39 protein-coding genes, 1 tRNA gene and 1 pseudogene are annotated in these 45737 nt (G+C 62.9%); 9 read left to right on the forward strand and 32 right to left on the reverse strand.

Translation table 11 applies throughout. The features are described from left to right. Positions 1-122: 122 nt before the first annotated feature. The 23 genes from C8N32_RS15015 to mraZ all read right to left on the reverse strand — a co-directional run bounded on the left by C8N32_RS15015 (position 123) and on the right by mraZ (position 23907). The gene (locus C8N32_RS15015; protein WP_107893290.1) at positions 123-509 is read right to left on the reverse strand and encodes a hypothetical protein; all 387 of its coding nucleotides are present in this window, start codon (positions 507-509) and stop codon (positions 123-125) included. A gap of 4 nt (positions 510-513) precedes the next feature. Then, positions 514-2166 carry a DNA repair protein RecN gene (gene recN / locus C8N32_RS12315; protein ID WP_107893291.1) on the reverse strand — a complete coding sequence of 551 codons (1653 nt, stop codon included), beginning with the start codon at positions 2164-2166 and terminating at the stop codon, positions 514-516. 18 nt (positions 2167-2184) lie between these two features. Continuing rightward, the gene (locus tag C8N32_RS12320) at positions 2185-3027 is read right to left on the reverse strand and encodes an outer membrane protein assembly factor BamD (RefSeq protein WP_107893292.1); all 843 of its coding nucleotides are present in this window, start codon (positions 3025-3027) and stop codon (positions 2185-2187) included. Between the two features lie 106 nt (positions 3028-3133). Then, complete coding sequence (lpxC, locus tag C8N32_RS12325) at positions 3134-4054, reverse strand: UDP-3-O-acyl-N-acetylglucosamine deacetylase (protein ID WP_107893293.1); 921 nt, start codon at positions 4052-4054, stop codon at positions 3134-3136. 218 nt (positions 4055-4272) lie between these two features. Further along, positions 4273-5808, reverse strand: a complete 1536-nt coding sequence (gene ftsZ / locus C8N32_RS12330; protein ID WP_107893294.1) for a cell division protein FtsZ — start codon at positions 5806-5808, stop codon at positions 4273-4275. Between the two features lie 168 nt (positions 5809-5976). Beyond that, positions 5977-7311, reverse strand: a complete 1335-nt coding sequence (gene ftsA / locus C8N32_RS12335) for a cell division protein FtsA (protein ID WP_107893295.1) — start codon at positions 7309-7311, stop codon at positions 5977-5979. Then, positions 7308-8186, reverse strand: coding sequence for a cell division protein FtsQ/DivIB (locus tag C8N32_RS12340; protein ID WP_107893296.1), 879 nt, complete (start codon positions 8184-8186; stop codon positions 7308-7310). The genes ftsA and C8N32_RS12340 overlap by 4 nt, the downstream gene beginning before the upstream one ends. Continuing rightward, on the reverse strand, positions 8174-9088 hold the full coding sequence (locus tag C8N32_RS12345; RefSeq protein WP_107893297.1) for a D-alanine--D-alanine ligase: 915 nt from the start codon (positions 9086-9088) through the stop codon (positions 8174-8176). Before C8N32_RS12345 ends, C8N32_RS12340 begins: the two co-directional genes overlap by 13 nt. A gap of 39 nt (positions 9089-9127) precedes the next feature. Next, positions 9128-10057, reverse strand: a complete 930-nt coding sequence (gene murB, locus C8N32_RS12350; RefSeq protein ID WP_107893298.1) for a UDP-N-acetylmuramate dehydrogenase — start codon at positions 10055-10057, stop codon at positions 9128-9130. After that, positions 10054-10329, reverse strand: coding sequence for a hypothetical protein (locus C8N32_RS12355; protein WP_107893299.1), 276 nt, complete (start codon positions 10327-10329; stop codon positions 10054-10056). The genes murB and C8N32_RS12355 overlap by 4 nt, the downstream gene beginning before the upstream one ends. After that, a complete protein-coding gene (locus C8N32_RS12360) occupies positions 10326-10586 on the reverse strand; it encodes a DUF2484 family protein (protein ID WP_107893300.1) in 261 nt (86 codons plus the stop codon). Before C8N32_RS12360 ends, C8N32_RS12355 begins: the two co-directional genes overlap by 4 nt. After that, positions 10583-12007 (reverse strand): UDP-N-acetylmuramate--L-alanine ligase, encoded by a 1425-nt coding sequence (gene murC / locus C8N32_RS12365; RefSeq protein ID WP_107893301.1) that lies wholly within the window; start codon positions 12005-12007, stop codon positions 10583-10585. The genes C8N32_RS12360 and murC overlap by 4 nt, the downstream gene beginning before the upstream one ends. Further along, positions 12004-13104 carry a UDP-N-acetylglucosamine--N-acetylmuramyl-(pentapeptide) pyrophosphoryl-undecaprenol N-acetylglucosamine transferase gene (locus C8N32_RS12370; protein ID WP_107893302.1) on the reverse strand — a complete coding sequence of 367 codons (1101 nt, stop codon included), beginning with the start codon at positions 13102-13104 and terminating at the stop codon, positions 12004-12006. Before C8N32_RS12370 ends, murC begins: the two co-directional genes overlap by 4 nt. After that, on the reverse strand, positions 13101-14270 hold the full coding sequence (gene ftsW / locus C8N32_RS12375) for a putative lipid II flippase FtsW (protein WP_107893303.1): 1170 nt from the start codon (positions 14268-14270) through the stop codon (positions 13101-13103). The genes C8N32_RS12370 and ftsW overlap by 4 nt, the downstream gene beginning before the upstream one ends. Before the next feature lie 85 nt (positions 14271-14355). Further along, positions 14356-15759 carry a UDP-N-acetylmuramoyl-L-alanine--D-glutamate ligase gene (murD, locus tag C8N32_RS12380; protein WP_107893304.1) on the reverse strand — a complete coding sequence of 468 codons (1404 nt, stop codon included), beginning with the start codon at positions 15757-15759 and terminating at the stop codon, positions 14356-14358. A gap of 98 nt (positions 15760-15857) precedes the next feature. Next, positions 15858-16181: a hypothetical protein gene (locus tag C8N32_RS12385; protein ID WP_107893305.1), complete on the reverse strand. Its 324-nt coding sequence runs from the start codon at positions 16179-16181 to the stop codon at positions 15858-15860. Positions 16182-16198: 17 nt separating this feature from the next. Then, entirely contained in the window at positions 16199-17284 is a 1086-nt protein-coding gene (gene mraY / locus C8N32_RS12390) for a phospho-N-acetylmuramoyl-pentapeptide-transferase (RefSeq protein ID WP_107893306.1), read from the reverse strand. Positions 17285-17299: 15 nt separating this feature from the next. Continuing rightward, on the reverse strand, positions 17300-18733 hold the full coding sequence (locus tag C8N32_RS12395; protein WP_107893307.1) for a UDP-N-acetylmuramoyl-tripeptide--D-alanyl-D-alanine ligase: 1434 nt from the start codon (positions 18731-18733) through the stop codon (positions 17300-17302). After that, a complete protein-coding gene (locus C8N32_RS12400; RefSeq protein ID WP_107893308.1) occupies positions 18730-20217 on the reverse strand; it encodes a UDP-N-acetylmuramoyl-L-alanyl-D-glutamate--2,6-diaminopimelate ligase in 1488 nt (495 codons plus the stop codon). Before C8N32_RS12400 ends, C8N32_RS12395 begins: the two co-directional genes overlap by 4 nt. A 17-nt stretch (positions 20218-20234) precedes the next feature. Further along, complete coding sequence (locus tag C8N32_RS12405; RefSeq protein ID WP_107893309.1) at positions 20235-22016, reverse strand: peptidoglycan D,D-transpeptidase FtsI family protein; 1782 nt, start codon at positions 22014-22016, stop codon at positions 20235-20237. After that, the gene (gene ftsL, locus C8N32_RS12410; RefSeq protein ID WP_107893310.1) at positions 22013-22342 is read right to left on the reverse strand and encodes a cell division protein FtsL; all 330 of its coding nucleotides are present in this window, start codon (positions 22340-22342) and stop codon (positions 22013-22015) included. The genes C8N32_RS12405 and ftsL overlap by 4 nt, the downstream gene beginning before the upstream one ends. Next, the gene (gene rsmH, locus C8N32_RS12415) at positions 22342-23331 is read right to left on the reverse strand and encodes a 16S rRNA (cytosine(1402)-N(4))-methyltransferase RsmH (RefSeq protein WP_107893311.1); all 990 of its coding nucleotides are present in this window, start codon (positions 23329-23331) and stop codon (positions 22342-22344) included. Before rsmH ends, ftsL begins: the two co-directional genes overlap by 1 nt. Before the next feature lie 3 nt (positions 23332-23334). Continuing rightward, positions 23335-23907 carry a division/cell wall cluster transcriptional repressor MraZ gene (gene mraZ / locus C8N32_RS12420; protein ID WP_425319743.1) on the reverse strand — a complete coding sequence of 191 codons (573 nt, stop codon included), beginning with the start codon at positions 23905-23907 and terminating at the stop codon, positions 23335-23337. On the opposite strand from mraZ, the gene C8N32_RS12425 reads away from it, so the two are divergent. After that, positions 23842-24042 (forward strand): hypothetical protein, encoded by a 201-nt coding sequence (locus C8N32_RS12425; protein ID WP_107893313.1) that lies wholly within the window; start codon positions 23842-23844, stop codon positions 24040-24042. The two genes, mraZ and C8N32_RS12425, sit on opposite strands and share 66 nt — an antisense overlap. 331 nt (positions 24043-24373) lie before the next feature. Here the strand turns inward: C8N32_RS12425 and C8N32_RS12430 are convergent, their stop codons facing one another. Then, on the reverse strand, positions 24374-25435 hold the full coding sequence (locus C8N32_RS12430) for an Mrp/NBP35 family ATP-binding protein (protein ID WP_107893325.1): 1062 nt from the start codon (positions 25433-25435) through the stop codon (positions 24374-24376). A 233-nt stretch (positions 25436-25668) separates the two neighbouring features. On the opposite strand from C8N32_RS12430, the gene C8N32_RS12435 reads away from it, so the two are divergent. Further along, positions 25669-25899, forward strand: a complete 231-nt coding sequence (locus C8N32_RS12435) for a DUF1127 domain-containing protein (protein ID WP_107893314.1) — start codon at positions 25669-25671, stop codon at positions 25897-25899. A gap of 193 nt (positions 25900-26092) precedes the next feature. Here C8N32_RS12435 and C8N32_RS12440 read toward each other — a convergent pair whose 3' ends face one another. Continuing rightward, on the reverse strand, positions 26093-28423 hold the full coding sequence (locus C8N32_RS12440) for an ATP-dependent helicase (protein WP_107893315.1): 2331 nt from the start codon (positions 28421-28423) through the stop codon (positions 26093-26095). Positions 28424-28720: 297 nt separating this feature from the next. On the opposite strand from C8N32_RS12440, the gene C8N32_RS12445 reads away from it, so the two are divergent. From C8N32_RS12445 to C8N32_RS15565, 5 genes and pseudogenes are all read left to right on the forward strand, one after another. Then, on the forward strand, positions 28721-32164 hold the full coding sequence (locus tag C8N32_RS12445) for a pyruvate carboxylase (protein ID WP_107893326.1): 3444 nt from the start codon (positions 28721-28723) through the stop codon (positions 32162-32164). A gap of 88 nt (positions 32165-32252) precedes the next feature. Then, the gene (locus tag C8N32_RS12450) at positions 32253-32657 is read left to right on the forward strand and encodes an MAPEG family protein (RefSeq protein WP_107893316.1); all 405 of its coding nucleotides are present in this window, start codon (positions 32253-32255) and stop codon (positions 32655-32657) included. Then, positions 32650-33363 carry a TerC family protein gene (locus tag C8N32_RS12455; RefSeq protein ID WP_107893317.1) on the forward strand — a complete coding sequence of 238 codons (714 nt, stop codon included), beginning with the start codon at positions 32650-32652 and terminating at the stop codon, positions 33361-33363. The genes C8N32_RS12450 and C8N32_RS12455 overlap by 8 nt, the downstream gene beginning before the upstream one ends. 149 nt (positions 33364-33512) lie before the next feature. After that, positions 33513-33587 (forward strand) — tRNA-Gly (locus C8N32_RS12460). A gap of 80 nt (positions 33588-33667) precedes the next feature. After that, positions 33668-33829, forward strand: a pseudogene (locus C8N32_RS15565) (DUF6538 domain-containing protein); the annotation flags it as partial. Positions 33830-33858: 29 nt separating this feature from the next. Here the strand turns inward: C8N32_RS15565 and C8N32_RS12465 are convergent. The 6 genes from C8N32_RS12465 to C8N32_RS12490 form a co-directional block, all read right to left on the reverse strand. Then, positions 33859-35691 carry a WD40/YVTN/BNR-like repeat-containing protein gene (locus C8N32_RS12465; RefSeq protein ID WP_207186930.1) on the reverse strand — a complete coding sequence of 611 codons (1833 nt, stop codon included), beginning with the start codon at positions 35689-35691 and terminating at the stop codon, positions 33859-33861. Further along, positions 35688-36602: a P-loop NTPase gene (locus C8N32_RS12470; protein WP_244905922.1), complete on the reverse strand. Its 915-nt coding sequence runs from the start codon at positions 36600-36602 to the stop codon at positions 35688-35690. The genes C8N32_RS12465 and C8N32_RS12470 overlap by 4 nt, the downstream gene beginning before the upstream one ends. A gap of 119 nt (positions 36603-36721) precedes the next feature. After that, on the reverse strand, positions 36722-37489 hold the full coding sequence (locus tag C8N32_RS12475; RefSeq protein WP_107893319.1) for an ethylbenzene dehydrogenase-related protein: 768 nt from the start codon (positions 37487-37489) through the stop codon (positions 36722-36724). 11 nt (positions 37490-37500) lie between these two features. After that, entirely contained in the window at positions 37501-38232 is a 732-nt protein-coding gene (locus tag C8N32_RS12480; RefSeq protein WP_107893320.1) for a molecular chaperone TorD family protein, read from the reverse strand. After that, positions 38232-39212 carry a chlorate reductase subunit beta gene (gene clrB, locus C8N32_RS12485; RefSeq protein WP_107893321.1) on the reverse strand — a complete coding sequence of 327 codons (981 nt, stop codon included), beginning with the start codon at positions 39210-39212 and terminating at the stop codon, positions 38232-38234. The genes C8N32_RS12480 and clrB overlap by 1 nt, the downstream gene beginning before the upstream one ends. A gap of 52 nt (positions 39213-39264) precedes the next feature. Further along, entirely contained in the window at positions 39265-41997 is a 2733-nt protein-coding gene (locus C8N32_RS12490) for a molybdopterin-dependent oxidoreductase (protein WP_107893322.1), read from the reverse strand. Between the two features lie 261 nt (positions 41998-42258). On the opposite strand from C8N32_RS12490, the gene C8N32_RS12495 reads away from it, so the two are divergent. Both C8N32_RS12495 and C8N32_RS12500 read left to right on the forward strand, forming a co-directional pair. Continuing rightward, complete coding sequence (locus C8N32_RS12495; protein WP_170106802.1) at positions 42259-44532, forward strand: hybrid sensor histidine kinase/response regulator; 2274 nt, start codon at positions 42259-42261, stop codon at positions 44530-44532. Next, the gene (locus C8N32_RS12500; RefSeq protein ID WP_107893324.1) at positions 44532-45230 is read left to right on the forward strand and encodes a response regulator transcription factor; all 699 of its coding nucleotides are present in this window, start codon (positions 44532-44534) and stop codon (positions 45228-45230) included. Before C8N32_RS12495 ends, C8N32_RS12500 begins: the two co-directional genes overlap by 1 nt. Before the next feature lie 88 nt (positions 45231-45318). Here the strand turns inward: C8N32_RS12500 and C8N32_RS12505 are convergent. Then, a partial coding sequence (locus C8N32_RS12505) for an integrase core domain-containing protein (protein ID WP_146159713.1) occupies positions 45319-45737 on the reverse strand: 419 nt, incomplete at its 5' end.

Genomic DNA, 45737 nt, shown 5'->3' on the forward strand with positions numbered 1-45737 from the left:
GATCGCTGTATTGCCGCTCGGATGGCGTGCGTGGTCGTGGCGCTGCCGTGACGTATCTGTCCCATAGGGCTTCCTTCCATTCCAGCGAAAGGATCGCGCCATCAAACCTTGGGATCAAACACCTAGGCACGGATCATCGGGAAAAACGCCACCGCAAATTGCAAAGCCAACCCCACCCCGCCCCAAAGCGTTGCATAAGCAGCAAGGTACCCCAAGATTCCTTGGCCATAACCATAGACTGATACGGTAAGACCCGCGATCAGCAGCAGCACAAAGGCGACGCTCCCCATCACCAGGCGGTGGGTCACCTTGGCGGGCACATCGAATTTCTGCACCAGCCACCCCGCCGCGACCCAGCACAGAACCAGAAGGATTGGAATTTCCAGCGCCTGCGCGGAACCGACCGTTCCAAGCGGGCCGCCGATCATGAACCGGACAAGGCCCAGCAGGAATCCCACACCAAAAACAAGAACGAAATAGACTACCCCCGCGGAGACCGCGTTTTTCATCGCATTACCCTTCCAAAAGCGCCTGTGCGGCCGCCCTGGCCTGAGGCGTAATCGTATCTCCCGAAATCATGCGGGCAATTTCATCAATTCGGTCCGCGCCGGTCAATGGCGTCACGGAAGACAGAGTCGTTTCCGCACGCACTTTCTTTTCGACGCGCCAGTGATGCGCCGCCAGCGCCGCCACCTGCGGCGAGTGGGTCACCACCAGAACCTGCCCACCCCCGGCCAACGCGGCCAGCCGACGCCCCACGGCATCCGCCGTTGCACCGCCCACCCCGCGATCGATCTCATCAAAAATCAGGGTCTGCCCCGATGTTTGCTGCGTCAGGCAAACCTTCAGCGCCAGGAGGAAGCGGCTCAGTTCCCCGCCCGAGGCGATCTTGTTCAACGGCCCGGCCGGCGCACCCGGATTCGTTGCAACCTGAAATGTTACCGTATCCCCCCCCTCGGGGCCGGGATCGGCAGAGGTAACCAGAGTGGTAAACACGGCCCGTTCCATTTTCAGCGGGGCAAGCTCCCCCGTCATGGCCGCGTCCAGCGCCCTTGCCGCTGCGTGGCGCTTTTGCGTCAATCTCCGGGCAGCGGCTTCATAGGCGGCATGGGCCGTGTCCAGGGTCATACGCAGCGCCGCCAAGTCTGCTTCACCGCCATCCAGCGCGCAAAGGCGTCGGCGCAAGTCTTCCGCCAGTCCCCCCAGATCGTCGGGCTGCACCCCATGCTTGCGCGCCAGCGCCCTGAGGGCAAACAGTCGCTCCTCGGTCGCTTCAAGATCCGCCGGGTCGAATTCCAGTACACCGAGGCACGCCTCCACCCCCTGTACGGCTTCGCCCAGTTCAACCATCGCACGCCCCAGCGCCTCGATCGCCGGGTCCAGAGTACCTTCGACAATATCCGCCGTACCTTCGAGCCAACGCAGAGCATCGCCCATACGCGCCTCCGCCCCGCCCCCTTCGGAAAGCGCCGCATGGGCGCGGACGATATCTTCGCGGACCCGATCCGCAACCTGCATGGCACGGCGGCGGGCGTCCAGGACCGCGTCCTCACCCGGCACGGGAGACAAGCTATCAAGCTCCTCAACCGCGTGGCGGAGGAATTCTTCCTCCGCCTTCAGCGCGCAAAGCGCGGCCTCCGCACGTTCCATATCGGCCTGCGCTGCGGCACGGGCCCGCCACGCGGCGCGCGTTTGGGCGATATCGCCGGACAAGGCAGCGTAATCATCCAGAAGCTGACGGTGGCCCCGCGGATTCAACAGCCCCCGATCGTCCTGCTGCCCGTGCAGTTCGATCAGCGTATCGGAGAGTGCGCGCAAAATCTCACCGCTGACACGCCGGTCATTGACCCAGGAGGTCTTGCGGCCATCGCGGGTATTGATACGGCGCAGAATCAACGTCTCGCCCTCGGGGACCCCGGCCTCTTTCAGAACCGCCCGCGCCGCATGCCCGGCTGGTAGGTCGAATTCCGCCGTGACCTCAGCCTGCCCGGCGCCCGTGCGCACCAGATCAGCACGCCCGCGCCAGCCAAGAACGAAGCCCAGCGAATCCAGAAGTATCGACTTCCCCGCCCCGGTTTCTCCGGTCAGGACATTCAGGCCCGGCTGGAAGGCAAGATCCAGCCGGTCGATGATAAGCATGTCCCGGATTTCGAGACTGCGCAGCATGCGCGCTCTCCGCGTCTGTCAGAGCCATTGGCCCTTGATCATCTGACGATATACGGTGCGCAGCCAGCTCGTGCCGCGCGCCTCGGGGGCCAGTCCCCGTCCTTTTAACAGGTTGAAGGCATCCTGATACCAGTCGGTCGACTGGAAGTTGAAACCCAAAATCGCTCCGGCTGTCTGGGCTTCCTCATCCAGCCCCAGCGCCAGATACGCTTCGACAAGGCGGTATAGCGCCTCAGCGGTATGCGTGGTGGTCTGGAAGTCTTCAACCACGACCCTGAACCGATTGATGGCAGCAGTGTGATGGCCGCGCTTGAGATAGTAGCGCCCGATCTCCATCTCCTTTGCGGCAAGGTGATCGAAGGCAAGATCGAATTTCAGGATTGCCGACTTCGCGTATTCGCTTTCAGGATAACGTTCGATCACGGTCCGAAGGGCCTGAAGCGCCTGAAAGGTCAGCCCCTGATCACGCCCGACAAGGTCGATCTGGTCGTAATAGCTGAGTGCCAGCAGATACTGGGCATAAGCCGCGTCCTCATCGGCTGGGTAAAAATCAATGTAGCGCTGCGCGGCAATGCGGCTGTTCTCGTAATCCCGCTCCTTGTGATAGGCGAAGGCCTGCATGATCAGCGCGCGCCGGGCCCAGTCGGAATAGGGGTACAACCGCTCCACCTCTCCAAAAAGCCGGGCGGCTTCCTCTGCGTCATCCTCAACCTCGAGTTCCCGCTCCGCCTGGGTATAAATCTGCTGAGCGGTATAGCTTTCCAACGCGGGTTCACGCCGACTGCCAATCGGGCTGCAGGCGGTTGCAAGAACCAGCGTCGAAAAAGCCAATTGCACCAATCGCCCGCTGCGTCCCGTCATCGAAAGACCTATCTTATCGCCAAAACATCCCGGCTGGGGCCGGGTTGTTTTGTCCTCTAGCACAGAAATATCTGGGGCAAAACGTCTTTGGACGGGAATTTCCCGGTTACGCAGCAGCCGGAAAGTCCGCCGGGCAAACCCCCGCCCCCGGGAGCCGCGCCCCAAGGGCGCCGCTACAGGTTTCCAACCGGTAAGCGTTGGGGCTTGCAAACAGGGTTCGCAACAATTTGTTCGTCAGCGCATGGCCTGCCCGCTCCCCTTCGTAGCGACCGAGAATCGGCGCCCCGGCCAGCGCCAGATCGCCCAGCGCATCCAACATCTTGTGGCGAACGGGCTCATCGGCATGGCGCAACCCCCCGGGGCTGAGCACCGCGGCACCTTCCACCACGACAGCGTTGGTCAGACTTCCGCCAAGGGCCAGCCCATTCTCGCGCATCATGTCCACGTCCCGCTGCCGGCAGAACGTCCGGCTGTCACACAGTTCCCGCACGAAAGCGCCATTGGCCATGTTGAGGAAACGATGCTGGCGCCCGATGGCGGCGTCTTCGAAATCGATCTGAAAGTCGATCTCGAACCCTTCCGCAGGCACCAGGCGCGCGCGGGCGGCCCCTTCGCAAACTTCGACCGGCTCCAGAATGCGCAGCACCCTTACAGGGGCAGCCAACGGCTGGAGCCCACGGGTAAGGACCGCGCGCACAAAGGGGGCGGCGCTGCCATCCATGATCGGCACTTCGGGGCCATCGAGATCGATCAGCGCGTTGTTCACCCCGCACCCCGCCAGCGCCGCCATCACATGTTCCACGGTCGAAACGCTGGCCCCGGAATCGTTACGCAGCAGGGTGCACAGGCGTGACGGCTCGACAGAACTCCAGCGCGCAGGGATCATGCCCCCCTGCCCGGCCAGATCCGTGCGACGGAACCAGATCCCGTATTCCGCCGACGCAGGCCGGATCACCATGCGTACAGGGCGCCCGGAGTGAAGCCCGACACCCTTGAATTCGATCGAAGATTTAACCGTCGTCTGCAATGCAACACCTGTTATCCGGTCGGGCTTCTGTGACCCGCTGACCCTGACTTAATTGTCGCACCACGTTCCCTCAACTCAATCTTTGCAACATCGTGAAACATCCCGGCGGCCGGGGCGGCGGGTTTCCGCCAAACCCGGCAAAACCCCTCGTAAGACTCTGTTTAAAAATGAAAAAGAGGCCGCGAAAACGGCCCCTTCCACTCTGGAGTCGTGTTCGCCTAGTTGGCCTGACGACGCAGGAATGCCGGAATTTCGATACGCTCGTCTTCGGCCTCCGGCTCCTCTTCGTCATCGAAGCCGTAAACCGGCGGCTGACGGCGCATCGCCTGGCTGTTGCGATCATGGGTTTCGTGCCCATGCCCGGCCATCCGGTTGATCAGGGATCCGATGCCGAAACGTGGGCGGTCCGCCGCTTTCTCAGGCAAATCGGGGACGGCCTGCGGCGTGTTGTAAGTGCCGGGGTTGGGGACCTTGCTGACCGCCTTCTGCAACCGTGCAAGCGCCTCCGGAGAGGGCGTGCCGGGCGCGCGTACGGCCTCCTGCGGCTCCGGCCGATAGGCCGGTGGCGGCAGATCGTCGTCCTGCGCCTGCACCGCCGGCTCCACGAAGGCGGCCGCCGGCTCGCTCTCGAGTTCCGGGAAAAAGCTCGGCTCCTCCGGTTCGGGCCGGAACGCGGGTTCCTCACCCACCAGTTCTGGGTCCTCCGTCACGCTTTCGGCCACGGTTTCCGCGGGCCTCAGCGGCTCTGCCAGGCGGCGGCGCGGCACAGGGGTTTCCTGCATATCGGTGCTGGCGTCGATGCCCGTTGCCACGACGGAAACGCGCATCTTTCCATCCATCTCCGGATCGAGCGTCGACCCGACGATGATGTTGGCGTCCGGGTCGACCTCTTCGCGGATGCGGTTCGCGGCCTCGTCCAGTTCGAACAAGGTCAGATCGTAGCCTCCGGTGATGTTGATCAGAACGCCCTTGGCGCCCTTGAGGCTGATCTCGTCCAGAAGAGGGTTGGCGATCGCCTTCTCGGCGGCCATCACGGCACGGCTCTCGCCCTCGCCCTCGCCCGTGCCCATCATGGCCTTGCCCATTTCGTCCATCACCGCACGAACGTCGGCAAAGTCGAGGTTGATCAGCCCCGGCCGCACCATCAGGTCGGTGACGCCCTTGACCCCCTGATAAAGAACGTCGTCCGCCATCAGGAAGGCCTCGGTAAACGTCGTCTTCTCATTCGCCAGCCGGAACAGGTTCTGATTGGGAATGATAATCAGGGTATCCACGACCTTCTGCAGCGCCTCGACACCTTCCTCGGCCTGCCGCATTCGTTTTGCCCCTTCGAACTGGAAGGGTTTTGTCACCACCCCAACAGTCAGAACGCCAAGCTCCCGTGCAGCCTGGGCGATGATCGGAGCGGCCCCGGTCCCGGTTCCGCCCCCCATCCCGGCGGTGATGAAGCACATGTGCGATCCCGCAAGGTGATCGACGATTTCCTCGATGCTTTCTTCGGCCGCAGCAGCCCCGACGGAAGGCCGTGCCCCGGCCCCCAGCCCCTCGGTCACCTTGAGGCCGATCTGCACCCGTGACGGGGCGCGCGATTGCTGAAGCGCCTGTGCATCGGTATTCGCGGTGACGAACTCGACGCCTTCAAGCTGCTTCTCGATCATGTTGTTCACAGCATTGCCACCAGCGCCACCGACGCCAAATACCGTGATCCGTGGCTTGAGCTCGGTCTGCTCGGGCATATTGAGGTTCAAAGTCATGGATAGGTCCGCCTGTTTTCCCGGTATGCGCCGGATTTTTTACTTACTCGCCATCAATCTTACCGACTCAGGGGGGGGAGGTCACGAAAAAATTGCCAAAACCTACGAAATATGGCACCGGCAAGCTGTCATTCGGCGACATCCCGCCGCACTCCACCCTATATTGCGTTACCAGTTATCCCGGAACCAACGCACCGCGCGCCGAAGCGATGTCGCCGGGTATCGTTCCGAAGGAACGGCAAAATCCCACCATTCGTCCTGCGGGTGCGCCGCGAAAAGGCACAACCCCACGGCGCTGGAAAACGCGGCCCCCGTTGCCGATTGCGGCAATCCCTGAACCCGCAAGGGCCGCCCCAGCCGAACATGCTGGCCCAGAATACGGCTGGCCACCGCATCCAGTCCCGGAATGAGGCTGCCCCCCCCGGTCAGCACGATCTTGCGGCCCGGCAGGTATTCGAACCCCGCAGCATCAAGGCGCGCGCGCACATCCTCGAGAATCTCTTCCACCCGCGGGCGCATGATACCGATCAGTTCCGCCCGGCTGACGGTGCGGCGGTCATGTTCGTAATCTCCGGTCTCCCCGCCGATCGCGATCATCTCCCGGTCGTCCATGCCGGTGGCGACGAGGCCCCCGTTGAACGTCTTGATCCGCTCCGCCGTATCGAAGGGCACCTGCAGGCACTGGCAGATGTCGGAGGTCACATGCCGCCCGCCCATGCGCACACTGTCGGCATAAATCATGTGCTTTTTGATGAAAACCGAAACGCCGGTGGTTCCGCCTCCCATGTCGATACAGGCCGCCCCCAGTTCCTGTTCGTCTTCGACAAGGCTGGAAACGCCCGACACATAGGCCGAATTCGCAATCCCCGCCAATTCGAGATCGCAACGCTTGATACAATATATCAGGTTCTCGATCACACTGCCCTCGACGGTCAGCAGATGCATGTCCACCGACAGCCGCTTGCCGATCTGGCCACGCGGGTCGCTCAGCCCGGTACGGTGATCCAGCGCGAAATTGACCGGCTGGGCATGCAAGACTTCCCGGCCCGGCCCGATATCGGGCATTTCACAAGAGGCCAGCGCAGAGGCGACATCCTCCTCCTTGACCACATGGCCGGAAAGATCCACACCGCCTTCCAGCCCGTATGAGCGCGGACGCGCCCCCGCAAAACAGGCGATCACGTGGTCCACGCGCTGGCGCGCCATCTTCTGCGCGCGCTGCACGACAGTGCGGATCGCACGCTCGGTCTCCTGCATCGCGGTGATCTCGCCAAACCGCACCCCCCGCGACCGTAGCGCCGCCGCCCCGATCACCCGAAAGCTCGACTGCCCGGCCAGCGGGCCGACGCCCTCGGAATCGCGCAGCCTGTCGCTGCCGTCAAAGCGCAGGACAAGACAGGCCAGTTTGGACGTCCCGACATCCAGGATCGCGACAACGCCCCTGTCCATCGCCTGTTTGCGCATCCGGCGCATTGCACGCTGAGACTGGTACAGATTGCTCATCCGCTTGTCGCCCCCAATTCCATAGCTTTGATTTCCTGAAATATCTTTTGCGCGTTCGGCCCCATTCGCAGGGTCGGCCGCGCGGGTATCCTGAGATCGACGGCGACCACGTCCCGGGACAACAAGTCCTCCGCCTGGTCCAGCGCCATCACACGCTCCAGCGCCGCAAGCGCCCCCTCCTCGGGCAGCAGAATACGCTGCCCGCGGTCAAGAACGACATCCCAGCGCCGCTCCCCCATACGCACCAGCCCGCGCAACCGCGCCTCGACGGGACGGGCCGCCGCCAGCAACGCCAGCGCCTCGGGCACTGCGACCTCGGCCCCCTGCCCCACGATCAGCGGCAGATCGGCCCGTGCGCCCCGGCGGGTCACAGCCCCGACCCGGTGGCCTTCACGGTCCAGAAGCTCCAGGCCGTTTTCGCTCCGCCACAGGATGCGCGGGGTACGCTCCACGACACGGACTTCCAGAACTCCGCCGGGACGGATGAACAAATCCGCACGTGCAATGGCATCCAGCCCGGTAACGGCCTGCCGCACCGGATCCAGATCAAGATCGAAAGAGGAGACGGGAAAATCCAGCCCCATCACATCGCCGATATCCTCGGCCACCTCGGGGGACGCCCCGACAATGGAAACCGAACTCACCATGAACTCGGGCCGTTCCACGATCGAACGGCGCAACTCGAGCCCCGCATTCAACAACACCGCGCGGTTCGCCGGGTCGCCAAGGTAAAACGCCGCCAGCCCCCCCAGTACCAGCACGGGCACCCCAAAGCGCAGACCGTTGCGCACGACCGGCGTCAGCCACAGCCGTTCCGCCCGATAGGCCCAGCGTGACGGCGCCCCCGGCGCATGCTTGCGTTTCAGCGGTTGCACGACGCATCCTCCACCATCCAGCGGCACAACTGTCCGAAAGACATGCCGCAAGACACCGCCTGTTCCGGTGAAAGGGAGGTGGGCGTCATGCCCGGCTGGGTGTTTGTCTCCAGCAGGATCAGCCCCGCAAGCCCCCGCGTCGCATCCCAGCGGAAATCGGTGCGGCTTACCCCCCGGCACCCCAGCGCGCGATGGGCACGCAGAGCATAGTCAAGACAGGCCTCGAACACCTCCGCCGGCAGGTCCGCAGGCAGAATATGGCGCGATCCTCCCGCCTTGTACTTGGCATCGTAATCGTACCAGCCATCGGTCAGGATATCCGTCACGGTCAGCGCCCGGTCTCCCACAATAGTGGTGGTCAGTTCCCGGCCCGGCGCAAAACGCTCCACCATGACCGTTTCAGGCATATCCGCAGATAGCTCGGGCGGACCGTCGACAGGATCACGGACGATATACACCCCGACCGACGAGCCCTCATTATAGGGCTTCACCACGTAGGGCGGAGACATCACATGGCGCGCACGAACCTCATCGGCACGGGCCAGTACGCTTTCCATCACCGGCAGCCCGGCAGCCCGGTAAGCGGTCTTGGTGCATTCCTTGTCCATCGCCAACGCCGAGGCCAGAACCCCGGAATGGGTGTAGGGCAATCCCATCCACTCCAGCAGCCCCTGCACGCAGCCATCTTCCCCCCAGCGACCGTGAAGCGCGTTGAAAACCACGTCCGGACCAAGCCTGGACAACCGCGCGGGCAGATCCCGCCCCGCGTCGATCTCAATCACATCAAAACCCTGCCCCCGCAGCGCCGCAGCGCATTCGCGCCCTGATGACAGGGAAACCTCCCGCTCTGCGGAAAGGCCGCCCATCAGAACCGCAACCTTGGGGGATGCCCTGCTCGACATGCCCGCCACCTGTGCCTCACATCGCTTTTCGCGATAGTGTTATTCGTTGTCCGGGGCGGATTGGCCCACCCTCATGATCTCCCACTCTAGCTGGATTCCGCTGTCTTGGAAAACCCTTTTTCGGACGAGTTCGCCCAACCCCTCGAGATCCGCGGCGGTCGCGCAACCGGTATTGATCAGGAAATTCGCATGCTTTTCAGACATCTGGGCACCCCCCAGACGCGCCCCTCGCAGTCCCGCACGCTCGATCAGGCGCCACGCCTTGAGGTCATGCACATCATCCGCCCGCCCGGTCGAAGACGCCCCCGAAGGGTTGCGGAACGTCGACCCCGCACTACGTTCCCCGGTGGGCTGGCTGGCATCGCGGCGGGCGATCTGATCGGCCATGCGGGCCTCCAGATCCTCCGGCCGCCCCGGTTTGCCCTGCAACACGGCCTCCGTCAGCACCCAGCCTTCGGGCAGATCGCTCAGACGGTATCCAAAATTGAGATCTTCCGCGCGCAGCGTCACCTGCCGCCCCTCTCGGGTGATGACTTGCGCCTCGACAAACACATCCGCGATGTAACTGCCGTAACAGCCTGCATTCATCCGGATCGCTCCACCGATCGCACCGGGAATGGTCCGCAGAAATGTCAAATCGACCCCTGCCGCCGCCGCACGTCGCGCCACATGCGTATCCAGCGCCGCAGCCCCGGCGTGCACATGAAACCCGTCCACGCGAATCCCGTTGAACCCGCGGCCAAGCCGGATCACGGCCCCGCGTATCCCGCCATCGCGCACGATCAGGTTCGATCCGACCCCGATCGGGAAAACCGGCACGGCCGGGTCCAGCGCCGCCAGAAAGGAGGCCAGGTCCTGGGAATCCTCCGGCTGAAACAGCCATTCCGCCGGTCCGCCCACCCGCAGCCAGGTCAGGTCTGACAGCGCCCGGCCGGGAACCAGGCTGCCACGCACCTGCGGAAGCGTCATTCGCGCCTCCCCGCCATCGCCCCCAGCGCATAGAGCCCCGCCGAGAGAGCCGCCGCACCCATCCAGGGAAAAATCACATCATGGCGAAGAACCACGGCGGGCCCCTTGGCCGGCAAGGACAAAGCGATCGCGCCAACTGCCAGAGAATACACGCCGAACAATCCCAAAAACCCTCTCCAGGCACCGCGCAGACCATGGCAAAGCACCGCATAGGCCACGACCGGGGCCACAGCCCAGCTTGCATAGGCCAGCAAGATCGCCGACCCCGTCATCGCGAACGTCCGGCCCCCGGCCCGTGCTGGCGTATCCACGCGATGAAATCGCGCTTTGGAAGCCGCAGGACCGCCACGCCGCCAATCAGGACGGCCAGCCCCCAGACAGGCCCCATCTGGTAAGTCAGCAAACCGATCAGCGGAACCCCCACTACCACCAACCCGAAGGCCAGCGGCGCCTGAAAATGTTCCGGCATCACGCCGACACCCAAGGCGACCAGGCCCCACAGGATGGCAAGACCGAGTGTCAGGTTCATGCCACACCTCCGGCGGCCTTCGCCGTTCCGGCCAGCCGGGCGGGCAGGTTGTTCGCCCACGCGCTTATCGTCCCCGCACCGAGACAGACAACCATGTCCCCCGGCCCGGCTTGCTCACGGACCAGCCGCTCCAGGTCGTCTTCGCACAACAGGGCGCGGGCGTGACGGTGACCGTGGCGGATAAGCCCGGCGACCAGGTCGTCCCGGCTGGCCCCCTCCACCGGGTCTTCGCCAGCGGCATAAACTTCTGCAATTCCAACGACATCGGCATCGTTGAAACATGAACAAAAATCTTCGAACAGCGCCGACAGGCGGCTGTAGCGGTGCGGCTGGTGAACGGCGATGACCCGCCCCTGCGTGGCCTGCCGGGCCGCCTTCAACACCGCGGCAATCTCCACCGGATGATGGCCATAATCGTCGATCACGGTCACACCGCCAACCTCCCCCACGCGGGTGAAACGCCGGTTCACTCCGCCGAACCCGGCCAGAGCGGCGCGGATTTCTTCCGCTTTCATGCCCAGGTGCCGTGCCACGGCCACCGCCGACAGCGCATTCGACACGTTGTGGTCCCCCGGCATCGGCAGAGTGCAGCCTTCGATCACCCGGCCCTCGGCCTGCAACGCGATGTCGAAATGTGCCGCGCCACCTTCATAACGCAGGTTGATGGCCCGCACATCCGCCTGCGCATTGAACCCGAAAGTCGCCACACGCCGGTCCGTCAGCTTGCCGACCAGCGCCTGTACCTCGTGATGGTCGGTACAACACACCGCCAGACCGTAGAAGGGAATGTTGGACACGAAGTCGTAGAACCCCTGGCGGAGCGACTCGAAATCCCCCCAATGTTCCATGTGTTCGGGATCGATATTGGTGACGATGGCAATCGTCGCCGGAAGGCGGGTAAAGGTTCCGTCGCTTTCATCGGCCTCGACGACCATCCACTCCCCGGCACCCATGCGCGCGTTGGAACCGTAGGCGTGAATGATTCCGCCATTGATGACCGTCGCATCGAACCCGCCCGCATCCAGCAACGTGGCGACCATGGTCGTGGTCGTCGTCTTGCCATGCGTTCCCCCGACCGCGATGTTGGACTTCAGGCGCATCAGTTCGGCCAGCATCTCCGCCCGGCGCACCACCGGCATCCCCCGCCGCCGCGCGGCGTCCAGCTCCGGATTGCCGGGCTTGATGGCCGAAGAAATCACCACCACCGCCGCGCCGTCCAGGTTTTCCGCGCGCTGCCCCTCGAACACTGTCGCGCCCAGGCGGCTCAACCGCGCGGTAATCTTGCTCGCCTTCAGGTCCGATCCCTGAACGCAGTAGCCAAGGTTGAGAAGCACCTCGGCAATACCGGACATACCGATTCCACCGATCCCGATGAAATGAATGGGTCCGACATCGGTGGGAAGTTTGGTGGCGGCGTTCATACTCGGACCTTACCTGATAAAGCCTCGACAAGCCCGGCAAGCCGCTGGGCCGCCTCCGGCCGGCCCTGGGCCAGCGCGGCATGGGCCATTTGAGTCGCCGCCCCCGGCTGCGACAGAATAGCGTTTATCTGCTGTGAGAGCGTTGCGGAATCAAGCCTCGACTCGGGGATCAGCACCGCCGCGCCGGCCTTGACCAGCCCGCGCGCATTCGCCGTCTGGTGATCTCCGGTGGCCGCCGCAAAGGGAATCAGGATCGCCGGACGCCCCACCACGGAGATATCTGCAACCGAAGACGCGCCGGAACGCGAAACCACCAGCTGCGCCTCAGCCAGCCGGGCCGGGACATCGTCGAAAAAGGGCCGGACCTCGGCATCGACACCGGCGCGGGCATAAGCCTCGGCAACGCGCGCCTCATCCTCTGGTCTGGCCTGATGGGCAACCCGCAGGTTGCGACGCAGCGGGTCGGGCAGAAGCGCAATCGCCTTCGGAGCGGTGTCGGACAGGATGCGCGCACCCTGGCTGCCACCGATGACCAGCAAACTCATCGGATAGTCGCCGGGCGGAATGTAGGGCGCACCCGCCCTGCCCAGCACAGCCGCGCGTACCGGATTGCCGACATGAACACCCTCCACGCCAGTGGGCAGGTCCGTCGGCCATGTCCCGCAGGCAACGGCGGAAACACGCCGGGCAAACAGCCTGTTCACCTTGCCCAATACGCCGTTCTGTTCGTGAATCATCGCCGGAATGCCCAGGATGCGAGCTGCGGCAAGCGCGGGAAAGGACGGGTAACCCCCAAACCCGGCCACCGCCGCCGGGCGGTCCCGGCCCATTTGCGCGATGGCGGAGGTCACACCGGCCGCCAGACGAAACGGCACGACACCCTTGGCCAGCCTTCCGCCGCGGGCGAAACTGGCGGCAGGAACCCGGCGGATCTCAACCTCATCCGGAAAGCCCCCTGCATAACGGGCGCCCCGAACATCGGTCGACAGCACGACACGCCAGCCGCGTTCAAGCATTTCCTCGGCCAACGCCTGGGCAGGGAACATATGACCGCCTGTGCCGCCCGCAGCGATGACCAGAAGGTCGGATTGGCTCATCCCCACCCCTTTCTGCGCAGGATATCCCCGATTTCGCCTTGCGGACGGACCCGCGTCAGAGCCAGAAGCGCGCCAACGGTGATTCCCCCTGCGATCAGCGACGAACCGCCATAGCTGACGAAAGGCAAAGTCATCCCCTTGGCGGGCAACAGCCGGACCGCTACGCCCATATTGATGAAGGCCTGAATCCCGAAGATACAGGCCAGCCCCGCGCCTGCCAGCCGGGTAAAGGTATCGCGTTCCCGCATCAAGCGGAAAAGCGACCGGATTACAATGATCGCATAAAGCGCCAGAATCGTCAGCACCAGGACCAGCCCGTATTCCTCGGCCGCGACGGCGATGATGAAGTCCGTATGGGCATCGGGCAAGGACAGCTTGACCTGCCCTTCCCCCACGCCGGTGCCGAAAAACCCCCCCTCACGGATCGCGTTGGCGGCAAAGCCAAGCTGCGTGCGCGGGTCCAGTTCGGGGGACAAGAACCCGTCAATCCTTCGGGCAAAATGCTCGGAATTGCTGTAAGCCACGGTTCCGGCAAAAACCGTCGCCCCCGCCAGCCCCAGCAGCAGAAGGATCGGCGCCCCCGCCACGAAGTAGATTACCCCCCAGGTGAACAGCACCAGCGCCGCCTGCCCGAAATCGGGTTGCAGCGCCAGAAACCCGACGATCACGACCGCCACGCCAAGCGAGATCAATCGCCCCGGCGGGCCGTTCGGCTCTTGTGCGGCGGCCATGAACCATGCGGTCAGGATGACGAATGCAGGCTTGAGAAACTCCGACGGCTGTACGCTGGCAAAGCCAAGGCTGTACCAGCGCACGGCACCCTTGCCGAAATCCGTTCCAAGCACCGGCAACAACGCCAGGGCAACAAAGGCTGCGAAAAACCCGATCACGCCCAGTCGCCGGATCAGCGTCGGCGACATCATCGAGGTCACAAACATCGCCACCAGTGCCGCGCCTCCAAACAGCGCCTGCCGTTCAACGTAATGGAAAGGGGCGAACCCGTTGTCGCGCGCCAGCGGCGGAGAGGCCGCCATGCCCAGCAACAAGCCGATGCAGCACAACAGCAGAATACAAACCAGACTGAGCTTGTCGACCGTGCGCCACCACCGTGGGAGTATCGGCTCCCCCGCCCGGATGGGTACGGAGCCATAGACCATTTCCGTCATGGTTAACTGCCTTGCGCTGCCTCTGCTTCGCCCGTTTTCCGGGTCTGGGGACAGTTTAGCGTGGAACAGGTCGCAAAACCAGTGCCTAAGCGTTCACGTGCCTGCCCACCTCGGCGATGAAGTCCATACCGCGAACCTCGAAATTGTCATACTGGTCGAAGCTCGCCGCCGCTGGGGCCAGAAGCACCACGTCACCGGGGCAGGCCTCGGCCACCGCCCGGTCGACGGCAACGGTCATCGTCGTACAGACCTCATGGGGGATCGCGGCCAGATGCAGCGCAAAACCCGCGGCCTCACGACCGATCACATAGGCCTTGGCCACGTTCCCCAGATACGGCACCACCGGGTCCAGGCCGCCTTCTTTCTCCAGCCCGCCGCAAATCCAGCGGATGTTGCGAAAAGCGGACAGCGCCTTGGCCGCGCTGGCAGCATTGGTGGCCTTGGAGTCGTTGATGAACCGGACGCCATTCTTTTCCCCCACCGGCTGGCTGCGATGCGGCAGTCCGGCAAAGTCGTGGAATGCCTGTCCGATCACCTTGGGGGAAATCCCTAAACAGCGCGCGGCGGCATAGGCCGCACAGGCGTTCTGATGGTTGTGGACGCCGGGCAGCCCCGCGATATCGCGCAAGTCGACCGAAGCCACCTGGCGCCCCTTGCGCCACTCGCTCAAAAACCCCTTGCGCGCCAGGATCAGCCACCCGGACCGATCCTGCACATGCCCCGAAGCCACCCGGATCACCCGGTCGTCTCCGCTTCCCTCGGACAATTGATTGGCCAGAAAGCGCCCCTCCGGCTCATCGACACCGATAATGGCGCGGTCCGGCCCCCCCTCGGCAAAAAGCCGGCGCTTGGCCGCAAAATACCCCCCCGGTCCGGCATGGCGGTCCAGGTGATCGGCAGATAGGTTCGTGAAAACCGCAATATCAGGTGTCAGCGCGCGGGCCAGATCCGTCTGGTAGCTGGACAATTCCAGCACCACCACCCCCCCATCTCCGGGCGGGTCGATATCCAGCACACCCCGACCGATATTTCCCGCAAGCTGACTTTCCCGCCCCGCCATGCACAGAACGTGATGGATCAGTGCCGCCGTCGTCGATTTCCCGTTGGATCCCGTCACCGCAACAACCCGGGGTGTCTTGTCGAAATTCTCCCATTCCGCCGTCGCAAGAGAGCGGAAGAACAACCCGATATCATTGTCGACCGGCACACCCGCCTCCAGTGCTGCGGCGACACCCCGGTGTGGGGCGGGGTAGAGATGTGCAATCCCCGGACTGACAATCAGTGCGGCAAGGCCATCCATCGCACCCGAACGGGCCAGATCTTCGGGGGTAAAGCCGGCCTCCTGCGCGCGGATCCGGGCCGCTTCGTTGTCATCCCAGACAACAGAATCCGCCCCACCCGCGCGCAACGCCCTTGCGGCGGACAGCCCGGACCGTCCGAGCCCGAGAACGGCAACCCGTTTCCCACGATACCCCTGAACCGGAATCATGCGTAACCCCGTCTTGACTTTTCCCACAGCTTGGGGACCGACGCGCAAGGAATGTCAAGCGCGCGCCGGCCCCCTGAACTGTCTGCGCGGGCGTAATGTCAGACCAGGTAGTGCCACCCCACGATCAGCGGCAGCAACACCAGAATCGCCAGCGCAAACAGGAACGATGCGGTCCGGTTCCCGCCCATCCAGCGCATCGCGCCCGCAAGCGCGGGTGCCACCATCACGGCGGCGATCATCAACGGAAAAAACGTGTGAAAGATCGGGACGCAATTGCCCGGCTGGGTGAAGTTCTTCTGGCAATACGGCACGATCTCATCCGAAAACAGCACCGCCAGGATCAGCAGATAGGCCAAAAAGGCCATGACGGAATACGGCGGCACCCCGTCAAACTGCTTTTTTTCAGTCGCCTCAGTCTTCATCTGTCCTCCTATCGGCATCACCGAATTTTCAAGGTGGCCAACCCGATCAAAGCAAGGATCAGGGAAATGATCCAGAATCGAATGACGATCTGCGGCTCGGCCCACCCCTTCTTTTCGAAATGATGATGTATCGGAGCCATAAGGAACACGCGCCTTTTTGTCATCTTGTAGTATGCGACCTGAATGATGACGCTCAGCGCCTCGATCACGAACAATCCGCCAACGATCCCCAGAACGATTTCATGCTTGGTGGCAACGGCAATCGCCCCCAGCGCGCCCCCCAGCGCAAGTGAGCCGGTATCCCCCATGAAAACCGCGGCAGGTGGGGCATTGTACCACAGGAACCCCAGCCCACCCCCGATCAGCGCAGCACTGAAAATGAGAATTTCCCCGGTGCCGGGCACGTAATGCACATCAAGATACTCGGTGAAATCGACGCGCCCCACCGCATAAGCGATCACGCCCAGCGTGGCGGCGGCAATCATCACAGGCATGATCGCCAGACCATCAAGCCCATCGGTCAGGTTCACGGAATTCGCAGCCCCCACAATCACGAACATCGCGAAGGGCACGAAAAAAATCCCCATATTGATGAGGGCGTCCTTGAACACCGGGAACGCCAGTTGAAAGCTCAGATCCGGAGGATGCGCCCAAGAGGCCAGAAGCCCTGCAACGGCGGCAATCAGCAACCCCAACCCGAACCGAACCTTCCCCGGCACGCCCTTGGTGTTGTTCTTCGATACCTTCGCATAATCGTCGGCAAACCCGATCGCCCCGAAGGATACCGTCACGAAAAGCAATATCCAGATATAGGCATTGTCCAGCCGCGCCCATAACAGCGTGGCAAAGACCAGCGCCCCCAGAATGAGAACCCCCCCCATCGTGGGAGTGCCGGACTTGGTTTCAAGGTGGCTCTGGGGGCCGTCCTCACGGATCGGCTGTCCGTTTTTCTGCCGTCTCTTGAGAAGGTTGATCAAAGGCCTGCCGAACAGAAAACCGAAAATCAGCGCCGTAAAAAAGGACGCGCCTGCACGAAAGGTGATATAGCGAAACAGATTGAAAACATCACCACCGTCGGAGAACTCGGTCAGCCAATACAGCATCTGTAAAAGTCCTTGTTAATCGGTTGAAACCGCTTGTCCCAGTTTGCGTATCGCATCGACGATTACGGATACACGGCTGCCCTTGGACCCTTTCACGAGTACGACATCGCCCGCGTCGCAAAGCACATGGGCGCGCGCGGCCAGATCCTCGGCCCGCTCCTGCCACTGGCCGCGCTGACGCGCAGGCAATGCAGCGTAGAGCGCCCGCATCCGCGGCCCCACACAGTGCACAACATCCACGCACCTGAATGCGGGCACATCCGCAATCGCACGATGCAGATCCTCTTCGTTCTCGCCCAGCTCCAGCATATCCCCCAGCACCGCGATCCGGCGACCCGAGGTCACACGCCCCAGTCCGTCCCGCGGCTGCGCGGCGGCGAGAACCTCCAGCGCCGCAGCCATGGAGGCCGGGTTCGCATTGAACGCATCGTCGATCAGGTCGATGATCAGATGGTCATCGACAACATCCAGCACCAGCCGTTCACGGGCCCCGCGCCCGGCAGGAGGCCGCCAGGCGCCAAGATCGCAAGCCGCCACCGCCGCGTCGATGCCGCAAACGTCCGCCACCGCCAGAACCCCCAGCGCGTTGGAGGCAAAATGGCGCCCCACCGCCCGGATCTTGAACAGAAACGCTTTGCCATGGGCTTCGGCCTCGACCACCGTGGCGATGTCACCAAGGGTCACACGTGTCAGGCGGTAGTCGCTTCCCGTCGACTCCCCAAACCGCAGCACACGAGCTCCGGCGGCCCGCGCGGCCCCGGCCAGAATCGGTGTCACGTCCAGATCATTGTGAAACACCGCGATGCCGCCGGGTTCCAGGCCACGGAAAATCGCGGCCTTCTCCCGCGCGATGGCGGCGATATCCTCAAACGCCTCCAGATGCGCCGCCGCGACAGTGGTAACGAGCGCCACATCGGGCCGGGCCATCGCCGAGAGGGGGGCGATCTCACCGGGGTGGTTCATACCTATTTCGATCACAGCGAACCCGGCATCGCGCGGCATCCGCGCCAATGTCAGCGGCACACCCCAATGATTGTTGTAGCTTGCCTCCGCGGCATGGACATGCCCCTGCCGGGCCAGGACCGCGCGCAACATCTCCTTCGTCGAGGTCTTGCCGACAGAGCCCGTCACCCCGATCACCCGTGCCGCCGTACGCGCCCGTGCCGCGCGCCCCAAAGCCGTCAGCGCCGCCAGAACATCGGAAACGATCAGAAGCGGCGCGTCCTTCGCCACCCCCGCGGGCCGCCGGGAAACCAGTGCCGCAGCCGCGCCCTTTGCCAGCGCCTCAGCGACAAAATCATGTCCGTCGCGCCGATCCGCGAGGGCGACGAACAGATCCCCCGGTGTCAGGCTGCGGGTATCGATGGAGACCCCCTGCGCCTTCCAAGCTGTCGTGGACTGACCGCCGGTGGCCGCCATGGCCTCCGCCGCTGTCCAGAGTATGCTCATGACACCGCCCCGTCCAAAGCGGCGACTGCGACACTGGCCTGCTCCACATCATCGAAGGGGTAAACGTTCTCCCCCACGATCTGCCCGGTTTCATGTCCCTTGCCCGCAATCAGCAGCGCATCGCCTGCCTCCAACGCATCCACACCGCGCAATATGGCCTCCGCCCGGTCGCCGACCTCGGTCGCCTCTGGGCAGCCCGCCATAACCTCGGCGCGGATAGTGGCGGCATCCTCGGTCCGGGGGTTGTCATCGGTTACGATGACAAGATCGGCGTTCTTCGCCGCCGCCTGCCCCATCAACGGGCGCTTGCCCCGGTCACGGTCGCCCCCCGCACCGAACACGACCACGATCCGTCCCATGACATGCGGACGCAAAGATCGCAGCGCGGAAACCAGCGCGCCGGGTTTGTGCGAGTAATCCACGAACACCGCCGCGCCGTTGCCCCGCGTCGCTGCCAGTTCCATCCGCCCCCGGACGGTCTCCAGCTCCGACAACACCGGGAAAACCCGTTCCGGTATCTCACCCGCGCCGATCGCCAGCCCCGCCGCCGCCAGAACGTTTTCTGCCTGGAACCCACCAATAAGTTCCAGCCGGGTCTGATGTGGCGCCCCCTGCCACGCAAAACGCAGGGTCTGGCCCGTCGCATCATAGGCCTGGGCAAGGATGCGCAGGTCGCAATCCTGCCCCCGCCCGATGGTCAGCAGGCCCCGCGTGCGGGCACGCGCATGCCCCAGCATCTGCACCCCGCGCGGGTCATCCGTATTGACGACAGCCACGCCGTCCTCGGGCAGGATACGATCGAACAGGCCGACCTTCGCATTGAAGTAATCGTCGAAATCCTTGTGGTAATCGAGGTGATCCTGACTGAAATTCGTGAATGCCGCCGCCTTGATCGCCACCCCGTCAAGCCGCCGCTGCGCAAGCCCGTGACTCGAGGCCTCCATCGCGGCATGGGTAACGCCATGCGCAGCCATCTCCGCCAGAGCACGGTGCAGGGCGATCGGCTCCGGCGTGGTGTGGGTCAGCGGCGCCTGCCACGCCCCCTGAACGCCCATCGTGCCGATGCTGCATGCCTTGCGCCCCAACCCTTCCCAGATCTGGCGGGTGAAATTGACCACCGAGGTCTTTCCCGATGTCCCCGTCACCGCCACGACCGTGCCCGGCTGGCGCCCGAAGAACAACGCCGCCGCACAGGCCAGCGCCTGTCGCGGATCTTCGGTCACCACGACCGCCGCGGCACTACCGGCCAGTTCGTCCCTTGCGATCTCCGCCCCTGCCCGGTCGGTCAGGATGGCAGATGCGCCCATGCGCAAGGCGAAAGTGATGAACTCCGCACCATGGATATTCGTACCCGGAAGCGCCCCGAACAAATGCCCCGGCCGGACCTCGCGACTATCCACCGACAGCCCCGTCACCGGAACGTCATGGCCGCCCCTCGACTGCAACCCGAGGGCAGAAAGAGTGATTTTCGCCGGATCAGCCATGGGCCGATGCTCCTTGCCTAGTTCGAGACCTCTGTTACCCCGAAGCCGGGGGCAGGTTCAATCTCGGGACGCAGGCCAAGAAGCGGCGCGGCGCGGCGGATGATCTCTGTCGCGACGGGCACGGCCGTCCAGCCAGCGGTGCGGCGCGGGCGCGGGCCAGAGGTTTCCTCGGGTTCGTCCAGCGTCACAATGAGCACATATTTTGGATCATGGGCGGGGAAAACGCTGGCGAAAGTGGCGATCACCTTGTCCTTGTAGTACCCGCCACCGGGCCTGGGCTTGTCGGCCGTGCCCGTCTTTCCCCCGACGGCATAGCCGGGAACCTCGCCGAAACTGGCGGTGCCCCGTGTCACCACCTCCCGCAGCATGGAGCGGATCCTGGCCGACGTCCCGGCAGACACAATCCGCTCTCCCGGTTGGGCGGGGGGGGCCGCCAGCAAGGTCGGCCGCACCCGCGTGCCGCCATTGACAACGGAAGCATACGCTGCCGCCAGGTGCAGCGGGCTGGCGGAAAGGCCGTGGCCATAGGAAATGGTCATGGTCGAAATCTCTGACCAGTTGGCCGGGTAAAGCGGCTGCGCCCCCGGCGCTTCGACCATCTCGACCGGCGTCGGATCCAGAAAACCCAGTTGTTTCAGAAACGCCTTCTGACGCGCCGCCCCGATCTGCAGCGCAACCCTGGCCGTCCCGATGTTGGAGCTTTTCACAATGACGTCGGTCATCGACAGTTCACGCCCGTAATCGTGGAAATCACGAATCTTGTAGCGTCCCCAAACCAGCGGCCCCTTGGTTTCGATCATCGTCGAGGGCGCAACCAGCCCCAAATCCAGCGCCTGCGCGGCGGCGAAAATCTTGAAGGTGGAGCCAAGCTCATACACCCCCTGGACCGCCCGGTTGAAAAGCGGGCTGTCGCCGGCATCTCCTGTGGTCAACGGCGCCGGGCGGTCATTGGGATCGAAGGCCGGCAAAGACACCATCGAAAGGACTTCACCACTTTTCGCATCCATCAGAACCGCCGCCGCACCCTTGGCGTTCATGAGCGTCATCCCCCCCGCGAGAACCTGCTCCACCGTGGCCTGCACGGTCAGATCCAGCGACAGGCGCAACGGGGCGGCGCCATTGCCCGGATCGCGCAGGAAATCGTCGAAGGCCCGCTCCACCCCGGCCACGCCGATCACTTCGGCAGCATGCACGCTCTCGCGCCCGAAGCTGTATCCCCCCAGCACATGCGCCGCCAGCTTGCCGTTGGGATAAAAACGCATCTCACGCGGACCGAAAAGAAGCCCCGGCTCCCCGATGTCGTGGACACGCTGCATCTGTTCCGGGCTGATGCGCTTTTTCAACCAGATGAAGGTACGGTCACCGGTGAACAGCGCCTGGAGTTTCTCCGCCTCGAGATCGGGAAAGATTCGCGCCAGTTCCTGCGCAGCCCGCAGCTTGTCGACCATCAGGCGGGGCTGAGCGTAAAGCGAATGCGTCGCGAGGTTGGTGGCAAGCACCCGGCCCTTGCGGTCCACGATATCGGCCCGCTGCGCCACGATCTGCGCGCCCGGCGCGGCGGCGCGGGGTTCGCTCGGCTCAGATGTCGCCAGAGCCCCCATCCGCAACCCGACAAGCGCGAACGCACTGAAAAAGAACACCCCCAGGACCAAAAGACGGCCCTCTGCCCGCTGACGCGCACGATCCCGTTGCTGTTCCTGACGCAGGCGCTGGTTTTCCCGTTCGATGGCTGCGGGGCTTTCCCCCCGGTCACGGGCTGCCAGGATACGGGCAAGCGGGCGCAACGGGGTCCGGATCATTGCAGCTCCTCCGCTTTGGGGTCGTGTTGCGGGAACTCCGGATCCGGGTAGGCGACCTGTTCGATCTGACCGAACTGCTCAGGCCTCAAGGGCAGCAACCCGAGCCGTTCGAACCCAAGCGAGGTCAGATCGCGCAACCGGTCCGGGCGGTTGAGATACGCCCATTCGGCGTTCAGCCGCGCCAGCGTTTCGTGCATCGCGCCGATCTCACCCTGCAACCGGCTGGCCTCCACCAGTGCCTGCTGGGTGCGGTAGTTTTCGCGATATGCCCAGATCGCAAGCGCCACGACCGCAAGCGCGGACAGGATATATAGCACACTTTTCATCAACCGCCCCTTTCCACCAGTTCAGGCAGACCAAGCGCCCGGAGGTCGGGATGCCCGGCCGGGGCGCCGGTACGTCGGGCGATACGCAGCTTCGCCGAGCGCGCGCGCGGGTTGGCCCCCATCTCGGCATCATCGGGTCCGACCGCCCGCCGGGTCAGCACCTGAAACCGGGAGGGCTCCGCCTCGATCTCCGGAGCGTGGCGATTGCCTGCCGCCGCCCGCCCCGACCGATGCTGAAGGAACCGCTTCACGATACGGTCTTCAAGGGAATGAAACGTCACCACCGCGAGGCGCCCGCCGGGCTTCAGCGCGGCCTCGGCGGCGATCAGCCCGGAGACGAGCTGCCCAAGCTCGTCATTCACGGCGATACGCAACGCCTGAAAACTGCGGGTCGCGGGGTGGCTTTGCCCCGGTTTCGGGTGCGGCAGGCAGCCGCCGATGATATCGGCCAGTTGCGCGGTGCTGACGATCGGAGCGCCGCGCCGCGCCTTGGCGATGGCCCGTGCGATCCGGCGCGAGGCGCGCTCTTCCCCATACTGGAACAGAATATCGGCCAGGACGCTCTCCTCGGCCGTGTTGACCAGGTCCGCCGCCGAAGGCCCCGCCCCGCCCATGCGCATGTCCAGCGGCCCATCCCGCGTGAAGGAAAAGCCCCGCTCTGCCTGGTCAAGTTGCATCGAAGACACCCCAAGGTCCAGGACAACCCCGTCAAGTAGGGCCGGCGCATGGCTGTCAATATCCGAGAAGGTGCCCTCAACCAGCATCAGCCGGTCGCCATACACCCCGGCCCACCCCTGCGCCAGGGCGAAAACACTGGGGTCGCGGTCCACGCCGATGACCTTGTCTGCCCCGGCATCCAGGAGACCGCGCGCATACCCTCCGGCACCGAAAGTCCCGTCCAGCCAAAGGCCCGAAACCGGCGAGACGGCCTCCAGCAGCGGGCGCAGCAGCACCGGGATGTGCGGCGCATGGCTGTCCGACCCGGCCATCGTTCACCCCTCTTCCCGTGGCGGGGCGTATTTTTCCGCCAGCGAAAAGATGTTGAAATCCGGTCCCTGCGCAGCACGCCAGGCATCGAACGGGGCACTTTGCTCAGCTTCGAAGGTCTCGTAATTCCAGATCTTGAACGTATCCGACGTGGCGAAGAAATAAGCCTCATCCATCAGGCCAATCTTGTCACGCAGGCGCTGCGGCAGGATCAGACGTCCGTCGGCATCTATCTCGGTCGGATGGGAAAGACCGTGAAAGTAATGCTCCATCATCCGCCGGTCCACGGACCCGCGCGGCATGCGGGCAATCATGTCGTCGATTTCGTCGACGGCCCGCATCGTGAAACATTCAAGGTATTTCTGTAGCTTGTCCCCGTACACGATGACAAGGCGCGGGCGCAAACCCTTCTGCCAGTCCGGATCGCCCTGCTCCAGGACGCGGCGGAAAGAGGCTGGCACGGAAACCCGGCCTTTTGAATCCAGCTTTTGCTGAAAATCGCCTCTGAACATATGCGCCACGGTCCTGACGCTCCTCTGCCTGCCCCCGAAGGAAAACGGCGGATCGGGCTGCTGCATTTGCCCGATCCGCCGCCCTCGCCCCATTTCTGGGTGCCCGGCTACGCGCGCCATCTGGGGGGATGTCTGCTCGCCCGCGCGCCGGATCTTGTCGTCGATGAAAGCGGGGCCTGTATGAAGCCTGCCAGTGCCTGATCGGGGTCTTTGCGCCCCTGTTGAACCCGTCTCATCCGATAGGAAAGTTGTGCCATGGGGAGACATGGAAATCAATGGAATTTTATGGCACCCAGTGGAATTTACTGTTTCCGTGAAATGGCGATTCCCGAAACGCCCGTTTCGAGTCGCGCTAACGGCACCACTTTTAGGTGATGCCGCCAGAAAACCTTCAATATGTGGGGGAAAACAATCTAAGCGTGTAATTTGGCCGGGGGTTCGGAAAAATCGCCCCTACCCCCTCCGGCCACATTTCCCCGACCCACGAAGTGATTCGTTCTGCCCGGAACGGCCCCGTTCCATGAAATCCCGCTCAGGCCACACCGCCACGTACCATCCCTTCGGCAAGGCGGGCATAAGCCTCCGCCAACGGGCCGTCGCCGGCGGCGACAGGCGCACCGGCATCCCCGCCCTGCCGCACCTCCAGGGCCAGCGGCAGTTCCCCCAGAAACGGCACACCGATTTTTGCGGCCTCCGCACGCACGCCGCCATGGCCGAAGATATGCGCCTCATGCCCGCAATTGGGGCAGATATAGCCGGACATGTTCTCGATCAGGCCCAGAACCGGGGTCTTGAGCTTGTTGAACATGTCGATCGCCTTGCGAGCGTCCAGCAGCGCCACATCCTGCGGCGTGGACACAACCAGCGCCCCCGTCAGGTTCGTGCGCTGACAAAGCGTCAACTGCACGTCCCCCGTACCGGGAGGCAGGTCGACGATCAGCACATCGAGTTCCCCCCAATGCACCTGCCCCAGCATCTGCTGAAGCGCCCCCATCAGCATCGGCCCGCGCCAGACGACCGCCTGCCCATCCTCCAGCATCAGGCCGATGGACATCAACGTCACGCCATGTGCCTGCGGCGGCAGGATGGTCTTGCCACCGGGTGTGGCACCGGGGCGTCCGCTGACCCCCATCATGCGCGGAACCGACGGCCCGTGGATATCGGCATCGAGAAGCCCCACGCGCCGCCCCTGCCGTGCAAGTGCCACTGCAAGATTGGTCGCGACGGTGGATTTGCCCACCCCGCCCTTGCCGGATGCAACGGCGACAATCCGCTCCACCCCGGTCAGCGGAATCTCCTCCGGCGTCGGATGCCGGCCGATCCTGATTCCGGGCGCGGGCCTTGACGCTGCGGGCGCGGTCAGCACAACAGACACCGTCCCGACCCCCTCCAGCGCGGCAAGCGCCGCCTGGGCGCGGGCACGCACATCTTCCAGCGCCTCCGCCTGGGTCGCGTCTGCCGCCTCGATGACGAAGCGAACGGTCGTCCCCTCAACCGTCAGGGCACGTACCATGTCCCGATCGATGAGGGTCCCGCCGCCGGGTATCTCCAGGCGGGACAATACGGAAAGAACCTCGTTACGGGTTACGGGCATCGGCACCTCCATCTCTGGGCCTAACTTGGCGCCTGAGCGGGCAAGAGCAAGCGAAAAGAGCCATAACGCAAAACCGGGATTCTCGGGAAAGGGGTTAAATTAACTTATGCGTTTTCTGCATGGCAGAAATCCGAAAACACCCATTGTGCAGATGCAGCATAGTATTATCTTGGAAGCATCAACGGAAACGGGGCTTCACTCCCGTCTCGGCGACACCACAGGACGCAACGCAAATGGCACAAGCAAACCTTGTACAATCCGGTGAAATCCGGCCCCTCCAGAGGTTGGAAGCCTTTGTCGCATTGCGGCTGGAAGCCCTTGTAAAGTACGCCCGCTACCGGCAGACGCTGCGCGAATTGAACGGTCTGACCAATGCTGAACTGGCGGATATCGGGCTGAGCAGGCCGACACTTCGTCGCGCCGCCCTTGAAGCTGTCTATGGCAGCAAAGAAATAAACGGTTAAGGAAGCCCCTCCTCCTCCCTGGGTTTCCTTATTCTCGCGGCGACATCTCCTCCTCCCTGATGTCGCCGCCCTTTATTCGGGGCAAAAGGCCCCAACGGAATGCAGCGGGTGCCCTCCTCCTCCCTGGCCCCCCTGCTGACAAGACGGCGGCGCCCCTCCTCCCTGGCGTCGCCGTTTCTTGTTTCCGCCTGCCTCAGAACGGGACATCCCCGGCACGGTCGGCGGCGGTCACGAACCGCGCCACGACCTTTTTTGCCCCGGCCTTGTCGAATTCCACATCCAGCTTGTCGCCCTCCAGCCCCATAACGGTGCCGTAGCCGAATTTCTGGTGGAACACCCGGTCCCCGGCGGTGAACCCGACGGGCTGCGCCTCGATCACCATCGCACGGGGGGCGGGCTGGCCGGCACGGGCCTGCATCCGGCGCCAACCGGGAGAATTATATACATCCGCCCGCGCCGCGCGCTGTTCGACCCCCGGCGCAGAAGCGCCATACCCCCCGCCGTAAAGGCCGGGAGGGGTCAACACCTCGACATGATCCTCTGGCAACTCGTCTATGAAACGCGACGGCAGCGCCGACTGCCACTGGCCGTAGACCCGGCGGTTGGCGGTAAAGGAAATCGTGCAGATTTCCTCTGCCCGCGTGATCCCGACATAGGCAAGGCGGCGTTCTTCCTCCAGCCCCTTCAGGCCGTTCTCATCCATCGCGCGCTGAGAGGGAAACAACCCGTCTTCCCATCCCGGCAGGAACACGACGGCAAATTCCAGCCCCTTGGCCGCATGGAGCGTCATGATCGATATCTTCGGCTCTTCCGCGTCGCTCTCATTGTCCATGATAAGCGCGACATGCTCCAGAAACCCCTGAAGATTCTCGAATTCCTCCAGCGCCTTGACAAGCTCCTTGAGGTTTTCCAGCCGTCCCTGCGCATCGGGAGATTTGTCGGCCTGCCACATGGCCGTATAACCGGAATCGTCAAGAATGATCTCCGCCAGTTCGACATGGCTTTGCGTGGGATTCAGCACCTCCGCATGCCAGCGATCAAGGGCCTCCAGCAAAACCCGTAACTGCGCCGCGCCCTTACCGGTCAAGCCGCCCCCCTGTAGCACCCGCCGGGCCGCTTCGACCAGCGGGGTTCCAAGATCGCGCGCCGCCGTCTGGATTTTCTGCTGTGCCTTGTCGCCAAGACCCCGCTTGGGGGTGTTCACGATACGTTCGAAGGCCAGATCGTCCGCCGGGCTGACCGCGAGGCGGAAATAGGCCATCGCATCCCGAATCTCCAGCCGCTCGTAAAAACGCGGTCCGCCGATTACCCGATAAGGCAGACCGATGGTCAGGAAACGATCTTCAAAGGCGCGCATCTGGTGGCTGGCCCGCACCAGGATCGCCATCGCGTCCAGCGAAAAGGGGCGCAGGCTGCGCGTTCCCCGTTGCAGGGCCTCGGCCTCCTCTCCGATCCAGCGGGCTTCCTCTTCTCCATCCCAATGGCCGATCAGGCGAACCTTTTCGCCTTCCTCCGCGTCCGTCCACAGCGTCTTGCCCAACCGTCCCGTATTGGCGGCAATGACACCGCTGGCCACCGACAGGATGTGGGGGGAGGAGCGGTAGTTCTGCTCCAGCCGGATCACCTGCGCACCGGGAAAATCCTTTTCGAAGCGCAGGATGTTGCCCACCTCGGCCCCGCGCCAGCCGTAGATCGACTGATCATCGTCGCCCACGCAACAGATGTTGTGATGCCCCCCGGCCAGCAGCCGCAGCCACAGATACTGCGCCACATTGGTATCCTGGTATTCATCCACGAGAATATAGCGGAACCAGCGCCGGTATTGTTCCAGCACATCCGGATGGGTCTGCAAGATCGTGACCACATGCAACAGCAGATCCCCGAAATCGGCCGCGTTAAGGGCTTTCAACCGCTCCTGATACGCCGCGTAAAGCGCCACGCCACGCCCGTCAAAGGCAGAGGCCTCTGCCACCGGCACCGCGCCCGGCCCCCAGGCCCGGTTTTTCCAGCGATCGATGAGCCCGGCCAGCTGGCGCGCGGGCCAGCGTTTTTCATCCAGGCCGGACGCCACGACCAACTGTTTCAGCAGACGAACCTGGTCGTCCGTGTCCAGAATTGTGAAATTCGGCTTCAACCCCGCCAGCTCCGCATGGCGCCGCAACAGCTTGACGCAAATCGCGTGAAAGGTTCCCAGCCAGGGCATCCCCTCGACCGCGTGGCCCATCAGGGCCCCCACCCGCGTTTTCATCTCTCGTGCGGCTTTGTTGGTAAAGGTCACGGCCAGGATTTCATTAGGCCGGGCACGGCCGGTATTGAGCAGATGCGCAATGCGGGTCGTCAGCGCCTTGGTCTTGCCGGTCCCCGCCCCGGCCAGCATCAGAACCGGACCCTCCAGGGTTTCCACCGCCTGCCGCTGGGCGGAATTCAGGGTGTCAAGATAGGGCGCAGGCCGCGCGGCCATGGCACGGGCGGATAGCGGGCGGGCGGCGGCCTCGAAGGCGTCATCTTCATCAAATCCGGTCATGCCCGCAGATTAGCGCGCGCCGCATCCGAGTTAAAGAAGTGTTCGGGCAATGTTCCCGCCCGCAGGTAAAAGGATGCACGCACCCGGCCCCCTGTCGGGACACACGGGGTCCCACGACGGAAGGGAAATTTCCTTTCCCTCCGGGGGGCCGCGGCGAACGAATTGCCAAGCGGAACTTTGCAGGTGCAGAAATTCCTGCTGGTTTGCTATGTTTTTATGGCACGGCGCTTTACGGCACGACAAAACAGGCGCTAGCACATGAAAACCATCGCAACTGCCAAGCTGGAGGGGCACACCGTGGCCGAGTTCAAAAAGATCCTCATCGCGAACCGGGGCGAGATCGCCATCCGCGTCATGCGTGCCGCCAACGAGTTGGGCAAACGCACCGTCGCCGTCTACGCGGAAGAGGACAAGCTGGGGCTGCACCGCTTCAAGGCCGACGAAGCCTACAGGGTCGGTGAGGGGCTGGGCCCGGTCCAGGCCTACCTGTCGATCGACGAAATCATCCGCGTGGCGAAAATGTCGGGGGCGGATGCGATCCACCCCGGCTATGGGTTGCTGTCGGAAAACCCGGACTTCGTGGAAGCCTGTACGGCCAACGGGCTTGCCTTCATCGGTCCCAGGGCGGACACGATGCGCGCCCTGGGCGACAAGGCCAGCGCCCGCAAAGTCGCCATCAAGGCCGGTGTGCCCGTGATCCCCGCGACCGAGGTTCTGGGCGACGACATGGATGCCATCCGCAAGGAAGCGACGCAGATCGGCTATCCGCTGATGCTGAAGGCCAGCTGGGGCGGAGGCGGGCGCGGCATGCGGCCGATTCACTCCGAAGAGGAGCTGGAGGAAAAGATCCGCGAAGGCCGCCGCGAGGCCGAAGCCGCCTTTGGCAACGGTGAGGGCTACCTCGAAAAGATGATCACTCGCGCGCGTCACGTCGAGGTACAGGTTCTCGGCGACAACCGGGGCAGCATCTACCATTTGTGGGAGCGGGACTGCTCCGTCCAGCGGCGCAACCAGAAGGTCGTGGAACGCGCGCCGGCCCCCTACCTTTCCCCGGCCCAGCGTGAGCATCTGTGCCATCTCGGCAAGAAGATCGCCGAGGAAGTGAACTATGAATGTGCCGGCACGATCGAATTCCTGATGGATATGGAGACGGGAGAGTTCTACTTCATCGAAGTGAACCCTCGCGTGCAGGTGGAACACACCGTCACCGAGGAAGTCACCGGCATCGATATTGTCCGTGCACAGATCCTGATCTCGGAGGGGAAATCGCTGGTCGAGGCCACGGGCACCGCCTCCCAGTTTGATGTGATGCTGCGTGGCCATGCCCTGCAATGCCGGATCACCACCGAAGACCCCCAGAACAACTTCATCCCCGATTACGGCCGCATCACCGCCTATCGCGGTGCTACCGGCATGGGTATCCGGCTGGACGGCGGCACCGCCTATTCCGGCGCGGTCATCACCCGCTACTACGACAGCCTGCTTGAAAAGGTCACCGCCTGGGCCCCCACACCCGAGGCAGCCATCGCCCGGATGGACCGTGCCTTGCGTGAATTCCGCATCCGCGGCGTATCGACCAACATCGCCTTCGTCGAGAACCTGCTCAAGCATCCGACATTTCTGAACAACGAATACCACACCAAATTCATCGACCAGACCCCGGAGCTGTTCCAATTCAAGAAGCGTCGGGATCGGGCGACCAAGATTCTGACCTATATCGCCGACATCACCGTAAACGGGCACCCCGAGACCGAGGGCCGCGCCCGCCCGCCCGCCGAAGCCAGAGACCCGCGCCCGCCGAAAGCCCGCGGCAAGGAAATTCCATCCGGCACGCGCCAGATCCTTGACGAAAAAGGGGCAGAAGGGCTTGCCGCGTGGATGACCGGGCAAAAGAACCTGCTGCTGACCGACACAACCATGCGCGACGGGCACCAGTCTCTGCTGGCCACGCGGATGCGCTCGATCGACATGATCCGTGTTGCGCCCGCCTATGCCCGCAACCTGCCGCAACTTTTCAGCGTCGAGTGCTGGGGCGGCGCCACCTTTGACGTCGCCTACCGCTTCTTGCAGGAATGCCCATGGCAGCGCCTGCGCGACCTGCGCGAAGCCATGCCCAACCTGATGACCCAGATGCTGCTGCGCGGCTCCAACGGCGTGGGTTACACCAACTACCCCGACAATGTGGTCAAAGGCTTCGTGGCGCAGGCCGCCGAGACCGGCGTGGATGTCTTTCGCGTGTTCGACAGTCTCAACTGGGTGGAGAACATGCGCGTGGCGATGGATGCGGTGATCGAATCCGGCAAGGTCTGCGAAGGCACCATCTGCTATACCGGCGATATTCTCGACCCCGACCGCGCGAAATACGACCTGACCTACTACGTCACCATGGGCAAGGCCCTTCGGGACGCAGGCGCCCATATTCTCGGCTTGAAGGACATGGCCGGGCTGCTCAAACCCTCGGCCGCCAGCGTTCTGGTCACGGCGCTGAAGGACGAAGTCGGTCTGCCAATTCACTTCCACACCCATGATACCTCCGGCATCGCCGGGGCGACCATCCTGGCCGCCAGCGCCGCCGGTGTGGACGCCGTGGATGCCGCGATGGATGCATTTTCGGGCGGCACCTCGCAGCCCTGCCTCGGCTCCATCGTCGAGGCCCTGCGCAACACCGATCGCGATACCGGGCTGGATATTTCCGCCGTTCGCGAGATTTCCAACTACTGGGAACAGGTCCGCGGCGAATACGTGGCCTTCGAATCCGGCCTTCAGGCCCCCGCCTCCGAGGTTTACCTGCATGAGATGCCCGGCGGCCAGTTCACCAACCTCAAGGCACAGGCGCGCGCGCTCGGCCTGGAGGAGCGCTGGCCAGAGGTCGCCCGTGCCTATGCGGACGTGAACCAGATGTTTGGAGACATCGTGAAGGTCACGCCTTCGTCGAAAGTCGTGGGGGACATGGCCCTGATGATGGTCAGCCAGGGGCTTACCCGTGCCGAGGTCGAAGACCCCGAGCGTGAGGTCGCCTTTCCCGACTCTGTCGTGGACATGATGCGCGGCAACCTTGGCCAGCCGCCGGAGGGCTTCCCCAGCGGGCTGGTCAAGAAGGTGCTGAAAGATGAAACGCCTTCGACCGAACGGCCGGGCAAGCACCTGCCCCCCGTGGACATGGAGAAAACCCGCGCGGAACTGGCCCGGAAGTTCCCCGACCTTGCGCTCGATAACGAAGATCTGAACGGCTACCTGATGTACCCAAGGGTCTTTTCCGACTACACCGAGCGCCACCAGCTATACGGCCCCGTGCGCACCTTGCCCACACGCACCTTTTTCTACGGGCTGGCGCCGGGGGACGAAATCACAGCCGAGATCGACCCCGGCAAGACGCTGGAGATACGCCTTCAGGCTGTGGGCGACACCAACGAGGACGGCGAGGCCAAGGTATTCTTCGAACTCAACGGGCAGCCCCGCGTAATCCGCGTGGCAAACCGCAAGGCCAAGGCCAGCGTCGCCAAGCGCCTGAAGATGGAACTGGGCAACCCAAGGCATGTGGGGGCGCCGATGCCGGGGGCGGTATCCTCCGTGGCGGTGATGGCTGGCCAGAAGGTCAAGGAAGGCGATCTGCTGTTGACCATCGAGGCCATGAAGATGGAAACCGGCCTGCACGCGGAACACGACGCCACCGTCAAGACGGTACATGTCAGCGCGGGCGCCCAGATCGACGCAAAAGATCTTTTGATCGAGTTCGAATAACGTCGCTGGATAGCCGGGACCTTCCGGCACACAGCCTTTCCCACGGCGCAGGTCCTGCCTGCGCCGTTCCTGGTGATGGAGAACAAACATGCCACATGCGACCCCCGTTTACGCCGGACTTCTGACACTGCTTTACCTGTATCTCAGCGTTCGCGTCGTACAGCGACGTGCCAGCGGCAAGATCTTCAACGGCGACGGCGGGGACGCTGAAATGGCCCGGCGCATGCGCGTGCACGCCAATTTCAACGAGTATGTGCCCCTCGGGCTGGTTCTGCTGTTACTGGCTGAAATGCAGCGGGCGCCGCTTTGGCTCGTACATCTTTTGGGCCTGATGCTTCTTGCCGGGCGCGTGCTGCATGCGTGGGGAATGTCACGCCCGAAACAGGCCCCTGTCGGACGCGGTGGCGGCACGGTCCTGACCTGGGGCATGATGGGGCTCAGCGCGCTGGTGGTGCTGGCGCATGTCTTGTTTCAGGAGATGCCATATGGTTGACCTTTTATCGGACCCGGCGGTGTGGGCCTCTTTCCTGACGCTCACGGTTCTGGAAATCATTCTGGGCGTGGACAACGTCATCTTCCTGTCCATCGCCTCTGCCCGTCTGCCCGAGGCCCAGCGCCGCCGGGCACGGCTGATCGGGTTAAGCGGCGCACTGATCCTGCGCATCGCCTTGTTGTTTTCCATCACATGGATCATCGGCCTGTCGGCCCCCTTCGCAAGGATTGCCGGTTTTGATCTTTCCTGGCGCGACGTAATTCTCCTGGCTGGCGGATTGTTCCTGATCTGGAAATCCAGCACCGAGATATTCAACGAAGTCGAAGGCGACACGGAGGAAGGGCAAAACACCCCCGGGACCACCTTCATGGCGGTGATCGTCCAGATCATGGTGCTGGATCTTGTGTTCTCGCTGGACAGCGTCATCACCGCCGTCGGCATCGCAGATCACCTGGAGGTGATGATCGCCGCCGTGGTCCTCGCCATCGGAGTGATGATGGTCGCCGCGGAACCGATCGCCGCTTTCGTGGAAGCACACCCGTCCACGAAGATGCTGGCACTGGCCTTCCTGGTGATGGTCGGCATGGCCCTGATGGCCGATGGCCTGCATTTCCACGTGGAACGTGGCTTCATCTATGCGGCAATGGTTTTTGCCGGCGCGGTCGAGGCGCTGAACCTCCTGCGCGCCCGAAAACGCCGTGCCTGACCCCATGGCCGGACCTCTGGCCCGGCCATTTTTTCATTCAGTATCAATCTTCTAGAGACTTCGGATTATGGGAAAAATTTTTCGGGAAAACACGCTTTTCCTCTTGCGCCCCCCGGCGGGAGTTTATAAATCATGCTTCACCAAACGGGGCGGGCGTAGCTCAGGGGTAGAGCATTACCTTGCCAAGGTAAGGGTCGTGAGTTCGAATCTCATCGCCCGCTCCAATTTGGTTTAATCCATTGATCTCAAAGCAAGTCACTGATAGATAGAGACTTTTGCACCACAAACCTGCTACACAAACAGGATGCAGCAGGACGTGTTCGATAGCCTTCACTATGTCACCAAACGGCACAACAAGTACGGTATTCGCGTGCGGGTGCACGAGGATTTGCGCCCTGTTGTTGGCAAGCGCGAGATCGCTAAAAGCCTACGCACGAGTGATCCCGTGGCGCCCAAGCGGATTTACCATGAGGTTTTGGCCTCGGTTCTGGTCGCTCAATCCGCAGCCTCCCGCCGGAGGAGGCACCCGCCGTCGCCTGCCGCCAGAACCACCCCCCCCACAGCAGTAACCGCGCGCAAACCGCTCTCGACCCCGGTTGGTTCCGAAATCCAGCGGTTCCCGTCATGGGACATGGCCGCGCCGGAACTCCCAACTGCGAAAGCGGCATCTTCCGTACCTGCGACCGCAAGCAGATCGTGCCGCGCCCTGGCCGCAGAAATGCGCCAGCGTGTTCCATCGAAATGGCCTAATGTTCCCGCAAGGCCAACAACGAAAATGTCATTGAGGCCACGCCCCCAGACACCGAACAGAAACCGTTCGGTCCCAGCGTTGAACGCCTTCCAGTCCGTGCCGTTCCACCGCAACACAAGACCGAAATCCCCCACCGCCAGAAGATGCCTGTCATCCGGCCCCCACAGACCGTAGAGCGCATTTTTCGTCCCCGAAACCGCCCGCCGCCAGCCAGCAGAATCCCGGTGAAGGATGAGCCCTTCGTCCCCGGCAGCAAAAACCGTTCCCGCGTCATCCGACCACAACGCAAGCAGCGTCGTATTTGGCATCAGATCAAATTCACACCGCCAGGATCGGCCGTCAAAATGGTACACCTTGCCCTGTTCCCCCGCGGCCAGAAGCCCGCCCTCCGGCGCGCGCGCCAGCGCACGCAGCCCAACCGGGCCGACCTTGGGCAGGGGCACCCACTTGTCCCGATCCTCGACCAGAACGGTGCCGGATTCGCCACAGGCATAGGCTGTGCCGCTTTTCGGGTCCCGCCACACCCCCCACAATGTGTGCTCGGTTCCGCTGTCAAGTCTCCGCCAAGAGCTGGTCTTTTCCAGGCCGCAGATTGCCGGAGCCTCCTTCGGGGGAGGGCCGTTCGAAAGGATCGTCCCGAAATCTCCCACGGCCAGTACACCTCCCCCAGGCGCAGGAACCAACCCGTGCAGGTCGTGGGAGGTTCCGCTCTCTACCGGGGCCGGACCTTCTTCGGTCAGGCGCCGAATCATACCCCGGTCACCGGCGACAAGCACACCGTCCTCATCCTCCATTACTGCCAGATCCCGCAACCGGGGAAGGGAGGCATCCGGGAAAAGCCTCTCGAACCGATCTTCCTCCAGCAGTACGAGATCCCCGCGAAATCCGTTCTCCGCCGCGAAGTAACGCCCGCCCGCCAGTAGAACCGTCCCCGGCGCGATCTCCAGCGCGGCCGTGAAGCCAGTCGAGACAGAGCAGGCAAGCGAATTCCAATCGCCCTCAAGCGATCGGAGCAACACTATTCCCCCGTGCCCCGCGGCCAGGACCCGCCCATCGGACAAGCAAAGAACCGCGCGCAGATGGGCGCGAGTCCCCGAGTTTTCAGCCTCCCACAACACGCCGGACCAGCGCAGGATCATACCGTCATCCCCAACCGTGAAGGCGGTGCCGCCCGTCTGCCCATCAATTGCGAACAGCGGCGTATTCTCTGGATGGGCTGCATATTTGCCCGCCCCATCGACCCGGCAACCGCGTACCCGGTGCCAGGCCCGGCCATCGTAGCGCAGGATCGCTCCCATCCAGCCCACCGCCCAAAGCTCGTTGCGGTTATTGCCCCAAAGAGCATGAAGCGGCACGGGGACGGGCACGTTCATCCGCGCCCAGACGGTACCGTCGAAGTGGAACACCGTGCCTTTGTCTCCCACGAGGAACGTCCCGGTTTTATCCGCCCATCCGCCCCAGAAAACGCCGTCGACAGTGGGCGTCTCTCCCCCAACCGGGTGCCAGGCATGGGATAGTGAGTTCCCGGCAAAGCGGCCCCGAAAAAGAGCCCGGCGGCTGACGGCGACGGTGGTCATCTGTCTGCTCTGGCCAATCTGGAAAGGCGCGCGGCTTCGTCAACAAGCAATGCGGCGGCCTCTCCGGCTATGTCCACGGGCAACCCGTCCACAAGGGCTCGCATCCCCAGGCCGGACATCTCTGCGGCGAGCCCCTCCTGAAAAGCGGCACGCGCGGCTTCCACCGCCGCCCTGATCAAAGGCCGGAAGGCGTGTGCTGCTGCGCCGTCCGGCTGCGCGGCAACCACCGGGACCCCGGTGTCGGAGCCAAGCGCCAGTTCGGGAACCAGCGGAATCCTCGCCAGCCGGGCGATTCCAAGTGCCTCCAGCGCGTCCCCAAATCCCGCGTCGGGGAACAGATGAAATTCGCCGCCACACTGGGGGCAGGTAACACCTGCCATGTTCTCCACCGCACCGAGTATCGGCAGCCCCCGTTCCTGGCAAAAGCGCGCGGCTTTCAGGCTGTCCATCTGCGCCACCGCCTGAGGCGTAGACACCAGAACCGCCGAAGCATTGTATCCTTCCAGCAGGTCGCACAGGGTGATCAGTTCGTTGCCGGTACCGGGAGGCATGTCGACCACCATCGTGTCCAGCGGTCCCCAGTCGAAACTGCCGATTAGGTGATGCAGAAAGTCATGTTTGTAAGCGTCGCGCCAGACAATCGGCACGCTGTCCTCCGCCAAAAGGAACGCCAAAGACCCCACCCGGAGGGGAAACGCCCCCCCTGCACCACCGAAAACCCCCGGCGTCAGGCCCGACGGAGCCGGGCGGGAACGCGTTTCAAGCAGACCGAAGAAACGACTTTGATTCGGCCCGTGAATATCGGCATCCGCCAGGCCCACGCGCTGCCCCTGTGCCGCAAGCCCCACCGCAAGATTGGCCGCGACGGTGCTTTTGCCTACACCTCCCTTGTTGGAAAGAACGAGCAGCACCTGCCCGATTTTCTCCAGCCGCGCAGAGATCAACGCCTTGTTGTGCCGGGACTTGTCCCGATGGCAGGTTTGTTCTTGGGGGCAGAATTGACAGGCGTGCCCAAGACCGCATTCGGCGTTCACGGGATCGCTCCCGGCTCAACAAGAACCCACCCCTCGGAAACGCTCTTGAGCCCGTCCCGCTGAGCCTCGCTGCCCTGCCAGAGTGCAAAAGCGATCGGCACCACGGCACGGTTGAGCGCAACCTCATACTCGTCGCGCACCGCCAGCGGGCGCGACATTACCACCGTCCACTCGTTTGGGTCGCCGGGGTTATCAGTGTAAAGCCCATCTCCGGAAACCGTCTGTATCGGCAACCGGGTCAGGCTGCCATAGCCGCCAGCGGCAAGGTTCTGGATCTGGTGGCCATCGGCACTCCAATACCAGATATTGACCGGCTGATCCGGCCCGGTCCCCATAAGGTAGGAGGTGGTGTCGTCGCCCAGCGAAAACTGCACCGCCGCGCCATCACGAAACCTGTCGCGCCCGGTTTGGCGGTCAGCCGTGTCGTCACGCCAGCGCAGCCGCACGTAGAACCGCTCTGACGTATGGGCAAACGTGACGTACAAATCCTGATCAGGGGTATCGTAGTTCACCCGCAATTCAACCGACCTGTGGACGGCCGGTGCCGGAACCATCCGCACGCGGTATTCGGGCAGGCGCTCCCATATGATGTCGTCAGGATCGTTGACCGATCGCAGATAGACCCCCTCGGGGATCTTCGCTGCGGCAACGATATCCCCGGCCTCCAGACGCAGCACGTTGGCTTCCACCACCGTTTCGGCGGGAGCCGCCCATGGAGCGATGAAAGCAACCAGGAAAGCGAGTGTGCTTGGAAGATGTTGCATGGGATGTCTCCTTATCCCCAGAGGGTCTGCGGCACGGAACAGGCCGGCGCAGCGGCAATTTCGGGATCGCGATACGGGCCCGTTCGCGCCTCAAGAGCTTTAATCTGGCCATCGGCCAACCGGGCGAGGTCCTGCACAAGCTGAGCCAGTGTCGGGTCGGGCATACCGGGTGCGCACGCGCCCAGGCAAGCCGAGATCTCTGTCAGGCTGGGCGCAAGAAACCGGGACAGGAAGTCCCGTTGCGCGCGTTGAAACGAACCGCAATCGCGCCCCCGCTCCTGCGCGCGCGCCTCCAGGTGGCAAAGGACCGCCATAAACTCCAGCATCGCGCTCAGGTGATCGGGTTCATCGGTCCGGCCCTCGTCACCGGTGGCAGCTCGCAGGCCGAAATGACCATAGAACCTGGCCACGTTCAGCATGAACACTGGCCGGGACAACCCCGCCAGCAGCGCCAGGTGATCGCCAGCGAGGAGTGACGCGAAGGGTTTACCTCCGCGCCCATGCAGGAAGGCGGCAATATAGCCGGCCTCGAACACCTGAAAGTCATCCGTGGGCGCAGGCGCAGGCCAGGGCTGGCCGGTGGTTTCGGCCCAGGCGGCCCCAAAGGCGGCATTGAACGTACCCGCACCCAGCGCAGAATGAAACTCCTTAGAAGGATGAGCAAAGGCCAGAGCTGAAAGACGCCATAGCGTTTCTCGGGCGCGGGGCGGGCCACAGCGGGTGGAGGGCGCAACGGGATACATCAGCTGAGCTTAAACATATCTGCGTGACGGTAACCGATGAGTGTATCCATCAACTCGCTGTCACCGCCGTCTGCCTTTTTCTGACGCTCTGCCGCCAGCGTTTTGAGTGCTACGGCAACGCCATCGCCGAACAGGCTTTCCAGATAGCCTTGGGGAATCCGCTCTTCGTTGGTGGGGACGCTGTTCTCGTCGTATTTGGGGGGCGCCAGCGGCGGAACATAGAAAACGTTCGGCTCCGTTCCCCATTCGGCATGGAGCGGCAACGCAACCTTCCAACGGTCTACCAGCGTATGTATCGGCCCTTCCTCGTCATCGCGGTAACCCACCCAGCGGATACGGCCCGCACATTGTCGCGCACAGGCGTTTGCAAGACCTTTTTCGATGCGCGGATAGCAAAAAATGCATTTCTCGGACTTGGAAATTTCCTCATTGAAATACACCTTCTTGTAGGGGCACGCGGTCACACAGTAGCGGTACCCGCGGCAGCGTTCCTGATCAATCAGAACGATCCCGTCTTCCTGGCGCTTGTAGATCGCATTGCGCGAACAAGCCGCAAGGCAGGCCGGATTGGTGCAATGGTTACAGATGCGAGGCAGGTAGAAGTAATAGCTGTTGGGATAGTCGCCCTCCCCCTGGTCCTCATCCCAGTTCGCACCCCATGTCGGCTTGACGTTTGGGCGCAGCCACGGGTCGGTCCCCGTCATCAGGGCCTCTTCGTAGTTATAATCCCACGGGATACCGTAATCTTCGGCCGAGGGCGTAATACCAAGCTTGAGCGCCCCTTCAGCATCGAACCCCCCGCCCATCTGGGCGTAATTACGCGGGTACCCGGTACCGGGCATCGTTTCGACGTTGTTCCAGTACATGTATTCCCGCCCGTTCCGGTTGGTCCACTGGAGCTTGCAGGCTGAGGTGCAAGTGTGACAGCCGATACACTTGTTGAGGTCCATCACCATGCAAAGCTGACGTTTGACGGCCATATTCTATCTCCCTTGGTTCCCGGGACGGCGACAAACTCACCGAATGGACTCCTTATACGGGTTCCACGTCCACGCCGCTCTCATGCGCCAGTTGGTTTGCGTTCCATTTAAAAAGCTTGAAGCCCAGATGCCCCCAGCCACCCGCAAGCTCGAGCGGCTGAATCAGTGTCGCCATGGCGTTGTTCATCGGTTTCCACTGGTCGTACTGGTGCGGTTCCCAGCCATGCTCCATCATGATCGAGGTCTCGGGCAGACTGGGGTAGAATTTGGCCTGGGCAAAGAACTCGCCCGCACCGTTGAAGATTCGCACCTTGGATCCATCGGCGATGCCCTTGCGCGCCGCCAGCCTGGGGTTGATGTAGATGTTGGGCTCACCCCTTTGCAGGCGCATCATGAACTTGTTTGACCGCCAGTTGGAATGAATGCCCCAGCGCGTGTGTGGCGAGTAAAACGAAAGCGGATAGGACGAGGCCTCGGGCCCAGCATTCAGGCGTGCGGTGGGAACCGTAGCGCCAAGCCGCACGAAGGTCGGGTGATCACAAAAGAAAGTTATGCGCCCCGTCAGCGTATCGTACGGCTTCTTGCCCTCAGTCTGGGCAACGAAAGGATTATAGGGTTCGTCGGGGGGGAGCGGCTGGTTGGCGCCGGCTTCGGCGGTCATCACGAAAAAGCCGCGCTCCGCCCCTTCCTCGAGACTGACTCCTCCAATCTCCGGACTGTTGTCGACAAGCCACTTCGTCGCGTCGTAGTCGGTCATAAGCATCCCACCCATGGTGTAGTCGTCATGGATGGTATGAAAATCCCGGGTTACAGCGCCGTCCTCGTAACTGGTGATGCTGCGGGCGATGGCGCGCTCCTGAATCTTCTGCGTCAACAGCACCATGATATCCCAGTCGGGCCTGGCCTCGCCGATCGGATCGACCGGCTTGGAAAAGACATTCATGAAACGATGATACCCGACGGTGCGCAAATCCCACGCTTCGTAATGGCTGGCGGCAGGCAGCAAGTAGTCGGCCCATTGCGCGGTACTGTCCATGCGTACATTGATATCAACAAAGAGTTCTGAAACTTCCTCCAGAATTCGCGCGCGGTACTTGTCGGCGAACTTGTTGCGCCGGAACTTGTTGTCGGCAATAGAGATCAGGCCCTTCATCTCTCCGTGATAAGGCATCCAGCCCTGACCGACGCTTTCATCGATCATCTCCTGAAGCTCGTCGAGATCGAAGCCCACGCGTTCCTTCAGCTTGGCCGGATCGTAATGCGCACGCGCGTGGTCGATCATGTGGCCGCGGACGAATTCCCCCATGCCGCCCGGCTCCAGTCGCGGAAGCTTGCGAAACCCGAACAGGGCCAATTCCAGCCATTTCGGATGGTTCCAATCAATCCAGGATGTATCGATGCCCCCCGCCTTGCCGCCGTGACCGGTAAGACCCAGCATCAGCGCCTGCGCCCAGCCTGTGTAGATTCCGTTGGAATAGCGCCCGATATTGAACCCGTGCATCAGAATCGCCTTGCGGGCTCTGGCGAAGGCCCGGGCCTCTTGCCGGACAGTTTCAGGAGCCACGCCGGTAACGTCGGCAGTGTCCTCGGGGCTGTACCTGGCCGCTTCGGTCTTGACCTTTTCGAATACGGTTGTCACCGGGAGGCCCCCGACCTCGAACGTGCCCTCCAGCGCCGGGTCCACGCCGGCGAGCGCGATGGTCTTCTCATCGGAGCCCATCGAGCCCTTGATCGGCACCGCCGCTCCCGAAACGAGATCCCAGTGGTAAAACACCTGATCCGACCCGCCATCGACGATGTCAGCCTCACGCAAAAGCCTGCCGGTATCGGCGCGCACCAGCACCGGCAGGTCGGTTTGTTCCTTCATAAAACCGGGTTTATAGAGTTCTTCCGCGATAATGACGTTCACGAAAGACATCGCGAGAAACGGGTCGGTACCGGGTTTGACCGAAATCCACAGATCCGCGTGGATCGAGGATGGATTATAGTCCGGCGCAACCGAGACGACTCGGGCACCGTTCCACTTGGCCTCCCAGATGTAATGGGCATCGGGAATGCGCGTCGCGTTCGGATTGAACAGCGACATCATGATGTAATCGGCATCAAACCACGCATCCGAGGTAAAGCTTTCCAGCGGGTTGCCATAGGCCAGGTGCGCGCCAGTGTTCAGGTCGCCAACATCGGTGAAGATATCGAGTTGCACCCCCCCTACCAGCGACGCAAACCTGTAAGGCGCGGCAAAACGGACCATCGACAGATTGCCCGAGCCAGTATGGGTCATCAGCTTTCCGGGACCGTACGTTTCGTAGATGTCGATGATCTTGTCGGCGATCTCGGTTGTGATCTCTTCCCAGGACATACGCTGCCACTTGCCTTCGCCGCGTTCGCCCACCCGCTTGAGCGGGTAGCGCAAGCGGTCGCCTTCATACATCGCCGCGGAATGGATGGACCCTTTCTGGCATCCGCGCGGGTTGGGGTCTGGCACATCCGGGGCGATCTGCGGATAAGCCGCCAGTTGTTCTTCGCGCAGGACAATACCGTCCTTGACATAGACGTTGAAGGCGCAGTTCCCCACGCAGTTGATACAATGGGCCGACTTGCCGATCTTGTCCCAGGTAAACTCGCGGCGATAGAGGTCCTCCCAGTCACGGTAGGGATATTCCTCACCCAGCGTATCTTCCAGCGGCTCCAGCCGGTTCAGGGCCCAGGCGCGGTTGGCGGCGATAACCCCCGCCCCCGTCAGCGAACTGGTTCTCAGGAAATCCCGACGCTTCATGCGCAACATGGTTGTCCTCCCTCGTGACGTACCACGCATTTTGGGGCGGCGCGGACAAAAGAAGGATAGCGACCGGAACCCGGTCAAAGGCTGCAAACTTGTTAAAAAGTGTAAACGGGTTGTAAACAGCTCGGGCTGCCGCTTTGCAAATTCATTATTCCTGTTTCAATATCCCAAGCGAGCGGAACCGTGGGAGGCGGCACAGGCCGGGAACGTATGTCAGCCAGTATCAAAGCCAGCCCATCCGGAGCCTCGGCCAAGATACCCGCCTTGACGGCGTATCTGGAACAGGTCACCGATCAGCTGTTGCACCAGTCCATCCTGTTTGCCAAGCGCAATGCCTATGCGCCCTTCACAACGACCATCCGCGCCGCATGGCTGGAGGCGATTCTCAGCCTTAACGAGGCGATTCTCGGTTATCTCGGCCATGATCGTCCAAACACGTCGGGACCTCTTGCAACTGTCGACTACGCGCGGGATCCAAGACTGGCCCGAATGCGCCAGATTGCACGACAGCACCGCTCTCAGGGAGTTTCGCTCCAACTCTACCTCGGCCTGTTCAAGCATTTTCGACGGGTCTATCTGGACGCGTTGTCCAAAAGCGCCACGATCGGAACCGACGCCCTCCTCCAGCAAGTGCGCGACTTTTTCGATGAAAGCGAACTCAGCATCGTTGCGGACTGGACAACCACCGGGGATAACCAGAGACTACGCGAGTTACAGGACCGGACCCGTCGCCTAATCCTTGAGAAAGACCGCTACTTCGCCATCTTCGAAAGCCTGCGCAACCCGGCGCTCCTGCTCGACCGGCACCGCGCCATCGTTCACGGCAATCACGCCGCGGTGGAATTGTTCGTGGATGGAACCGAGGTCGGCGATAGCATATACTTGCGTTCACGCAAAACCCTACGCAGCCGGATGACCGCACGACTCGGCGATGCGCTGAAGCTCGACGAGGGGGCAGAGAAAACTCTCTGGATCGACACGCTTGCCGGGCGGCGCTGTTTCGACCTGCGCCTGCGGGTTCTGCACGACGCGGTTGAAAACATACCGCTTGGCTACCTGCTGCAGCTTTACGACGTTACCGCCCACCGCCACGCCACTGAAACCGCACAACGGGCCGAGCGCCAGATGTCACGCTTTCTCGCCACGATGAGCCACGAGATCCGCACCCCGCTCCACAGCGTGCTTGGTGCTGCGGAACTCCTGCGCCGGGGTGACCGTAACGGACAAGAAAGCTACCTCGACGTGATCCAGAGCGCGGGCCAGTCCCTATTGCAAACACTCAACAACGTGCTGGATTATTCTAAGCTCGAAAGCGGCCTGCCCGAACCACGCCCCGCCGATACCGACCTGCTGGCCGCGCTGGAGACATTGTGCGCCATCGCCTCAGTCGGACCGGACGCGGCGCGTTCTTCCGTGTCCCTGGAAATCGCACGAGATGTCCCCACCCACGTCCGAATAGATTGGGCCATGGTGCGACAAGTGCTGACCAACCTCGTCACGAACGCGCTGCGCCACGATCAGGGCGGCGGGGTCAAATTGCGGGTCGCAAGAACGCAGGAAAGATTGCGGTTCGAAGTCGCCGATCATGGACCCGGCCTGCCGGAATGCGAGGCACGGGCGCTTTTTCTACCGTTCAGCGAAACGAGCCCGCGCCATACGGCCGAAGGAGGCGCAGGGCTGGGGCTGGCGATCTCGCGCGAGTTGGTCCGGGCAATGGGCGGGCAGATCGGGTTCAGCAATACCGGGATCGGGGCGGTGGTCTGGTTCGACGTGCCCTGCACTCCCGTTCTGAACGATCGCGACGACAGCACACCCCCCCAAACCGCCCCGCATGGCCGCCGTGGGTGGCGATGTCTTCTGATCGATGACGACAGGATCGGGGCGATCATTTCCTCCCACCACCTCCAACGGATCGGTTTCGAAACTGACCATGCCGGAAGCCTTGCCGAAGCGCGCAAGGCGTTAGAAACCTCACACTACGACGCGTTTGTGATCGATTACCTTCTGCCTGACGGCAAAGGCCCGGATTTCGTCCGCGACCTGCGCAGCGGCAACGCCGGTGCCTGTGCGAGGGTGGTCGGATTGACGGCGAATGTAGAAGCGCTGCGCGCCTCCGCCGATCTTGGAGAGGACTTCGACGTGATCCTTGCCAAGCCCGCTGACGGGGCGACGCTGGCACAGGCGCTGCTTCCCTTCGCGGCAAAACCGGTCCGCAACTCTCCCCCCGGCAGATCCAATCTCGATGGGCTTTCCGGGGAAACCATATCCGCCATGGCAAAGGCGTTCATTACCCAGTGGGAAAGTTTTCGCATCCGGTTGCGGCAGGACACTCATCGCAAAGAGCTTGGAGATATCGCACATCGTCTGGCCGGAAGCAGCGCGCAACTGGGACTGCACGACTTGGAACATCTCCTGAACGAATTGGAGCGCCGCTGCGAGACAGACCCCTCGGATATTGCTGATGTCGTCAACCGGCTGGACTACCCGGTCACGGATTGGCTTCAGTGGCACGAGGCAAACTTTGGGTGCGACCCGTAATGGTGGTGCGTCCCCCTTCCAACAACCTTGTCCTTGGCGTCGAGGATGACGAAGTCGTGCAGATCATGCTGGCCGAAGTCGTACGACTGGCAGGTGGCTGCTACAAAGCGGCGTGCAGCGCACAAGAAGCAGAGCGCCTTCTGGCGGAGAAAGACTTCGCGCTGGTTCTGCTGGACCGCCGCCTGCCCGACAGCGATGGCCTGTTACTGATCGAGGCCATCCGTCGGCTTGGGGATTGCCCGGTGATCGTTCTCTCGGAGCTCGACGGCTCCCATGACCGCTTGCTTGGCCTGGGGCTTGGCGCGACGGAGTATGTTTCCAAACCCTTCAACCCCGCAGAACTGAGCAGCCGAATTCGGTTTTTTCTCAATCGCCCGGAAAAGGATGCCCAGGACCTTGGCAAACCGATCTCGGCCGGGCGTCTTTGCTTGTTTCCGCTTTCGCGGCGGCTTTCCGTCGACGGCAGGGAAAGCTTCCTTCCCCCCGCCGAAGCACGCCTGTTTCAAGCGCTGCTGAGCCATCCCGGGGAAGCCCTTGACCGGGACCGACTGACACAGGCGGCCTGCGGTCGCGACTGGAGTCCGGGCGACCGCACGGTGGACGTTCTGATCGCGCGCTTGCGCAAACGGCTGCCGAAAACCGTCGCGCGCATCGTCACGGTTCACCGGCTTGGCTATCTGCTGGACCTTGCAAACTGACGTATACACCCTGCGAGTGTGAATCGGCATGCAAAATTGACCCACTTTGGTGGGTTATGAGCGAGTAGAATTGACCCACCTGTTTTCGTTAGCCGTTCAGTCCCGGCATCTGGTGGATCGGATCGACGATGAATCTGTCCGGCTCTGAAGTCCAGACTTTGCAGACATATTCGTATGGCGTGAGGCCGCTGAGCGTCTTCAGCCTACGAGCGAAGTTGCAGGCAGCCATGAAGTCCGCGAGATGGGTGCGGAGCTGATCATGGCTGTCGTAGTGGAAGCGTTTGACGGTGGCCTCCTTGATCGTGCGGTTCATCCGCTCGACTTGGCCATTGGTCCAGGGATGGTTGGGTTTGGTGAGCCGATGCTCGATCCCATTGGCTTCGCAAATCATGTCGAAGCGCATCTGCCGTGAGTAGGCGGCATTCCGGTTCCTGGGCTGTTCGGCAAATTGGATGCCGTTATCGGTCAGGATCGTGTGGATGCGGTAGGGGACGGCCTCGAGCAGAT

The organism is Rhodovulum imhoffii, from assembly GCF_003046545.1.
GTDB classification, from domain to species: domain Bacteria; phylum Pseudomonadota; class Alphaproteobacteria; order Rhodobacterales; family Rhodobacteraceae; genus Rhodovulum; species Rhodovulum imhoffii.

What these genes read in the sequence shown, in the direction of transcription:
- C8N32_RS12320 (WP_107893292.1), bottom strand. Translation starts at nt 3,027, where the DNA reads ATGACGGGACGCAGCGGGCGATTGGTGCAATTGGCTTTTTCGACGCTG.
- C8N32_RS12385 (WP_107893305.1), bottom strand. Translation starts at nt 16,181, where the DNA reads ATGAAGACTGAGGCGACTGAAAAAAAGCAGTTTGACGGGGTGCCGCCG.
- C8N32_RS12490 (WP_107893322.1), bottom strand. Translation starts at nt 41,997, where the DNA reads ATGTTGCGCATGAAGCGTCGGGATTTCCTGAGAACCAGTTCGCTGACG.
- C8N32_RS12475 (WP_107893319.1), bottom strand. Translation starts at nt 37,489, where the DNA reads ATGCAACATCTTCCAAGCACACTCGCTTTCCTGGTTGCTTTCATCGCT.
- C8N32_RS15015 (WP_107893290.1), bottom strand. Translation starts at nt 509, where the DNA reads ATGAAAAACGCGGTCTCCGCGGGGGTAGTCTATTTCGTTCTTGTTTTT.
- C8N32_RS12465 (WP_207186930.1), bottom strand. Translation starts at nt 35,691, where the DNA reads ATGACCACCGTCGCCGTCAGCCGCCGGGCTCTTTTTCGGGGCCGCTTT.
- C8N32_RS12370 (WP_107893302.1), bottom strand. Translation starts at nt 13,104, where the DNA reads ATGAGCCAATCCGACCTTCTGGTCATCGCTGCGGGCGGCACAGGCGGT.
- C8N32_RS12345 (WP_107893297.1), bottom strand. Translation starts at nt 9,088, where the DNA reads ATGTCGAGCAGGGCATCCCCCAAGGTTGCGGTTCTGATGGGCGGCCTT.
- murD (WP_107893304.1), bottom strand. Translation starts at nt 15,759, where the DNA reads ATGATTCCGGTTCAGGGGTATCGTGGGAAACGGGTTGCCGTTCTCGGG.
- murB (WP_107893298.1), bottom strand. Translation starts at nt 10,057, where the DNA reads ATGACGCTTCCGCAGGTGCGTGGCAGCCTGGTTCCCGGCCGGGCGCTG.
- C8N32_RS12455 (WP_107893317.1), top strand. Translation starts at nt 32,650, where the DNA reads ATGGTTGACCTTTTATCGGACCCGGCGGTGTGGGCCTCTTTCCTGACG.
- C8N32_RS12395 (WP_107893307.1), bottom strand. Translation starts at nt 18,733, where the DNA reads ATGAGCATACTCTGGACAGCGGCGGAGGCCATGGCGGCCACCGGCGGT.
- C8N32_RS12440 (WP_107893315.1), bottom strand. Translation starts at nt 28,423, where the DNA reads ATGACCGGATTTGATGAAGATGACGCCTTCGAGGCCGCCGCCCGCCCG.
- C8N32_RS12425 (WP_107893313.1), top strand. Translation starts at nt 23,842, where the DNA reads ATGCGCCACGGTCCTGACGCTCCTCTGCCTGCCCCCGAAGGAAAACGG.
- C8N32_RS12450 (WP_107893316.1), top strand. Translation starts at nt 32,253, where the DNA reads ATGCCACATGCGACCCCCGTTTACGCCGGACTTCTGACACTGCTTTAC.
- mraY (WP_107893306.1), bottom strand. Translation starts at nt 17,284, where the DNA reads ATGCTGTATTGGCTGACCGAGTTCTCCGACGGTGGTGATGTTTTCAAT.
- clrB (WP_107893321.1), bottom strand. Translation starts at nt 39,212, where the DNA reads ATGGCCGTCAAACGTCAGCTTTGCATGGTGATGGACCTCAACAAGTGT.
- C8N32_RS12360 (WP_107893300.1), bottom strand. Translation starts at nt 10,586, where the DNA reads ATGAACCTGACACTCGGTCTTGCCATCCTGTGGGGCCTGGTCGCCTTG.
- C8N32_RS12500 (WP_107893324.1), top strand. Translation starts at nt 44,532, where the DNA reads ATGGTGGTGCGTCCCCCTTCCAACAACCTTGTCCTTGGCGTCGAGGAT.
- ftsA (WP_107893295.1), bottom strand. Translation starts at nt 7,311, where the DNA reads ATGAGCAATCTGTACCAGTCTCAGCGTGCAATGCGCCGGATGCGCAAA.
- C8N32_RS12355 (WP_107893299.1), bottom strand. Translation starts at nt 10,329, where the DNA reads ATGACGGGGTCGGCGATCTTGCTGGCCTATGCAAGCTGGGCTGTGGCC.
- C8N32_RS12400 (WP_107893308.1), bottom strand. Translation starts at nt 20,217, where the DNA reads ATGGCTGATCCGGCGAAAATCACTCTTTCTGCCCTCGGGTTGCAGTCG.
- C8N32_RS12435 (WP_107893314.1), top strand. Translation starts at nt 25,669, where the DNA reads ATGGCACAAGCAAACCTTGTACAATCCGGTGAAATCCGGCCCCTCCAG.
- C8N32_RS12405 (WP_107893309.1), bottom strand. Translation starts at nt 22,016, where the DNA reads ATGATCCGGACCCCGTTGCGCCCGCTTGCCCGTATCCTGGCAGCCCGT.
- murC (WP_107893301.1), bottom strand. Translation starts at nt 12,007, where the DNA reads ATGAACGCCGCCACCAAACTTCCCACCGATGTCGGACCCATTCATTTC.
- ftsW (WP_107893303.1), bottom strand. Translation starts at nt 14,270, where the DNA reads ATGACGGAAATGGTCTATGGCTCCGTACCCATCCGGGCGGGGGAGCCG.
- C8N32_RS12430 (WP_107893325.1), bottom strand. Translation starts at nt 25,435, where the DNA reads ATGCCCGTAACCCGTAACGAGGTTCTTTCCGTATTGTCCCGCCTGGAG.
- ftsL (WP_107893310.1), bottom strand. Translation starts at nt 22,342, where the DNA reads ATGAAAAGTGTGCTATATATCCTGTCCGCGCTTGCGGTCGTGGCGCTT.
- recN (WP_107893291.1), bottom strand. Translation starts at nt 2,166, where the DNA reads ATGCTGCGCAGTCTCGAAATCCGGGACATGCTTATCATCGACCGGCTG.
- C8N32_RS12480 (WP_107893320.1), bottom strand. Translation starts at nt 38,232, where the DNA reads ATGTATCCCGTTGCGCCCTCCACCCGCTGTGGCCCGCCCCGCGCCCGA.
- ftsZ (WP_107893294.1), bottom strand. Translation starts at nt 5,808, where the DNA reads ATGACTTTGAACCTCAATATGCCCGAGCAGACCGAGCTCAAGCCACGG.
- mraZ (WP_425319743.1), bottom strand. Translation starts at nt 23,907, where the DNA reads ATGCAGCAGCCCGATCCGCCGTTTTCCTTCGGGGGCAGGCAGAGGAGC.
- rsmH (WP_107893311.1), bottom strand. Translation starts at nt 23,331, where the DNA reads ATGGCCGGGTCGGACAGCCATGCGCCGCACATCCCGGTGCTGCTGCGC.